This is a genomic window from Streptomyces sp. NPDC030814 (genome assembly GCF_055572155.1).
On the sequence record NZ_JBVIDX010000001.1, the window covers coordinates 632,877 to 688,635 of the forward strand.

Below are 55,759 nucleotides of genomic sequence, written 5' to 3' on the forward strand. Positions count from 1 at the left end.
AGTCGCTGCCTCGGACGCCGGTATGTCGCCTCTGGCTTCGGTCGCCGCCCCATTCGACCCGGCGTCGGCCGCCGGCATGCCGCCCCTGGCTCCGGGCATCGCCCCGGCAACCTCGACTTCGGCCGCGGCCATGTCGCCTCGGGCGCCGGGTGTCGCCCCTGGCGCCCCGACGCCAGTCGCTGCCCCGGGCGCCGGCATGCCGCCCCCGGCCTCGGGTGTCGCCCCGGCAACTTCGACTTCGGCCGCGGCCATGTCGCCTCGGGCGCCGGGTGTCGCCCCAGCCGACCCGGCGCCGGCCGCCGGCATGCCGCCCCCGGCTTCGGGTATCGCCCCGGCAACCCCCACTCAGTCCGCCGCCACGCCGCCCCCGTCTCCGGTCGCTGCCCCGACAACCCCGGCCCCGGTCGCCACCCCACCGCCTTCGCCCCCCGAGCGCCCCGTCTGGTGGCAGGAAGGCGCCGACGACGGTCTCTCCCCGGCCACCGAGACCGTGCTCGTCGGCGGTGTCCCGCTCGGCGGCGGCAGTCGCGTACGGCTTCGGCCCCGTAGGAGCGCCGACGCCCAGGACATGTTCCTGGCCGGGCGCACCGCGGACGTGGCCGCCGTCTTCCACGACGTCGACGGCAGCGTGCATCTCGCCGTCACCCTCGACGACGACCCCGCGTCCGAACTGCACACCTGGTACGGCCGCTTCCTCTACTTCCGGCCCGACGAGCTCGAACCACTGGAGCCCGCCACATCCCCGGACGAGCCGTCGACACCGGCTCCCGCCGCAGCTTCGGCGCGGCACACGACAACCGACTCCGAGACCCACCGCAGCGGAGGCCGATGACATGACCACCAGCAGCAGTACCACCGAAGTCAGCGAGGAGCCCAGCCGAGCCGAGGACCGTGAGGGCTTCGACGAGATCACGATCCTCTGGATCTCCGAGGGCATGAGCTGCGACGGCGACACCGTCTCGCTGACCGCCGCCGGCCAGCCCTCCATCGAGGACGTGGTCCTCGGGTTGATCCCCGGCCTGCCGAAGGTGAACCTCGTCAACAAGGTCCTGTCCCCGAGCCTGGGCGGCGAGGACTTCCTCGCCCCCTACCGGGCGGCGGCGCGCGGCGACCTGGCCCCCTTCATCCTCGTCATCGAGGGCTCGATCCCCAACCAGAACATCATCGAGGGCGACGGCTACTGGACGTCCTTCGGCAACGACCCGGAGACCGGTGAGCCGCAGACCCTCAACTGGTGGATCGACCAACTCGCCCCCAAGGCCTGGGCGGTGGTCGCCGCCGGCACCTGCGCCACGTTCGGCGGCATCCACGCCATGGCCGGCAACCCGACCGGATGCATGGGCCTCGCCGACTACCTGGGCTGGGACTACACCTCCCAGGGCGGGCTGCCCGTGGTCAACGTGCCGGGCTGCCCGATCCAGCCCGAGAACTTCATGGAGACCCTGATCTGGGTCCTCTACCACGCCGCCGGTTCCGCGCCCCCGCCCCCGCTGGACCACATGCTGCGCCCGCAGTGGCTGTTCGGCAAGACGGTGCACGAGGGCTGCGACCGGGGCGCGTACTACGAGCAGGCCGGCTTCGCCAAGGACTACAACTCGCCCAAGTGCCTGGTGAAGACGGGCTGTTGGGGCCCCGTCGTCAACTGCAACGTGCCCAAGCGCGGCTGGATGGCCGGCATCGGCGGCTGTCCGAACGTCGGCGGCATCTGCATCGGCTGCACGATGCCCGGCTTCCCCGACGCCTTCATGCCGTTCATGGACGAGCCGCCGGGCGGAACCCTGTCCTCGCTGGCCATCAAGCCGTACGGGGCCGTCATCCGCCGACTGCGCGGCATGACGAACGAGTTGGTGAACCACGAGCCCAGGTGGCGCCACAACAAGCGCAAGCTGACCAGCGGCTACAACCCGCGCTACCGCCCCTGACACCGGGCGCACCGCGTTCCACCGCCGGGCCACCGGGCGCACCGCGTTCCACCGCTGCGACAACGACCCCCCAAGTACCACCAGCACCCCCACCACCCACCCACCCACACCACGCCGACAGCGAGGGGCATCACCGCACATGACCACCACCGAGGCCCGGCCCACTGAGCGCAAGCCGCCACAACTCGTGGACATGTCCTGGGATCCGATCACCCGGATCATCGGGAACCTGGGCATCTACACGAAGATCGACTTCGCCAACCGGGAAGTCGTGGAATGCCACAGCACCTCGTCGCTGTTCCGCGGCTACTCGGTGTTCATGAAGGGCAAGGACCCCCGCGACGCGGGCTTCATCACGTCCCGGATCTGCGGTATCTGCGGCGACAACCACACCACCTGCTCCGACTACGCGCAGCAGATGGCCTACGGCGTCAAACCGCCTCCGCTGGCCGACTACATCGTCAACCTCGGCGAGGCGGCCGAGTACATCTTCGACCACACGATCTTCCAGGACAACCTGGTCTTCGTGGACTTCTGCGAGGCGATGGTCAAGTCCACCAACCCCGGTGTGCTGGCCCGCGCCGAGGCCACGTCGGCACCGCGTGGCGACATCCACGGCTACCGCACGATCGCCGACATCATGCGGGCCTTCAACCCCTTCGAGGGCGAGGTCTACAAGGAGGCCCTGAAGGTCAGCCGGATCACCCGCGAGATGTTCTGCCTCATGGAGGGGCGGCACGTCCACCCCTCCACGCTGTACCCCGGCGGCGTCGGCACGATGCCGCAGCCGACCACCTTCACCGACTACCTCAGCCGGCTCATGCGGGTCATCGACTTCGTGAAGAAGGCCGTCGCCATGAACGACGACGTCTTCGACTTCTTCTACGAGGCGCTGCCCGGCTACGAGGAGGTCGGCCGCCGCCGTGTCCTGCTGGGCTGTTGGGGCGCCTTCCAGGACCCCATGACCGTCGACTACCGCTACGAGACGATGAACACCTGGGGCAAGCAGATGTACGTCACCCCGGGCGTCGTCGTCGACGGCGAACTCGTCACCAACAACCTCATCGACATCAACCTCGGCCTGCGCATCATGCTGGGCAGTTCGTACTACGAGGACTGGGTCAACGAGCAGCCCTTCGTCACCCACGACCCGCTCGGCAACCCCGTCGACATGCGCCACCCGTGGAACCAGACCACCGTCCCGGTGCCGCAGAAGCGGAACTTCGACGACAAGTACAGCTGGGTCATGAGCCCCCGCTGGCTCGACCCCCGTACCGGGGACCACCTCGCCCTCGACACCGGCGGCGGCCCCCTCGCCCGCCTGTGGTCGACGGCGCTGAGCGGCCTCGTCGACACCCCCTACGTCAAGGCCACCGGGCACAGCGTGCGCATCTCCCTGCCCAAGGGCGAGAAGCTCCCGGAGACGACGTTCGAGTGGCGCATCCCGCAGTGGAGCAACACCATCGAACGCGACCGTGCCCGGCCGTACTTCGTCGCCTACGCTGCCGCGATGGCCCTCCAGTTCCTGGAGGAGGCCATGGGGCTGGTGCGGGCGGGCGAGACCAAGGTGTTCGAGAACTTCGAGGTGCCCGACGAGGCGATCGGCTGCGGCTTCCACGAGGCGGTGCGCGGCGTCCTCTCCCACCACCTGGTGATCAAGGACAAGAAGATCGCCAACTACCACCCGTACCCGCCCACCCCCTGGAACGCCAGCCCCCGCGACATGTACGGCACTCCGGGGCCGTACGAGGACGCCGTCCAGGGCCAGCCGATCTTCGAGGAGAACGGTCCCGACGACTTCAAGGGCATCGACATCATGCGCACCGTGCGCAGCTTCGACCCCTGCCTGCCGTGCGGCGTGCACATGTACGTCGGCAAGGGCAAGACGCTGACCACGCTCCACTCGCCGACATACGGGGCGAACCATGGCTGAGGCCGCCGCCCCCGCACGGCTCGCTGACCCGGACGTCGAGGCCCGGCTCGCCCGCCTCGACGAGCTGCTGGAGGAAGTCGCGTCCGCACCCGGCCCGGCGACGCGCTCCGCGACCGAGGCGGTACGGCTGCTGACCGAGGTGTACGGCGAGGCGCTGGCCCGGGTCCTCGACCACACGGACCCGCCGCTGGCCGAGCGGCTCGCCGACGACGAACTGCTGGGCCACCTGCTGGTGCTGCACGACATCCACCCCGAGCCGCCCGAGGACCGGGCGGCCCGCGCGGTCGAACGCCTGCGCCCCGCCGTGCGGGAACGCGGCGGCGACGTCGAGTGGGCCGGTGTGGACGGCGACGTGGCCCGGGTGCGGCTGACGTCGGGCGGCGGATGCGGCTCCGGGTGCGGCGGCGGAGGCGGCGACATGAGCGCCGCCGTCCGGGAGGCGGTGCTCGCCATGGCCCCCGAACTGAGCGAGGTGGAGCCGCTGCCGGAGACACCGGCCCCCGCGTTCGTACCGCTGACCACGCTCAAGCGCCGGGGTGCCCCGTGACCAGCGGGGGCGCGCTGGCCCGCCTCATCCGGTCCTCGGCCGACCGCACCGCGGCGGCCGGGGCGGAGGTGTGCGACCTGTGCGCCGCTCCGGTCGCCGACGAGCACGCCCACCTCTACGACACCGGGCAGGCGCAGGTGCGCTGCGTGTGCGGCCCCTGCTCGGTGCTGTTCGCCGAGGCCAGTGCGGGTGACGGCCACTACCGGCTCGTGCCCCGGCGCAGGGTGAGGCTGCCGCACCTGGACACAGCTGTGCTGGGCGTGCCCGTCGGCCTGGTCTTCTTCGTGCCCCGGGCCGACGGCACGGTCACCGCCGAGGGCCCGAGCCCCGCGGGCGCCATGCGGTGGGAGGTGGACGCGGCCGCCTGGAAGGAGCTGACCGGGACGTGTCCGCAGCTCGCCGGCATGGAACCCGACGTGGAGGCCCTGCTGGTGAACACCGTCCACGGACTCGACCACCACTGGATCGTGCCGGTCGACGACTGCTACCGCATGGTCGCCGTGGTACGCCGCGAGTGGCGCGGCCTGTCCGGTGGCGGCCGGGTCTGGCCGGCCGTCGAGCAGTTCTTCGAGGACCTCACCGAGCGGTCATGAGCACGCACTCCGCAGGTCGGAGGCGAGGAAGGAGAGCACCCATGGGCAGCATCAGAGTGGGCCGGGCCCAGGCCAGGCCCGACACGCCCCGGCACGTCACGGGCATGCACCAGGGCAACCGGGGACCGTACAAGGACCAGAAGGGACACCACGAGGACGGCACCGCGGACGCGCGCCGCTCCACCGGGATCCACTGGAAGCGGCATGACACCCTCGCGGAGACCATGCCGAACATCTCACCGGGATGAGACAGCAGGGAGTCGCCGTGATGATGACGTACATGCGCGTACGAAGGCCGGCCGCCGTCAGCAGGCGGGGCGGGATGACCGGACAGCGGGTCCTGAAGGCCGAGGCCGCCATGGTCGGCGGTCTGGCCCTGGCGCTGCTCCTGTGGGAGCTGCCGAGCCTGCGGCGGGAGGCGCGGATCTGGCGGATGGCCGGCGGTTTCCGTGCCGGCCGCCGGTATCCGTGAGCGGATCGTGCACGAACTGTCGATCGCGACCGCGATCATCGAACGGGCCGATGAGCTGGCCCGGGCGGACGGCACGGACTCCGTCTCGGCGGTCACCGTCCGGGTGGGGGAGCTGGCGGGCGTCGTACCCGACGCCCTGAGCTTCGCCTTCGAGGTGGCCCGTGACGGCACCGCCCTCGCCGGAGCGCGGCTCCTGGTCGAGCAGGTCCCCGCACAGGCCTGGTGCGGGGAGTGCGCCGAGGAGTTCGCGGTGGGCATGCCGCCCTTCTTCTGGTGCCCGCACTGCGACCGGCCCTCCACCGAGCTGCGCAGCGGCCGCGAACTGGAGATCGCCGCGATCGAGCCGGCACCGGCCACCGCATAGCCGAGGGCCCCGCCGGTATACCGGTGGGGCCCTCGGACGTCACCTCAGCAGATGCGCGGGAGCTGCTCGCCGAGCGGCAGATCCACCACCCGCGTGCCGCCGAGACCGGTGGCGACCACGACCATGCCCGGATGCTCGGCGACGCACTCGCCGATCAGCGTGGCGCCGGCGCCCCGCGGGTGGGCGCGCATCGCCGCGAGCACCTCCTCCGCAGCCGAGGGAGGCACGAAGGCCACCAGCCGGCCCTCGTTGGCGACGTAGAGGGGGTCGAGCCCGAGGAAACCGCAGGCGTTGGCCACCGCGTCCGGCACCGGAACGGCGCGCTCCTGGAGCCGGACGCCGACCCCGGAGGCACGGGCGATCTCGTTCAGGGACGCCGCGAGGCCGCCCCTGGTGGGATCACGCAGTACATGGATGTCGGGCGTGACGGCCAGCATCGCCGCGACCAGATCCGCGAGCGGCGCCGTGTCGCTGGCGATGTCCACCCCGAACTCCAGGCCCTCCCGCACGCTCATGATCGCCACCCCGTGCAGGCCGATCGGCCCGCTGACGATGACCGCGTCCCCCGGCCGCGCCCGCTGGGGCCGGATGTCCACACCGTCCGGCACCAGCCCCACACCGGCGGTGGTGACGTACACCCCGTCGCCGTGCCCGGACTCCACCACCTTGGTGTCACCCGTGGCGACGACGACGCCGGCGGACTCGGCCGCCGTGCCCATGGCGCGCGCGATCCGCTCCACGACCGTCAGTTCCACGCCCTCTTCCAGGACGAAGGCGGCGGAGAGGAACGCGGGTCGCGCACCGCTCATCGCCAGGTCGTTGACGGTGCCGTTGACCGCCAGATCGCCCAGGCAGCCACCGGGGAAGAACAGCGGCCTGACCACATAGGAGTCGGTGGAGAAGGCCAGCCGCGCGCCGCCCAGTTCGACGACGGCGGAGTCGGCGAGTGACGCGAGGACGGCGTTGCCGTAGGCGGGGGCGAAGACCTGCTCCACCAGTTCCGCCGACAGCGCGCCTCCTCCGCCGTGCCCCATCACCACGACCGGCTGGTCGCGCAGCGGGGCGGGACAGGTCCACTGGGCGGGGTCGACCACATCGACGTGTTCAGGCAACGGGGTTCATCTCCTCCCGCGCGACCGGGGCGGCCTGCGGTGTCGGGCCGTCGTTCATCCGGCGGTACAGGTAGTAGGCCGCGCAGGCGCCCTCGCTGGAGACCATGGTGGCGCCGAGCGGGGTGCGCGGGGTGCACGTGGTGCCGAACGCGGCGCACTCCGTGGGCTTGATCAGTCCCTGGAGCACCTCGCCGCTGCGGCACTCGGCCGGCTCCTCGGTACGGATCCCCGTGACGTCGAAGCGGTGCTCGGCGTCGTACGTGCGGAAGGCGTCGGTCAGCCGCCAGCCACTCGCCGGGATGCGTCCGATACCCCGCCAGTTGCGGTCGGTGACTTCGAAGACCTCCTCGATCATGCGGACGGCGGCGGGATTGCCCTCCTCGCGCACGGCGCGCGCGTAGGCGTTCTCCACCCGGTGCTCGCCGCGCTCCAGCTGGCGGACCGCGCGGCGGATGCCCTCCAGGATGTCCAGGGGTTCAAAGCCCGTCACCACGATCGGAACGCGGTACCGCTCGGCGAGTTCCGGGTACTCGGCCGTGCCCATCACGCTGCACACGTGCCCGGCGGCCAGGAACCCCTGCACCCGGCAGGAGGGCGCCGTCATGATCGCCTCGACGGCCGGGGGCACCCGTACGTGCGACACCAGCAGGCTGAAGTTGGTCAGGCCCAGGCGGCGCGCCTGGTGCACGGCCATCGCGTTGGCGGGGGCCGTGGTCTCGAAGCCGATGGCGAAGAAGACCACCTCCCGGTCCGGGTTGCGGCGGGCCAGCTCCAGGGCGTCGAGCGGCGAGTACACCACGCGGACGTCACCGCCCCCGCCCTTGACCCGGAACAGGTCCCGGTCGGTGCCGGGCACACGGAGCATGTCCCCGAACGAGCAGAAGATCACCCCGGGGCGCGCGGCGATCTCCAGCGCCTTGTCGATGACCTCCAGGGGCGTCACACACACGGGGCAGCCGGGCCCGTGGATCAACTCCACCTCCTCGGGCAGCAGACGGTCGATGCCGTGCCGCACGATCGAGTGGGTCTGCCCGCCGCACACCTCCATCAGGGCCCACGGCCGGGTGGCGGTGGCACGGATCTCGTCCAGCAGCCGCCGCGCCAGAGCGGGGTCGTTGAACTCGTCGATGTACTTCACGCGGTTCCCGCCTCCTTCGCCGCCTGCTCCCAGGCGTCGCCGAACTCCTCCTCCAGAAGCCCCAGTTCCTCGAAGAGCTGCAGGGAGGCCAGGGCCGACTCCTCGTCCAGGCGCTGGAGGGCGAAGCCGACGTGCACGATGACGTACTCACCGACGCGCACATCGGGCACGTACTCCAGACACGCCTGCTTCTGCACACCGCCGAAGTCGATCAGCCCGGTGAGCGGGTCGGCGCTGGCGTCGATGGCCACGACCTTGCCGGGCACTGCCAAACACATGGGTCACTCCTCTTGTCGTCGGTGAGCCGCGACCACCAGTTGGCCGAGGGCCAGCCCGCCGTCGTTCGGCGGGACCTCGCCGTGCCGCAGCACCGCGAAGCCCGCCCCGGCCAGCAGCCGCGCGCACTCCTCCTCCAGCAGGGCGTTGGCGAAGACCCCACCGCTGAGGGCGACGACGGCCCGGCCGGTGTCCCGGCGCGCCCGCCGGCAGAGCTCCAGGACGGCCCGCGCGACACCACGGTGGAAGCGCGCCGCCAGCACGGCGGGCGGAGTGCCCCGGCGCAGGTCGGCGACGAGCGCGCGCAGCACGGGCGCGGGATCCCACACGTCGGCGGTGATGCCGAAGGCGTACGCCGAGGTGTCGGCGTCCCAGGCCGCGGCGGCCACCGCCTCCAGCTCCAGGGCGGCCTGGGCCTCGTATCCCGCGCGGTGGCACACACCTGCCAGGGACGACACGGCGTCGAAGAGCCGGCCCATGCTGGACGTCGCCACACAGGCCAGCCCGCCCGACAACTGCCGTTCGAGAAGCCGGAGTTCATCGGAATCGCAGGCGGTCACACAAGGCAGGTCCGCATCCCAACGCAGGCCCGCTGCCCACAGCCGGGACAGCGCGAGGCGGCAGGGGTTGGCCACGCCGGCGTCCCCACCGGGCAGCGGGGCGGGGGCCAGATGGGCGAAGCGCCGGTGGCCCGCGTAGTCGGCGAGCAGGATCTCACCGCCCCAGACGGTGCCGTCGTCGCCGTATCCCGTGCCGTCGAACGCGACGCCGATGACGGGCGTCGTGCCGTCGAGGCCGTGCTCGGCCATCGCCGAGGCGATGTGCGCGTGGTGGTGCTGGACGAGCACGGGCCTGCCCCCGGCCAGTCGGGCGGCCCACCGAGCCGAGTGGTAGCCCGGATGCCGGTCCGCGGCGACGAGCCCGGGACTGACGCCGGTCAGACACCGCATCTGCGTCTCCGCCCGCCGGGCCGCCTCCAGGGTGGCCAGGTCACCCATGTCGCCGATGTGCGGACCGAACCACGCCTGGTCGTCCTCGCCGACGCACAGGGCGTTCTTCACATCGCCGCCCACCGCGAGCGCGGGCCGCACCGCCACCGGCAGCCGCAGCGGGCGGGGCACATACCCCCGGGACCGGCGCAGCACCTGCTCGGTGCCGTCGGGGCGCACCCGCAGCAGGGAGTCGTCGCAGGGCGCGGAGACCGCCCGGTCATGGGCGAGCCAGGCGTCCGCGAGGCCGGCCAGCCGGGTCAGCGCCTGGTCGTCGTCCGTGACGATCGGTTCTCCCGAGCGGTTGCCGCTCGTCATCACCAGCGCGGGCGGGCCCGGCGGATCGCCGGGCAGCCCGAACAGCAGCGTGTGCAGCGGCGTGTACGGCAGCATGACGCCGAGGTGCGGGCTGCCGGGACAGACACCGGGCGCGAGGAGGTGCTGCCCCGCGCGCGGGCGCAGCAGGACGATGGGGCGCCGGGGGCCGGTGAGCGTCGCCTCCTCGGCCGTGGAGACGGCGGCGATCCGCCGTACGGTGTCGAGGTCCGCGCACATCACCGCGAACGGTTTGCCGCCGCGCGCCTTGCGGGCGCGCAGGGTGTCGACGGCGGTCGCGTCGGTGGCGTCGCACGCCAGGTGGTAGCCGCCCAGGCCCTTGACGGCGACGATCCGGCCGGCGGCCAGCAGCGCGCGTGCCGTCGCGAGGGCGCCGGCTTCCCGGGCGGGCCGGACGCCGCTGCCCGCCGCGGGCACCAGACGCAGCCGGGGCCCGCAGTCGGGGCAGGCGACGGGCTGGGCGTGGAAGCGGCGGTCGCCGGGATCGCCGTACTCCCGGGCGCAGGCCGAACACATGGGGAAGCCGGCCATGGTGGTGACCGCCCGGTCGTACGGCATCCCGGTGGCGATGGTGAAGCGGGGACCGCAGTGGGTGCAGGTGACGAAGGGGTGACGGTGCCGGCGGTCGCCCGGATCGGCCAGCTCCCGCAGACAGTCCGCGCAGGTCGCCACGTCCGGCGGCAGCAGGGTGCGGCCCTGGGACCGTTCGGTGGAACGGATCGTGAAGGCGTCGTCGGCGCCGGTGGCGGACAGGTCCTCGACCTCGACCCCGGTGACGGCGGCCAGCGGCGGTGCCTGGGCGGCCAGCCGGTCGCAGAAGAGGGCGATGCCGTCCGGCGGGCCCTCCACCTCGATGAGCACGCCGTTCGCCGTGTTGCTCACGTACCCCGCCAGGGCCAGGTCGGTGGCCAGGCGGTGGACGAACGGGCGGAAGCCCACGCCCTGCACCGTTCCGCGCACCGTGACCCGTCGGCGCACCGTCCGCTCGCCGCCGGTGCCGCGCGGAGCGCGGGTGGCGGGTGCCGTCACGAGACGCGGCCGGCCGCGAGGCCGGCCCCCGCGTCCTCATGGCTGTGCGGGTGCGGCGCCAGGGGAGGGCGATGGACGGGCGCCCCGTCCCGCACCGCGAGCACCCGTCCCAGGACGGTGTCGACGCCCTCGCCGCTGCGGGCACAGGACGGCACCACCTCCACTCCCGGGTTGACCCGCCGTAGATGGGCGTGGAAGGCGGACTCGTCGAACCCGGCGGCCTCGTCCAGATCGGTCTTCGTGAGCACCACGAGATGGGCGGAGCCGAAGGCAGCGGGGTACTTCAGCGGCTTGTCCTCCCCCTCCGTCACCGCCATCAGGACGATCCGCAGGCTCTCCCCGAGGTCGTAGGAGGCCGGGCAGACGAGGTTCCCCACGTTCTCCACGAACAGCACCGAGGTGTCCGGGGGCATCCAGCTCTCCACATGGCCGCGCAGCTGCCGGGCCTCCAGATGGCACAGACCGTCGGTCAGCAGCTGCTTCACCGGCGCCCCCGAACGGGCGAGCCGGCGGGCGTCGTTCTCCGTAGCCAGGTCCGCGGTCAGCGCGGCCACCGGGACACCCCGCTCCACCGCCCGCGCCAGCACCCGCCCGAGCAGTTCGGTCTTGCCGCTGCCCGGGCTGGACAGCAGGTTGACCACGGTCACTCCGCGTCCGGTGAGTTCGTCGCGCAGCCTCGCGGCCAGCCCGTCGTTCTTCGCCAGGACGGCCTGGGTGACGTCGTCCACGGACTCGCACATGGGCGCAGCTCCTCGCGAGGGGTCGGGTACGTCGGACCGCTGCCGATCCTCCGCGCCGTCGGCCGCCGGGCCCGGGAGACGGGCCGCGGACGGGCCTTCGGATTCCTCCGGGCGGCTCAACCAGGGATCGCCGCCCGAGGCGGCGGAGGCGTCGCCGCCGGGTCGGCGAGCAGCGCAGGGACCAGGGTGTGCAGCGCCGTGACGGCCCGTGCGACGGCGTCGCGCACCGTCGCGCTGATCCCCGGGGCGATGTCCTCGTCGCCCAGGGGCAGCACCTCCGGTTCGCAGGCGAGGACGAGGACGCGGGGGAGCGGCTCGTCACCCAGGTGGGCGGCGAGGGCCAGGACCTTCGCCGGATCCATGCCGTGCGCCTCGGGCGGGGTGCCGGCGGTGGCGCGGCCGGGGAGTTCGGGTTCGATCAGCGACAGGGTGCCGGGCCGGTGCCCCCGCACGGACGCGTCGACCAGGACGGCCGTGTCGTAGCCGCCGAGCAGTTCGTAGGCGAGGTCCATGCCCCGGATGCCGAAGTCCCGGACCCGCGCCTCGGGCGGCAGCGGGCGCCCGTCCAGGGCGCGGATGACCTCGGGGCCGAAGGCGTCGTCCGCGAGGAAGATGTTGCCGACGCCCGCCACCAGCAGGCGCGCGCTCATCGCGCGCCTCCCGTGGCCAGGGGCCGGGCGGAGCCGTGCGGGAGCTTCCGGACGAACGTCGACCGCAGGGCGTGGTACGGGGCGTGCGGATCGAAGAAGACGGCGTGCATACGGGCCAGTTCGGCGCGCCGGTACTCGGCGAGGGGGCGGCGCTCCTCGTCCGCCCGGCGTGCCGCGGCCTTCGCGGCGATCCGCGACGCGAGGTCCGGGGCGTCGGCCAGTGCCGCGGCCATACCTGTGACCTCGGCGGTGAAACCCTCGGGCGGGGCCGGCACCGCACGGTCCACCAGCCCGATCCGTGCGGCGGTCGCGGCGCTCACCGGCAGCGCCTCGCTCGTCAGCCGCTCGGCCGTCTGCGCCCCGACGCGACGGGGAAGGGTGTACGTCCAGTACTCCGACCCGTACAGGCCCATGCGCCGGTAGTGCGGGTTGAGGACGGCGCCCTCGCGGCACCACACCTCGTCGGCGGCCAGGGCGAGCATGACGCCGCCGGCCGCCGCGTTGCCGCCGAGCGCCGCCACCACCAGGCGGTCGGTGGTGCGCAGCACCGCCTCGACCAGGTCGTTCATGGCGTTGAGGTTGGCCCAGGACTCGGCCGCCGGGTCGGCCGACGCCTCGATGACGCCCAGGTGGATGCCGTTGGAGAAGAAGTCGCGCGATCCGCCCAGCACCAGGACCGACGTGGGACGGGCGAGTGCGTACCGGTAGGCGTCGAGCAGCCGGCGACAGTGGTCGGTGCCCATGGCGCCGCCGGGGAAGGAGAAGTCCAGGAACCCGACGGAGCCGTGCTGCCGGTACCTGATGTCGGTGAAGGTGCGCCGGCCCGGGGGCAGTTCGAGCGGGACGGTGCTCACCGGCAGCCGGTGCGGGCGGCCGTCGGGGTCCGGCGTCCCCCGGGCGGCGCCGGGCGGAGCGGGGAAGCCGGCGAGGACGGACACCGCCGGGCGGCGAAACGGCGCCGGGTCGCCGGAACCCTTGCGGGGGCGCAGCTCCGGGATCCACACCGCTCCGTCCCGGGTGGCCCGGCAGACCGCGCCGGCCCGCGTCGCCAGCAGTTCGCCGGGAGCGCCGCGGAGCCTGTCCTCGGCGTGTCCGCCGTGCAGGAACACCTCCCGGCCGAGGAGTTCGTCCAGGACTCCCGGCTGCGAGTCGGCCCCGCGGAGCTTTCGCAGCACCGTCTCCGTGCCGTCGCTCTCCCAGTCGATACCGCGCCGCTCCTGGCGGAAGACGTCGCGCCACACCACCCGAATCCCGGGATCGCTCTGCGTCCGCGGCTTGAAGGACCCGTCGGCGTACCGCTGGACGGCCAGCAGGACGGCGGCCGAGGCGGCGTCGGAGACCTCGCCCCGGTACAGGTCGCTCTTGCCGACCGGCGGCACCGGGAAGGAAACGGCGGCCCAGATGTCACCGGCGTCCATCCCCGCCTCTGCCTGGAGCACCGTCACACCCCAGTGGGGCGCCTCCTCGGCGATCGCCCAGTCCAGGGAGGACGGACCGCGGTCGCCGGGCGGCCCCGGGTGCACGATGAGGCAGGTGTGCTCCCGCCACACCTCCTCGGGCAGTGCCGTCCTCAGCATCGGGGCGACGATCAGTTCCGGGCGCGCCTCCCGCACGGCGGCCGACACCGCTTCGGTGCCGTGCGAGGCCAGAACGACGTCCACCCGGTGCCCCCGGTCCGACAGTTCCGCGTACACACGCTGGGAAAGGCTGTTGAACGCGCTGGCTACGAGCAAGATGTCCATGATGTGGCATGTTCGCCGGTCCGGGGAGGGGCGCGAAGGACCACGGCGGCGTTTCGCCGGGCTCCCGTCCCGAGGCGGGCGTGCTCGGCGGGGACCGGTCGCCGTCAAGGGGCCCTTTCACTATGAGCGACCCGGGCGGGCATAGTGAAAGGACCCCTGAGGTCGTGTCGGAGCGGCTGGGGCACACCGCCGGTGTGATGACAGAACATGCAGGTCAGAGCCAACATCATGGGGGCGTAGTGCGATTGCGAGTGGAGTTCACCACCGAGCCGTTCGATCTGGACGAGCCGCCCCGGCACGCCCTGGTCGCCCGGGACGTGATCGAGGCCGCCGAGCTGGACGCCGTCGACGTGGGCCCCTTCGGCAACACCGCCGAGGGCGGGTCCGACGCCGTCCTCGGCGCGGTCGACGCCCTGCTGCGCCGGGCCCTGGAGGCGGGCGCCACCCGGGTCTCGCTCCAGGTCAACGTGGTCAGGGAGGGGCAGGGGTGACCGCCGCCGGGGACGACCCCTTCGTCGCGGCCGTCAAGCCGCTGGTCGACGCCATGGGCGGGGTCCTGTTGCCGCCGGGCGAGGCGGGCCCCGACGACGTCGTGCTCTCCTGGCAGGGCGCCGACGTCGTCGCCGTACGTCTGCCGCAGCTCGCCGAGTCGCTGGATCACATCCTGGCGGCGCTGGAGCGCAAGCACGGCAAGGCCCTCGCCGACCTCGACCGCAAGACCAAGCAGGAGATCGTGCGGACGCTGGAAGCGCGCGGCGCCTTCTCCGTGCGGCACGGTGTGGAGACCGTCGCGAGCGCGCTCGGCGTCAGCCGCTTCACCGTCTACAACTACCTGAACAGGGAGAACGCGGCGAAGGGCCAGTGAGGGGCGGTCCCGCCGCCCCGGGATGCGGCCGCCGCGGCGTTTTTTCAACAAACTGTTGACGTGATGTCGTCGCGGGGCGTTAGCTTGCTGTAGCCAGTCCAGCACCACGGCCACGGAGGCTCCCGTGACTTCGCGTTCCTCGACGCCGGGCCTCACCCGGTTCAACACCCTGGAGAAGCAAGCCGCCGTCGCCGCGCTCCACGAGGCGTGCGCCTCGGCGGAATGGGGGCGCAGACTCCTGGCCGGCCGTCCGTACGCCACCGTCGACGACCTCCTCGCCGCCAGTGACGCCGCCATGGCCGAGCTGACCGCCGAGGACCTGGCGGAGGCGATGGCCGGACACCCGCCGATCGGCCGCCCCACTCCGGGCGACCCGACGTCCGCCCGGGAACAGCGCGGCATGGCCGGCGCCTCCGACGAGCTGAAGGCTCAGATGCTCGAACTGAACCTGGCCTACCAGGAGAAGTTCGGCCATGTCTTCCTGATCTGCGCCACCGGACGCACCGGCGAGCAGATGCGCGCGGCCGTCGCAGAGCGCATCGGCAACACGCCGGAGGCGGAACGCGAGATCGTCCGCGTCGAACTCGGCAAGATCAACCGCATCCGCCTCACCCGACTGGTCGAAGAGGACTGAGAGCAGCATGAGCACCAGCACCACGGCCTCCGTGTCCACGCACATCCTGGACACCAGCGTCGGCCGCCCCGCCTCCGGGGTCGCCGTCCGGCTCGCCGCCCGTTCGGGACGCGACGCGGGCTGGCGGGAACTCGGCGGTTCCGCGACCGACGCCGACGGCCGGTGCAAGGACCTCCCGGCGCTGCCGGAAGGGACGACCCATGTACGGCTCGACTTCGCCGTGGAGCCGTACTTCGAGAACAAGCAAGCCGAGACACAGCAGGACGCCCCCGCGCATCGGGACAGCGGTGTGTTCTTCCCCGAGGTGGTCATCACGTTCGGCGTCGAAGCCGGCGAGCACTACCACGTACCGCTGCTGCTCAACCCGTTCGGCTACTCCGTATACCGAGGGAGTTAGCACGCATGCCCATTCTTGGACAGAACCAGTACGGCAAGGCCGAGAACCGCGTCGTACGCATCACGCGGGACGGCGCCACCCACCACATCAAGGACCTGAACGTCTCGGTGTCCCTCTCCGGTGACATGGACGAGGTCCACCTCTCCGGCTCCAACGCCAACGTCCTGCCGACGGACACCACCAAGAACACGGTGTACGCCTTCGCCAAGGAGCACGGCATCGAGTCCGCCGAGCAGTTCGGCATCCATCTCGCCCGGCACTTCGTGACCTCCCAGCCGGCCATCCACCGGGCCCGCATCCGCATCGAGGAGTACTCCTGGGAGCGCATCGAGCACTCCGGGAACGGCGCGCACTCCTTCGTCCGCAAGGGCCAGGAGACCCGGCTCGCCCAGATCACCTACGACGGCTCGGCCTGGGAGGTCGTCTCCGGCCTCAAGGACCTCACCGTCATGAACTCGACCGACTCCGAGTTCTGGGGCTACGTCAAGGACAAGTACACGACCCTCCCCGAGGCGCACGACCGTATCCTCGCCACCGACGTCTCCGGCCGCTGGCGGTTCAACTGGACCGACGACGAGCAGCCGGCGCCCGCCTGGGACGCGTCGTACGCGCAGGTCAAGCGGCACATGCTGGAGGCCTTCGCCGAGACGTACTCGCTGTCGCTGCAGCAGACCCTCTACGCGATGGGCGCCCGGATCATCGACCACCGGAGCGAGGTCGACGAGGTCCGCTTCTCCCTGCCGAACAAGCACCACTTCCTGGTGGACCTCGCCCCGTTCGGCCTCAAGAACGACACCGCCGAAGGAGCTGTGTACTTCGCCGCCGACCGCCCCTACGGCCTCATCGAGGCGACCGTCCTGCGGGACGGCGTCGAGGCGCGCATCCCGGCCGACCTCACCAACCTCTGACGCTAACCCGGAACGTACACCGGGAGTTGGGACGAACAACGATGGCACAGCGCATCGTCATCGAGAACGCGGCGATCGCGACCGTGGACGCGCGGGACACCGAGTACGCGTCGGGCCATGTGGTCGTCGCGGACAACGTGATCGAGTCGCTCGGCGCGGGCCGGGCCCCCGAGGACCTGACGGACGTCGTACGCCGGATCGACGCCACCGGACACCTGGTGACCCCGGGCCTGGTCAACACCCACCACCACTTCTACCAGTGGATCACCCGGGGCCTCGCCACCGACCACAACCTCTTCAACTGGCTCGTCGCCCTGTACCCGACCTGGGCCCGCATCGACGAACGGATGACGTACGCGGCGGCCCAGGGCTCCCTCGCGATGATGGCCCGCGGCGGTGTGACGACCGCGATGGACCACCACTACGTCTTCCCGAAGGGCTCCGGCGACCTGTCGGGCGCCATCATCCGGGCGGCCCGCGAGACGGGTGTCCGCTTCACCCTCGCCCGCGGCTCCATGGACCGCAGCGAGAAGGACGGCGGTCTGCCCCCGGACTTCGCCGTGGAGACGCTCGACGGCGCGCTCGCCGCCACCGAGGCGACCGTGAACGCCCACCACGACGCCTCCTTCGGCGCGATGACCCAGGTGGCCGTGGCCCCCTGCTCCCCGTTCTCCGTCTCTACCGAACTGCTCAAGCAGGGAGCCGAGTTGGCCCGCCGTCTCGGTGTACGGCTGCACACCCACGGCTCGGAGACGGTCGAGGAGGAGAAGTTCTGCCACGAGCTGTTCGGCATGGGCCCGACCGACTACTTCGAGTCGACGGGCTGGCTCGGTGAGGACGTGTGGATGGCGCACTGCGTCCACATGAACGACTCCGACATCGACGCCTTCGCCCGGACGAGGACCGGCGTCGCCCACTGCCCGTCCTCCAACGCCCGGCTCGCGGCCGGTATCGCCCGCGTCCCCGACATGCTGGCGGCCGGCGTCCCGGTCGGCCTCGGCGTCGACGGCACCGCCTCCAACGAGTCCGGCGAACTCCACACCGAGCTGCGCAACGCGCTCCTCGTCAACCGCCTCGGCCCGCACCGCGAAGCCGCCCTCAACGCCCGCCAGGCGCTGCGCCTCGGCACCTACGGCGGCGCCCAGGTCCTCGGCCGGGCGGCCGAGATCGGCTCCCTGGAACCCGGCAAGCTCGCCGACCTCGTCCTGTGGAAGCTCGACACCCTCGCCCACGCCTCCATCGCCGACCCGGTGACCGCCCTGGTCTTCGGCGCGGCGGCCCCGGTGACCCTGTCGCTGGTGGGCGGCCGGGCCGTCGTGGAGGACGGCCGTCTGCTGCACGTGGACGAGGACGCGATCGCCCGCTCGACCCGGGAAGAGGCCCGGCGGCTGGCCCGGATCGCGGCCGGGGACTGACCCGCCGGTACCCCCGCCTCGTGGCAGCCGGAACCCGCCGGTGCCGTACGGCGATGGACTCCGGCCGAGGGGGACGGCCCCCGGCCGGAAGCCGTGGACCCGAGAGGGGGCGGCCGTCTCCGGGGCGCACACGAACGGTGCGCCCCGGAACGGTTTTTCCGGCCTTCGCGTCGAAGGCCGCCGTGCTCCCCTCAGGCGAGCGTCGTGAGCCGGTCCCACACCTCGGCGGCCACCGTGTACGTGTCGCCGGTCGGTTCGGTGGCGAGCGGCCCCGGGTTCCGGGTCCAGCGGTCCTCCAGCGCGAACCAGTCGATCTTCTTCGGCGCCCGCCCCTCGGCGAGCGCGGCCCGCAGCTCCTCGAAGTACGTCGACCAGCGCAGCCGGTACAGGCCGCCGACCAGGCCCGCCCACTCCCGGTTGGCGTAGTCGCGCAGCCCCGCGTCCGCGCCCGCGCGGGTGCCCCACACCGTCAGCAGCGACAGGTTGTCGTACGCCAGCCGTTCCCGCTCGGCGTCGCTCGCTCCCCAGGAACGCGCACCGGCGACCCAACGGCCCAGCAGATGACGGGCGTCGGTGGCCAGCAGCCGGTCCAGCAGCTCCATCAGGGACAGCCAGACCTCCGCCAGCTCCTTCAGCCGGGCGGAGTCCCGGGCGTCGTACGCCTCCTTGATCCGCGGCAGCAGGGTGCGGCTGCGGTTGGAGAGGGTCTGGCGGGCCACATCGAGGAGATCACGGCGGTAGGCGGACGAGGCGCGCAACCCCACCCGCACCCGCAGCAGCTCACCCAGCGCGGGCTCCAGGTCCGCCGCGGCGTACCGGAGCCGCTTGGGCGACCAGCGGGCCGCCCGGACGACACCCAGCGCCGGGCGGGCGCCGAACAGACCGTCGGCGCCCTCGCTCCACCTGTCGGCGCGGGTGGTGCCGTAGACGGTCCGGCGCAGGATGTCCCAGGCGGCCTCGGCGTGCGGATCGCGTGCGCCGTACCGTGCGTGCGCCCATGCGGCGAACCACTTCCGGAGGTCCAGCTCGCCCTCGCGCCAGGCGAGTTCGGAGAAGAGGGCGAAGGCCGCCGGGTTGTTGTCCGCCGCCTCCGGCAGCAGCGCGATCCCGCGCAGCCTGCTGCCGGGCTCGGTGCGCCACTTCTCGTACAGCTGCGCCCAGTCGCGGGTGTTGGCGCCGAGCGCGGTGTGACCGCCGAAGTTCCAGATCGAGCCGAATGCGTACGGGGTGCCGCCCCAGTCGGCCTCCCGGTCGGTGACCGTGGGGAAACGGTCGGAGAGGCCGTCGACGACGAGCATGTGCTTCTTGTCGACGGCGTCGACGAGCGCGCGGGGCGGGTTGTGCTGCCAGCCGAGGATCACCCAGGTGGCGTCGGGGTGGGCCCGCCGCAGTGCCCGCTCGACGCCCTTCGCCGCGGCGCCCACGGGCACGTCGCCCGGGTCGCCGCCCTCGTGCAGCAGGTCCATCTTGTACAGGGTCGACGCCCCGCCGAACAGCTCGTCCTGCGTGCGGTAGAAGGCCGCCGCCACCCGCGCGAAGGCATCCGTGCGCGGGTCCAGCCAGTCGGGGCGGGCGAAGCCCATCCACGTGCCCTGCGGGACCGTCCGCGCCCCCGGGACGCGCTCGGCGAAGCCCGGAGGGACCGTTCCGAAATAGCCGGGGAACACCGGGGTCATGCCCAGCTCGCGCACCCGGCCGGCGATCCGGCGGCCGAGGGCGGCGCGGGCGTCGAGCAGCTGACGGGAGACGGGGGACGGGAACGCCGACAGGTTCTGCAGCAGCCACCACGGCTGGTGTGCGGGGCCCGGGATCCACTCCCGCAGCTCCTCCTCCCCGTACCCGAACTCCTGGAACACCCGGTGATACAGCGCGTCCGCGCCCGCGTAGACGAGGATCTCGTTGTAGCCGTGCAGGGCCAGCACGTCCAGTTCGCGCTCCCAGTAGGACCAGTCGAGGTAGGCGCCCGTGTAGCCGTCGTTGGTGTCGTTCAGGGCGAAGCGGTGGGGGACGTTCGCGCGTCGGGTGACGGTGCCGTCGAGGCCCGGCAGGGCACGGGGAAGGTCGGTCTGCTCGCCCGCCCAGTTGATCTCGGCGTACGCGATGTGCCGCAGGTACCAGTTGAGGCCGGTGAGTTGGGTGGCCGGGGTGTCACCGGTGACGGTGACCCGCCCGGCGCGGCCCGCGACGCGGAAGGTGTCCCGCTCGTCGCCCTCGACGAAGCTGATCTGCCGCCAGTGGTCCGGAAGGAGCCGGCGGGCCGCCGCCGTGGCCGCCGCGTCCCGCGGCCCGTCCGCGCGGGACGCGTCGTCCGAGGGAGTCGCACGGGCGGGGGCGCAGGCGACCGCCGCCCCCGCCGGACCGGCGGCGAAGGCGGCGAGAAGGGCACGGCGGGCAAGCTGCATGATGTCTCCGGGTGCGGGTGGGGGTACGCCGTCGGAGGAATACCCCCTGAAAGCGCACTTCCGCACCGGCACGCGGCCACAAGGGGGAGAATCCGGTGTGAACGGCCGGAATCCCCTCAGGTGCCCGTGAAGCACCCGGGCCGGTGCCCGAGCCTCCCGTCCCACCGCAAGGGCCGCTTCGTGATGACGGACCTGCTTCTGTTCGCCGCCGAGAACGCCCCGAAGCTGCTGAACCCGCTGGGCTGAGCGGCCGGAGGGGCTGTCACCCGCTGTTCGGCCCTGGGCCGCGCTTCACAGCCCGAACAGCTCGGGGTCGGCGGCCAGTTGCCTGAAGTACTCACGCGGGTCGGCGACGAGCTTGCGTGCCTTGAGGTCCATCAGCCCGCCCACACCGGTGATCTCGGCCGCCACCGTGCCGTCGGTCCTGCGGATCGTCTGCTCCATCCGGAAGGTCCTGCCCTCGCCCCAGACGAACGCGCACGTCACCTCGACCTCGTCACCGGCGAGCAGCTCACGCCGGTAACGGATCGTCGTCTCCAGCGCCACGGGACCGACGCCCCGCTCCATCAGGTCGGCCTGGCGGATCCCGGCCGCCTGGAGCAGCGACCAGCGCGCATGCTCCCCGTACTGGAGGTACACGCTCTGGTTGAGGTGCCCCTGTACGTCTGTCTCGTACCCCCGGACGGTCACCGGGACGGAAAACGGCTCGGACACGACTACCCCTCGACTGCCTCAGCGGTGAACAGGACGTACGCAAGCTTACTGAGCGCTTGCTCATGCTTGGGTCAACAGTCCCGCTCTGCTCGGTCACACCTTCCTGGGCGAGGCCAGCAGATACCGCTCGCGCGTCCGCGGGTCCGTGTGCTCGCTCGCGTGCCAGCCCGCCTGCTGAAGGGTCTCGGCGCAGGCGCGCAGCGCCCCGGTGTCCGGCTCGTGCACGGCGACGGCCTCCGGCTGCGGGGTGGCCCGCACCCGGTAGCCACCACGCTCCGCCTCCGGGCCCGCAGGGCGGTGGCCCGCCGCTTCGAGGGCGAGCGCGGCGGCCCGTACGAGATGCGCGCGCTCCCAGGTGCACGGGCGGTCGGTGGCGCCGCCCGGGTTGGTCATCCGTCGCAGTTCGAGGAGCCCCTGCCAGGCGCTGTGCACCTCGCGGGACCGTGCCGGTCCGTCCCCGGTCGACTCCTCGCCTCCCACCCGGGCCGCGAACACACCCGATTCGGCGGGGGCGGACGGAGTCGGGGCCGGAACCGGTGCCGGGCCGGAGCCGCCGGGCGCGGTGGCCCCGGGCGGCGGGCCCGCCTCCCGTATGCGGTGCCCGGCCGGGGTCAGGAAGTGATCGTGCGGTGGGCGCGGGTGCCGGAACGCCAGCCCCCGCTTCACCAGCGCCGCCAACTGGGCCTCCGTGCCCGTGAGCCGTCCGGTCACGGGCTCGGCGGCGTCGATGATCCGCCGCTGGAGGGCGGTGGGCGGTCGGGTCACGGCGGCCTCCTTTCCCGTGGGAGCGCCGTCACACGGGGACGACGTCCACCCCTCGAAGACTACGAGGGGGGTCTGACATTCCACCCCGCCAGCACCGGACGACCGTGCTCCGTACCGAGCCGGCAGACCGTACCCGTGGCGAGCTGGAACAGTGCCCCGGCGGAGGCCGGCAGCCCGAGATAGCGCGCGGTGAGGACGCGCAGGAAATGCCCGTGCGCCACCAGCACCACACAGCCCTCCGTGTTCGCCAGTGCCGCGTGTGCCTTCGCCAGTATCCGGTCGGCGCGCGCCCCGACGTCCTCCGGGCTCTCCCCGGGGTGCTCGGGCGGCCCCGGCGCCACCCCGTCGGTGAACAGGAACCAGTCGGGCCGTGTCCGGTGGATCTCCTGGGTCGTCACCCCTTCGTACGCCCCGTAGTCCCACTCGGAGAGATCCGCGTCCACCTGCGCCCCGGCCAGCCCGGCCAACTCGGCCGTCTGGCGGGCCCGCTTCAACGGACTGACGAACACGGCGCCGATCCGGTGCGAGTTCAGCAACGGCCCGAGCCCACGCGCCTGTTCCCGGCCCCGGTCGGTCAGCGGGAGGTCCGTCCAGCTGGTGTGCTGCCCGGACAGCGACCACTCGGTCTCCCCGTGCCGCACCAGAAAGAGATCACCCATGCCTCACAGGCTACGAGCCCACCGCTCCAGTTCCTCGAACTCCCCCTCGCCCAGCCCCCGGCGGGGGTCGATCCGCAGGAGCAGCGCCGGTGTGTCGTGGTGCCGGGCGACATGACGGACGTCGAGGTCGGTGATCATGTCGTCGACCCAGACGAAGGGCCGGCCGGCCGCCCACTCCAGGACTCGGCGGGTCTTCCAGTAGAGGCCGTCGGGATCGCGCGCGAACAGGTCGGTGAACTCGATGACCGGCAGGTCGCCGGGGAGGCCGATCACCGGGCCGATCATCTCGTTCGCATCGTGCATCCAGGTCGTGGCCCAGGCCAGGTCGTACGGCAGGGCGAGCAGGCGCTGCCCGTGCGTGGGGTTGAGGCGGATCCGCAGCCCCCGGCGGAGCCTTCGGGAGCCGGGTCTCTGGCGGGCGGACCAGACGGTGGGGTGCACCCGGTGGGTGACGTACCCGCGTGGTCGCCACAGGCGGGCGCCGAACGGGTTGAGGGGGCCGTCGACATCCAGGAGGAGCAGCGGTCGCTCAGTCATGGGAAGGGTCTACCCAGGTCGTGCGGTCGGTCCGCCTGCGGATGGTTCCGTCCAGGGCTCCGGCAGGGCGCCTGGGCCGTCAGTCGGTACGGCGTGCCATGGCGGTGGCGTACGGAGACCGGGCTCGGGTCGCGTCAGAGCGCGACCGCGACGACGGCACTGAGGACCCTGCCGGTGATCAGCCCGTGAGCAGCCCTGTGAGCCAGTGGGCGAGGAGGGTGTTCCCGGCGGTCGCGGCCTCCGGCAGCAGGGCGACCTCCTGGAAGGAGACCCCGACCGCCGCTCCCGCGACCGGACCGGAGACGAGGAGCGACCTCGGGGCGCGTGCCGCGTGTGGAGCGCCCGCAGCCGGCTGTGGTCGTGCGGATGCCACTGCAGGAACTCGGGCAGCCGGCTCCGACTCCGGAACACTCATCCTCTGCTATTGCCGGTAGCCGCTCAGGAACCGTCCGATCCGGCTGATCGCCGCGTCCAGGTCGTCCGCGTGCGGCAGCGTGAGGATGCGGAAGTGGTCGGGCGTGGGCCAGTTGAAGCCCGTGCCCTGGACGACCTGGATCTTCTCGCGCAGCAGCAGGTCGAGGACGAACTTCTCGTCGTCGTGGATCCTGTGGACCTTGGGGTCGAGGCGCGGGAACGCGTACAGCGCGCCCTTCGGCTTCACGCACGACACACCGGGGATCTCGTTGAGCTTCTCCCACGCCACGTTCCGCTGCTCGTGCAGACGCCCGCCCGGCGTGGTCAGTTCCCGGATGGACTGGCGGCCGCCGAGCGCGGCCTGGATGGCGTACTGGGCGGGGGCGTTGGCGCACAGCCGCATGGAGGCCAGCATCGTCAGGCCCTCCAGGTAGTTGCGGGCGTGCTGCTTGGGGCCGGTGACGACGAGCCAGCCGGAGCGGAAGCCCGCCACGCGGTACGTCTTGGACAGGCCGCAGAAGGTGAGGACGACCAGGTCCGGGGCGAGTGCGGCGGCCGAGTGGTGCACGGCGTCGTCGTACAGGATCTGGTCGTAGATCTCGTCGGCGAAGACCATCAGACCGTGCCGGCGGGCCAGGTCGAGGATGCCCTCGACGATCTCCTTGGGGTAGACCGCGCCGGTGGGGTTGTTGGGGTTGATGATGACGACGGCCTTGGTGCGGTCGGTGATCTTCGACGCCATGTCGTCCAGGTCCGGGTACCAGTCGGCCTGCTCGTCGCAGAGGTAGTGGACCGCCTTGCCGCCGGCGAGAGTGGTCACGGCGGTCCAGAGCGGGAAGTCGGGCGCCGGGACGAGGATCTCGTCGCCGTCCTCGATCAGCGCCTGTACGGCCATGGAGACCAGCTCCGAGACGCCGTTGCCGAGGAAGACGTCGTCGACGTCGACCTCCAGGCCGAGTGTCTGGTAGCGCTGGGCGACCGCCCGGCGGGCGGAGAGGACGCCGCGCGAGTCCGTGTAGCCGTGCGCCTGCGGGAGCATCCGGATCATGTCCTGGAGGATCTCCTCGGGCGCCTCGAAGCCGAAGAGTGCGGGGTTGCCGGTGTTCAGGCGCAGCACGCTGTGGCCCGCCTCCTCCAGCGCGTTCGCGTGCTCGATCACGGGGCCGCGGATCTCGTAACAGACCTCGCTGAGCTTGCTCGACTGCCGGAACTCCATGCGCTCTCGCCCTCCGGTTCGCTATGTCGCTGGTTCGCTTGGTTTTACCAAGTAGGCGCTTGGAAAGTCCAACGACATGTCTAGACTGCGTCGCATGTCACCTCGCCGAAGCTACGACCAGTACTGCTCCGCCGCCCGGGCACTCGACCTCGTCGGTGACCGCTGGACCCTGCTGATCGTGCGCGAACTGCTCGCCGGGCCGCGCCGCTACACGGACCTGCACGCGGACCTGCCGGGCGTCAGCACGGACGTCCTCGCCTCACGGCTGAAGGACATGGAGCGCGACGGTCTGTCGACCCGGCGCCGGCTGCCGCCGCCGGGGGCCGCGTACGTGTACGAACTCACCGGCCGTGGACGTGGGTTGCTGCCGGTGCTCCAGGCGCTGGGGGAGTGGGGCGAGGAGGCGCTGGGGGACCGCCGGCCGACGGACGCGGTACGGGCGCACTGGTCCGCGCTGCCGCTGCTGCGGAACCTCGGCGGCTGCGCCGCCGGGCTCGTCGAAGTGCGGCTGGAGGAAGGGACGTTCCACCTGTGGACGGGCGCCGAGGAGGGCCCGGTCTACGGCGACGGCCCCGCCCCGGGTGAGCCGGACGCCCGGCTCACCCTCGACGAGGAGACCTGCGAGGCGGTCCGCCGCGGCGAACTGCCCCTCAGGGACGCCGTACGAGCGGGCCGGGTCGAGGTGTCGGGGGAGGGGGCCCTGGCCAAGGAGTTGCGGGAAGGGTGAGGACCCGTCCACGCCGAAGGCCCGCCGGACCCAGGTGAATTCCAGGGTTCGGCGGGCCTTCACGGGGGTGTCAGGCGCCCGGTGGGGGCACCCTCGTGGGGCGGCCCGAGCCGCGGGTGAGGGAGTAGCCGCCGATGCCCGCGAGGGCGGCGAGCACCGCGCCGAGCGCGGTCCAGACCCAGCGGTCGCTCCACCAGCCCGACGCCCAGCCGTCGTCGGGTTCGAGGGAGGACAGGACGGCCTCGGTCGAGGAGTCCTCGTCGTCCTGCTTCGAGGTCACCGCTATGCCGGGGACGAGCGGCTCCGCCAACGAGCCGTCGACCGCCGCCGCACCGCCGATGTCCTTGGACTCGGCCCGGACCTCGACGCCCACCGGCAACCCGAGGTCACCCGTGGCCAGCCGCGTCGTCGTCAGCCGGACGTAGTACGTGCCCGGCAGCGGGTCGCCGGACCACGGCTCCGACCAGGCGCGGACCGTGCGCAGCGTGCAGGACAGCTCCACGGAGGCCGCCCCCGCGTCGGCCGTGCGCGTCTGCGCCCCGTACTGGCAGGCCTGGCGGCGCCGCAGCCCGTCGTACACGTCGAGCTGCCAGGTCGAGGAGGACTCTGCCGCCTCGGGCAGCTTCACCGTCGCCTTCACGGTGGGCCGCTGGCCGGCGTCCGCCGGGAACGACCAGTACAGGTAGTCGCCGGTCGAGGCGCTCGCCGTCGCGGTCTCCCCCTGCTCGAACTCCGCCGCCGTACGGAAGGAGGTGCCCGCCTCGGTGGGCGCGTCACCGTTCTCCGACGGGCTCGCGGAGGGGGTGGAGTCGGCGGCCGCCGGGGTGACGGCCAGGGCCAGCATCAGCAGGGCGGCGCCCCACACACGTGTGATCCGCATCAGTTGGTCCTCCAGACCGCGACCCGCCAGCGGGACAGCCAGCCCCACAGCACACCCGCCAGGAACCCGACGAGCACCAGCACACCGAGCAGCCACCAGCCGCGGCCGAGACCGAAGGACGCCACGTCCTTCGCCGGGTCCGGACCGTCCACGATGTCGACGGTGATCTCCAGCGGCAGACCGGGCGTGGTCTTCACCCCGCCGGCCGGCGCGTACGAGTGGGTCACCTGGAGGCACACGGTCTCGGCGACGTCATCGTCCTCCTCGTCCTCGGCCTCCGCCTTCGGATAGCGCAGACCTGTCGAGATGACGTCCGTACGGCCGGTGCCGGCCGCCTCGCCGCGCACGATCTCGCGGTTCTTGACGGTGACCGCGCGCAGCAGCACCCCGTAGTGCGGGTTGACGTCACGGTCCGCCGCGACGCTCACCGAGGCCCGCAGTTCCTGGCCCGGCTTCACGTCCACCCGGTACCAGCGCTGCTGGTTGAACTCCTCGCGGTCGGTGAACAGCCCCGAGGTGAGCGTGGGCGCCCCGGCGCACGCGTCGGTGCCCTCGACGGCCTTCGGGACGACCACCGGGTCGGCCGCGCGGTCCACCAACTGGTTGACACGGTCGGTGAGTTCGTCGCGGTGCTCGATCGAGGTGTACGTGCCGCCGGTCGCCTCGGCGATACAGCTGAGCTGGACGCGCAGCTTGGCGTTCGGGACCAGGCCGAGCGTGTCGATGGTCAGGCCGATGCCCTTGGCGGCGATCTCGCGGGCCACCTCGCACGGGTCGAGCGGGGCGCAGGTGTCCTCGCCGTCGCTGATCAGGACGATGCGCTTGGTGCCCTCGCCGCCCTCCAGGTCGTCGGCGGCCTTCAGCAGCGCGGGGCCGATCGGGGTCCAGCCGGTCGGGGTGAGCGTGGCGACGGCCGTCTTCGCCTCGGTGCGGTCCAGCGGACCCACCGGGTACAGCTGCGCGGTGTCCTTGCAGCCCGTCTTGCGGTCGTCCCCGGGGTAGTTGGCGCCCAGCGTGCGGATGCCGAGCTGGACCTCCTCGGGTGTGGCGTCCAGGACCTCGTTGAACGCCTGCTTCGCCGCGGCCATCCGGGACTGCCCGTCGATGTCCTTCGCCCGCATCGAACCGCTGACGTCCAGCAGGAGGTTGACCTTGGGCGCGAGGGCCGTGGTCTCGTCGGCGACGGCCGTCGACGGGACGGCGATCCCGGCCGTCAGGGCGGCGAGCAGGACGAACACCCCTGCTGCCAGCCGTTGTCTTGTGATCATCGGCGGATCCTATTGATCAGGTGGCCCGCGCTTCAAAACGAGACCGCCCGTTCACCGGCCGGACAACGGCACCGCCGCGCACCCGAAGACCGGCTCCCGCGGCGGACCTCCACCCCGGTCGCCGGGCCGCCGACGAGCCCGATGAAGAGCCCGACCAGGGCCGGCCGTGCCTCACCGGAGCGGAGTCGGCAGTTCCGCCCAGATGTCACCCGGCCGCTCCGGCGAAAGACGCATCAGCGTCAACGCCTTCGTCGGTAGCGGCCCCTCCAGCAAGGTGGCCAGATCGTCGGTCCGCGGCACGTCCCGTACCACGGCGGAGAGCGCCTCGCGCAGCACGGGCGTCGAACCCGCCGTCGCGCCGAGCGTGCCCGTGATCAGCGCGCCGAACAGCTTGCGCCGCAGGGTCGTCTCGTCGTCCGTGATGATGCGACCGGTCATCGCGGGCGCCGCGACGCCGTGCCGGGCCAGCCGGGCCGGGCTCACCCTGATGTCCGCGAGGTCGCGGTAGACGAGCCGCACGGGGGCGCCCGACGGCGAGAGCACCACCAGGAGGTTCTGGCCGTGCGCCTCCAAAGCCACCCCCAGGGCGAGCAGCCGGAGGCATACCGTGAGCGCGAGTCGGCTGAAATCCGCCAGCCACGAGGGCGACCGGGGCAGTCCGGTCGCCGCCAGCGCGGCCACCGGGACGACCCGCTCACCGCTGGCCGTGTCCGCGTACCTGTCCGGCGACTCCCGCAGCACCGCCGCCAGATCCGGCGACCCGGCGGTGACCGCGCCGAGCGTACGGGTCACGTGCAGCAGCCCGTCCGTGCGGGCGGCGACCTCCGCCATGAAGTCCGACACGATCGCCGAGGTCTCGATCGAGTAGACCGAGATGTCCCGCACCGAGGACGTCAGCCGGGCGCTCAACGCGGTCTTCACATGCTCCCCGCCGCCCGCGAGGGCGAGGGTGCGCAACGACATCAGCGGATGGGCCTCGATCACCTCGCCCAGCGGGCACTTGAGCACATGCGCCGCCTGCCACGGATGGACCGGCACCAGCACCCGCCCGCCGTCCCGGAACCGCTCCGGCCACTTCCCGACCACCAGCGCCTCGTCCACGGGCGCCAGCCCCAGCCGTACCACCTGCCCGTGCTCGGGCCCGTACGCGAACTGATCGGCGGCGGAGAAACCGGGCCGGGAACGGCAGTTGGGGTGGAAGGGGTGCCCGTCGACGACCGACTGCTCCCACTCCCAGCTCGTCACCGGCGCCCCCGCCACCGCCGGCTGCCCGGCCCGTGACAGAGCCAACGAGGCCGTGCTGTGGTCGAGTTCGGCCGCGAAGGCGGCACTGTGCGGGACCGCCAGCGCGCTCATCAGCCGCGCCGGACGGTCGTACGGCCGCCCGTCGAGCCACACCTGCTCGACCGGCGCGTCCGTGGCGTACGGGTCAACCGGCGGGCCGTGCAGCCGGCGGCCGTCCGTCAGGAGGAGCGTGACGCCGTCGTCCCCGGCCGTCTCCCGGCGCGCCACCCAGGGCAGCGGCTCGTGCGCGAGGCCCCGCCACAGCCGCGCCAGCACGGCCGCCCGGGCGCCGGGGAGCGCCCCCGTGTACGGCAGCGTCAGATCGGGGCGTACGGCGCCCAGCTCGGCGCCGAGCGCCGCCTCGGCATCGGACATCGGGTGACGGTCCACGGGCGGGCTCCTGGGATGCGGGAACGGCGACGGTCGGATACGGGCACCGCGTCGGCAACGGCGTACGACCACTGCCCGCCCGCCTCCGCCGCGACGCACGACGGCGTCGGGACGGGCCCCCACGGGCAGACATACTGATCACACGTGCACCGTATGTGGAACGAATGGACTCCGTGGACGCCAACCCGCCTCGCGACGACGTCGGAACCGCCGCCGACACCCACGCCGCCGCACCGCTGCTCAACTGCCTCCTGCGGGAGGCGGGGGAGCCCGTCGAACCCGGTGTGCACCGCCTCTCGGCGAGCGGCCGCCTCCTGCGCGTCCGGGGCACCCGCCGCCCCACCGATCCCGAGGTGCTCACGGACGGCACCTGGCGTCGGCTGACCCACGCCGAACTGGTCGAACTCACCGCCGACGAACTCCGGCGCCGCACCGGCCTGGCCAACGCCGACCTGCCCGCCGAGATGCTCGACAGCCGTGAGGCGGTGGCTGCCTTCCTCGCGGCGCGCGCCCGCGCCACGGCACCCGAGGACCCCTACCGGCGTTCCGAGCAGTCGCTGATCACCGGACATCCGTACCACCCCGCCCCCAAGGCGCGCGGCGGCGGCCCGGTCGCCGCCTGGCTGCCCTACGCGCCGGAGGCGTACGCCGGTTTCCCGCTGACGCTGCTCGGGATCCGGGAGGACGTGCTGGTCGAGGAGGGCGACACCACCGCCCTCGACACCCTGGGCACGGCGCCGCCCGGCTACCGGCTCCTACCCGCCCATCCCTGGCAACTCGACCTGGTGGGCGAAGAGTTGGCCGATGCCTTCGCCGACGGCCGACTGATACGGCTGGGGACCACGGCGGGGGAGGTCTGGCCGACGGCCGCGATCCGCACGGTGTACGTCCCGGGGGAGACCCTTCGCGGGAACCCCGGCGGGGCGTCCGCCGAGGCCCCCGAGGGTCGCCTCTTCGGGGCGGACCTCTTCCTCAAGTTCAGCCTGGACGTGCGCATCACCAACGACGTACGCCGTCTGTGGCGCCACGACCTGCTCAAGCTGGGCCGCACCGACGCGGCGGCCCGCTCCGCCTTCGCCGCGCTGCCGGACAGCGCCTGGCTGAGCGACCGCGGCTACCGCACCGCCGCCTTCGCGTTCGAGGAGCTCGCGGTACTGGTCCGTGACGGGCTGGCCGGTCATCTGGCCCCCGGCGCGACCGCCGTCCTCGGTGCCGCCCTCACCGAGGACACCCAGGCGTTCCCGGACAACCCGCTGGTCCGCACCACCGCCCCCGAGACATGGTGGAAGGCGTATCTGCGCGCGGTCGTGCCCCCGGCCCTCGCCGCCTTCCACCACCACGGCGTCGTCCTCGAAGCCCACCTCCAGAACACCCTGGTCGCCTGCGACGCCACCGGCACCCCCGTCCAGGCCCTCTACCGGGACGCCGAGGGCGTGAAGCTCCTGCCGGACGTGACCGGCGAGGCGGGCTGGGAGCGGCTCGTGTACTGCCTGCTCGTCAACAACGTCCTGGAGGTCGCGGCGGCCGTGGCCGAACACCATCCCGGGGTCGACGTCCGGGCCGCCGTACGCGGGGAATTGGTCCGGCACCGCGAGGTCCCCGGCGTCGAGGACCTCCTCGCCGCGCCGACGCTGCCGGGCAAGACGAACCTACTGCTGCGCTGGACCAGGGCCGACGGTGCCGACGCCCGGTACCTCCCGCTGCCCAACCCGTTCCGGCATGCCGACCGCTCCGGGGCGGCGTAACGTCCTGCGTGAGGGGACTCGGGTACGTCCGGCCTGCCTGTACCGCCCGAGGGAGCCGACGGCCGCGTCCGCAGCCGTCCGCCGTGGCCTCTCCGCGACGCTGGAGGTGCCTCGTGACCGGCACGAGTGATCCGGCCACCGACGCCGATGCGCTGGAGGCCGCGTTCGCGGAGAGCGTGCGGGGAATCGGAGCGTCCATCGGCGCCCTCTATCTGCTCGCGCCCGACGAGGACCTGTTGCACCTCCATCTGCTGTGCGGTTCGCCGGCCGAGTTCGCCGCTCCCTGGGCGCGCGTTCCGCTCGGCGCGCCCGCCCCGGTCGCCGTCGCGGCCCGGGAGGGACGCCTGGTGTGGGTGGGCAGCCAGGAGGAGATGGCCCGCTCCTTTCCGCGCACCGCGATGGTGCTCCCGTACCCGCTGACGCTGGCGGCCGCCCCGGTCACCGGCGCGCGGCGCTGGGGGACGCTGCTGCTGATGTGGCCGACCGGCCGTCCGCCGTACATGACGGCCCGCGAACGGGGCCACATCGAGTCCCGGTGCCGACGCCTGGCCCGGCTGCTGGACGAGGCGGAGGAGCACGACGGCATGCCGGTGCCCGCGGCCCTGCCCCGGGTCGTCCCCGCGGGGACCGGCCGCCCGTCCATGAGCGAGGAGATGGCGCTGGCGGACTTCGTGGAGCGTCTGCCCGGCGGCAGCTGCGCCCTGGACCTGGAGGGGCGGTTCACCTACGTCAGCCGGGGAGCCGGCGAGCTGTTCGGCCGGGAACCCGACCAACTGCTGGGCACCCTGCCGTGGCAGGCGCTGCGCTGGCTCGACGAACCCCTCTACGAGGACCGCTACCGCGCCGCGGTGATCACCCGGGAGCCCGTCTCCTTCACGGCGTGCCGACCGCCCGGCCAGTGGCTCGACATCCACCTCTACCCGGACACCAGCGGCATCAGCGTGCGGGTCGTTCCGCGCGGCACCGCGCCCCCGCCCGTACCGGGGCACCCCCGGTCCACGAGCACCGCCACACCGTCCCGCGCGGGCCGGCTCTACCAGCTCACCCACCTGGCCGCCGCCCTCACCGAGGTCGTCGGCGTGCAGGACGTCGTCGACGTGGTGGCCGACCAGATCATGCCGGCCTTCGGCGCCCACGGGCTCGTCCTGTCCTCCGCCGAGGCCGGGAAGCTGCGCATCATCGGCCACCGGGGCTACCCGCCCGAGGTCATCGCGCGTCTCGACGGCCTGCCCCTCGACACCGCGTTCACCCCGGCCGGGCACGCCCTGAGCAGCGGTGTCCCCGCGTTCTTCGCCGAACCCGAGGAGATGGAGCGCATCTATCCCGAGGCCCCCGTCGTCAGCGGGAAGCAGGCGTGGGCCTTCCTGCCGCTGATCATCATCGGCCGGCTGGTCGGCATCTGCGTCCTGTCCTACGACAGCCCCCACGCGTTCCAGGCCGAGGAGCGGGCCGTCATGACGTCGCTCGCCGGGCTCATCGCCCAGGCCCTCGACCGGGCCCGTCTCTACGACACCAAGCACGAACTCGCCCACGGCCTCCAGCAGGCGCTGCTCCCGCGCACCCTGCCGACGGTCACCGGCCTGCGTATCGCCGCCCGCTACCTGCCCGCCACCCGCGGCATGGAGATCGGCGGGGACTTCTACGACCTGATCCGGCTCGGCGACTGCGCCGTCGCGGCCGTCATCGGCGATGTCCAGGGCCACAACGTCGCCGCCGCCGCCCTCATGGGCCAGGTTCGCACCGCTGTCTACGCCCACGCCACCCTCGGTACGCCCCCCGGCGAGGTGCTCGCCCGGACCAACCGGCTCCTCGCCGATCTCGGCCCCGACCTGTTCACCAGCTGCCTCTACGCCCACCTCGACCTCGGCGGCCACCGTGTGACGTTGGCCAGCGCCGGACATCCGCCGCCCCTGCTGCGCCGCCCCGACGGCGACACCCGGCCCCTCGTGGTCCCGCCGGGCCCCCTGCTGGGCATCGATCCCCACGCCGACTACCCCGTGACCGAGATCCCGCTCCCCCCGGGGACGACGCTCGCCTTCTACACCGACGGCCTCGTGGAGACACCCGGTGTCGACCTGGACGACTCCATCGCCGGCCTCGCGCGGCACCTCGCCGACGCCGACGAGCGGGACCTGGACGCGCTGATCGACGAGCTGCTGGAGAAGGCCGGTCCCGCCGGCCAGCGCACCGACGACATCGCCCTGCTCCTGCTGCACCATGCAGACAGCGGTTGACACCACAGGGGAGCCTGCGGTGTCAGAGAATCCGGTGCGCGTCGGGGGTGCCCCCCGCCAGATCGGCGTCGAGGGCCCCGTGCGGGTCAGCCGACCTTCTGCTCGCGCTGCTCGCGCTGCTCGCGCAGTTCGTGGACGGTGGCGGTCAGCGTGCCGTCCTGCTGTTCGTAGTGGGACAGGGCGAGGCCGAGACCGAAGAAGGTGGGCGCCCACTCGCCGACGAACAGGCCCCAGCGGTCGGCCCGGGCCAGCCCGGTGCCGGGCTCCATCTTCAGGGAACCCGCCCAGGCGGCGACGGTCAGACCGATGGAGGCCATGGCGGCCATGTAGGCGTGCTCGCTGCGGATGCCCATGTCATGCAACTTCTTGATGACCATGATCGGCTCCTCGGGGTGGGGGGATCCTGCTCGGCGGGCGAGTGCCCGTGGACAGGACACCCATGCGTCGATTTGCCGGAAATGCCCGTTGTTCGGAGGTGTCCACCACGGTGAATCCGCGGTCGCCCGTGGGGTGGCCCCACGGGTGGTCCCCCGGCCGCGCCGACGGCTCCCGAGCCGCCCACGGCGGCAGGGGAGCCGTGCGGGAGCGCGAGGTCAGGGTGGCCGGGACGGCCGGGCCCGCCCCGGCCCGAGGGGGCCGGCTCACTCCGCGACGTGACGCTCGATCCAGTCGGCCGCTGCCCGGCGGAAGATCCGCCTGCTGTCCGCGCGGAGGAAGTCATGACCCTCGTTGCGCAACAGCAGCAGTTCGGCCTCCAGACCCCGCTCGCGCGCCGCCCGTACGAACTGCTCGGACTCGCCGAGCGGCACATTCGTGTCGTGCTCGCCGTGGACGGCGAGGAGCGGCACCCGCAGCGCGTCGATCCGGGTCATCGGGGACAGCGCGCGCAGCAGTTCACGGTCGTGTTCCGGATGACCGTACTTGTGCGCGGCCGACTCCGCGATCCATGGCTCGGTACCGGCGTAGAAGGTCGCGAAGTCGGACATGCCGCACGCCGCGACCCCCGTGCGGAACAGCTCCGGGTGCCACACGAGCGAGGCCATCACCAGATAGCCGCCGTACGAGCGGCCCATGACGGCCAGCCGCCGCGGATCGGCGAGACCCGCCTCCACGATGTGGGCCGCGCAGTCGGCGACGTCCTCGATCGCGGCGAACCGTCCCGTGCCGAGGTCGGCGTCGACGAACGACCGGCCGTGCCCCGAGGAGCCGCGTACGTCCGGTGCGAAGATGTCGAGCCCGCGACCCGACAGCTCGTGGTACAGCGGGTTGAACACGGGCCGTTCCTGTTCCTCCGGACCGCCGTGCAGATGGATCACGCACGGCGCCGGCTGTCCCGGGGCGCGGCCCGGCGCACGGTAGTACCAGCCGCTCAGCGGCAGCCCGTCGCGCGCCACCGGCCGCAGCGGCACCGGACGCACGGGTGAGCGACCCGGCGGTACGGCGTCCTCGTCACGCGAGGACCACTCGGTGCGCCGGGCGGCGCCCTCGGAGAGCCACCACACACCGGGCCGCCGCTGCGACCCGGACAGTGCCAGCACCAGCTCGGGACCGCCGCCGGCCCGCACCAGCCGGGTCACCACCTCGTGCGGCAGCGACACGCCCCGCCGCACCCCCACCGAGGCGTCGCCCGCGGCTGCCGTGACGGCGGTGACCTCCAGCTCGGTGGCTCCCCGCACGTTCCACGCCAGGGCCGCCGTGGACCCGTCGTGGCCGAACGTCAGCAGCTCCAGGCCGCACCCCTCGCGCTCCGCGGCGACACTCACCCCCGACTGCTCGCCGCCGGCCGCCAGCCGCACGGCGAACAGCGCGGCGAACTCGCGCGCCGCGTCGCTGCGCAGCCACAGCGTCGTGGCATCGGGGGAGAACCGGCCGATCCACGGATCACCGTCCGCGACCGGCAGCGCGAAGGTCGTCCGCAGGTCGGAGGTGCGGACCACGAGGGCTTCACGGCGGCCGCGCGGGCCCCGGCGCACCAGGGCCAGCCGGCCGTCCTGGCTGAGGTCACACACCCGCAGCGTGGCGGCGCCGCGCTCGACCGCCAGCAGCGCGGGCGCCGCAGCGCCCGTGGGGTCGACGAGATATGCGGCGAGACCGCCGCCGGCCGCCGCCTCCTGGCCGGCCTCCCGGTCCTGTTCGCGAGCGGTGCCGCCCTCGCGTTCCGCCAGATGGGCGGCGGGTCCGGCGTCGCCGTAGTGCGGGCCCCCCAGCAGCACGGCCCGGCCGTCGCGGACGGCCCAGCCCGGCGGGCGGGCCGGTGTGTACGTGTGCGGGTCGGCGAGGCCCGGCTCCGCACGTGCGGGCGCCTCCTCCGCGTCGCCCCCGCCGGGCAGGAGGACCGGCTCGGCGACGGTGACGGCGACCGCCGAGCCGTCGTGCTGCCAGCAGCCCAGGTAGGCGGAGCTGCCGGGTTCGGCACCGGCGAGGAGACGTCGCCCGGTGCCGTCGGGCCGTACGCACAGCACCCGGGTGTGTTCGCCGCCCCCGGGGGCGGTGGTGTAGGCGATCCAGCGGCCGTCCGGCGACCAGGCCACCTCCTTGACCGGGTGGGGATCGGAGTCCAGCAGATGGACCTCGTGCCCGTCGACCGGACCGGTCCACAGCTGCGGCACCCCACCCCGGTCGCAGATGAACGCGACCTGTCTGCCGGTGGGATCCACCGAGGGGTACCAGCAGCCGTGGGACCGCAGTGGCTGCGGGGTGTCCCGCGTCCCGGCGGTCTCCGGCAGCGGCACCGGTACGGGCGCCGCCGACGCCGGGGGCGCGAGGGCGGTCGCCCCGGCCTGCGCGGTGGCCGGAGCGCCCAGGGCCGGGGACGCGGTGCCGTGGTCCAGGGGCAGCCACGGCCTCCCGTCGACGACGTCCTCACCGGCGCGGAGGGCGAAGGGGGGCGCCGCGGTGGGCGAGTCCGACGGGGCTGCCGCGGCCGGGCGCGAGGGGCCGCTCCCCGGCGCGCCGGTCAGCTGATTCCGTGCGTTTGCAGCCATATCTCCAGCAAAGCTACCTGCCACAGGGTGTTCGCCCCACGCCTGGTGCGGTGCTCGTCCGGCGCCGAGAGCAGCTTGGCCACGTACGCCTCCTCGAAAACACCGCGTGACTTGGCCTCGGGGGCCGAGAGGGCCTCGGTCACCCGGTCGAGTACCGGGCCCGCCATGTGCATGATGGCCGGCACCGGGAAGTAGCCCTTGGGCCGGTCGACGACCTCCGTGGGCAGGACCCGTCGACCCGCGGCCTTGAGGACTCCCTTGCCTCCGTCGGCGAGCTTCAGCTCAGGCGGACAGACGGCGGCCAGCTCCACGAGCTCGTGGTCGAGGAACGGCACCCGGGCCTCCAGCCCCCAGTCCATGGTCATGTTGTCGACGCGCTTGACCGGATCGTCGACCAGCATCACCTCGGCGTCGAGCCGCAGCGCCGCGTCCAGGGCGCTCTCCGCGCCCGGGCGCGCCATGTGCTCCCGCACGAAGCGGCCGGACACGTCGTGGTCGGGCAGCATGTGCGGCTGGACGATCCCCGTGAGATCGCCGTGCGCGCGGTCGAAGTACGTCTCGGCGTACGCCTCGTGGGCTCGCTGTCTGGGCACGGCGGCCATGTCCGGGTACCAGTGGTAGCCGGCGAAGACCTCGTCGGCGCCCTGGCCGCTCTGGACGACCTTGACCTCCTTCGCCACCTGCTCGGACAACAGGTGGAAGGCGACCACGTCATGGCTGATCATCGGCTCGCTCATCGCGTCGACCGCCGCGTCCAGGGCCGTCGACACCCGGTCCGAGGGCACCATCAGCTGATGGTGGTCCGTGCCGAAGTGCCGGGCGATCAGATCGGAGTAGCGGAACTCGTCGCCCTCGACACCGCCCTCGGACTCGAACCCCACGCTGAACGTCGCGAGGTCCGTCTGCCCCTCGTCGGCCAGCAACGCCACGATCAGACTGGAGTCGAGGCCGCCCGACAGCAGGACGCCCACGGGCACGTCGGCGACCATGCGGCGGCGTACTGCGGTGCGCAGCGCGTCGAGCACCGCGTCCCGCCAGTCGTCCGCGCCGAGCCGTGCGTGCTCCGGGTCGCGGCTGTACGACGGCTGCCAGTAGCGGATGTCCCGCTCGCGGCCGTCGGGCTCCACGACCCGCACGGTCGCCGCGGGCAGCTTCCGCACCCCGCTGAGGACGGTGCGGGGCGCGGCCACCGTGGCGTGCCAGCTCATGTACTGGTGCAGCGCGACGGGGTCGAGGGAGGTGTCGACACCGCCGCCCGCCAGCAGGGCCGGCAGCGAGGAGGCGAAGCGCAGCCGCCCCGGCGACCGGGCCAGGTACAGCGGCTTGATGCCGAGCCGGTCCCGGCCGAGCACCAGCCGCCCGGTGTCCTGGTCGACGATGGCGAAGGCGAACATGCCGTAGAAGTGGTCGACGCAGTCGGTGCCCCACTGCTGGTACGCCTTGAGCACGACCTCGGTGTCGGAGTCGGAGAAGAAACGGTGGCCCAGTCCGCGCAGTTCCTCGCGCAGCTCCCTGTAGTTGTAGATGCAGCCGTTGAAGACACCGGTGATCCGGCCCGCGGAGTCGGCCATCGGCTGGGCCCCGCACTCGGACAGGTCGATGATCTTCAGCCGACGGTGTCCCAGGGCGACGGCGCCCTGTGACCAGACGCCCCTGCCGTCCGGTCCCCGGGCGGCGAGCCGGTCGGTCATGCGCTCCACGGCCGCCAGGTCCGGCCGTCCGCCGTCGAAACGGATCTCTCCGCTGAGACCGCACATCAGGCCGCACCCCCTCGCTGAGTGACGCCGGTCGTGTCCGCAGACGAGGGAGCGCCGAGCGGACACGACCCGGTCTGATCGGTAACGGTCTTGCTGGTGGGCATGTCGAACTCTCCTTGATCGCAGGCAGCACCGGTGCCCCGGAGCGGACCTCGACCGCTCCGCGTGGTGGCGCCCCCGTCGCGGGGCGATGGCAGGTGACTGCCGTTCCGCATGGCTGCGCGCTTCAGGCCCGAACGGCTTGCACCGGGCCCGACGGCAAGGGCCCCTGTACGGCGGTACCGGCCGCCGTGCCGGACCGGTGCGGCGTGGCGGGCGCGGGACGCCGGCCCCGGTGGCCACGGGTCTCGGCGACCACGGTCTCCACGGCGGCGCGCAGGCCGTGGACCTCGGCGATCCCGCGCAGCCGGTGGGCGGCGCTGCCCTGGGCGAGGGTCTGCGCCATGAGCAGGCGCACGGTGTCCCAGTCGCCGCAGGACTCCAGGGCCGGGCGCAGCCGCAGGAGCATGCCCCGCAGGACGACGGGGGCGGGCGCGGCCAGCCGGGTGACCGGGTCGACCAGCGTGCCCTCCAGTCCGTTCCGGGCCGCCCGCCAGACCGCTGCCCGGAGCCATTCGTGCCGGCCGTCGCACACCGGAGCCCCGTGCTCCACACGGATCCGAGCGTCCTCGACGAGGGCCCGGAACAGCCCGGCGACGAGCACGACCGTCTCGATGCGCGGACAGGCGTCGCAGATCCGCAGCTCCAGGGTCTGCTGGTGGTCGGACGGCCGCAGGTCGTAATAGACCATCCCCGGGTCGCTGATCACTCCGCCGCGGATCAGGTCCGCGACGGCTGCGTCGTAGTCGGCGGCCGAGGCGAAGCAGCCGACCGGCCCGGCGGTGGGCCAGCGCTGCCACAGCATGGTGCGCCAGCTGGCGTACCCGGTGTCGGCGTCCAGCCAGAACGGCGAGCTGGCGGAGAGCGCCAGCAGCGGGGGCAGCCAGGGCGAGACGGCGCACATGATCCGGACGGCCGTGTCCCGGTCGGGTATGTCGACGTGGACCTGCGCGCTGCACACGAGGTGCTCGTCGGAGACCAGCCGGTATTCCTCGGCCATGGCCCGGTACCGCGCGTCCGGGGTGGCGTCCCCCGGCGTCACCTGTGCGAGCGGCACGGTCCCGGCGGCGGCGACGGCCAGCCCGAGGGGGGAGGCAGCCGCGTCAAGCTGTTGCCGGGCCCCGGCCAGATCGGCGCGCAGGGCCTCCAGCGAGGTGTGCACCCCGCTGTTCCACTCGACGGCCGACCGATGAAGCTCGGGCTTGAAGCCAGGTCTGCGCAGACGACCGAGGACCGCGTCTGCGCCCGGGACGAGTCGCCCGCTCTCCAGGTCCAGGACATGGAACTCTTCCTCAACGCCTACCCGAACGGCCACGATCTCTCCCTCTTCCGTTCCCGAGATCGCCCGCCGGGCAGGGGGCCCGCGGCGACCGTTGCGCCATGCGAGTTCCCGGCAAAAACGCAAATAAGCCTCGACTCTTGCACGTCTGTCGTGTATAGGGCCCATATGAGCGCGACCCCTGTCCCGGGAGCACCGAAGATCCGCGGGAGCACCGAAGATCCGCGGGAGCACCGAAGATCCAGGGGAGCACCGGAGATCCAGGGGACGAAGAGCATGATCGCGCCGACGATCAGCAGCAGCCCGACGATCTGTTTCCGTTGCACCTGTGCCGTCCCCGGCCGGGCATCCGACTCCCACGACCACTCGGCCGCGGCGGCATCCGACGGCGCGTGGCTCGGCCGCGTCCGCTCCCTGATCGGCCGCACGCCGTTGATGCAACCGCCGGACTTCGACCGCACCGAACGCTGGTTCCTCAAGCACGGCGCGAAGGCGGTGTTCCTCGGGCGGATGGTGCCCCTGTTCCCAGCCTCATCTCGCTGCCGGCGGGCGTCGAACGGATGCGCATGTGGCAGTTCCCGTCCCTGACCGCCCCCGGAAGCCTGATCTGGAACTCGGCGTTCGTCGTGGCCGGTTATGCGCTCGGCGACAAATGGCTGGAGGTGGACGAGTACGGGGGCACCTTCCAGAAGGCGGTCATCGCAGTCGTCGCCCTGGCGGTCGGCGTCCTCGTGACGGACCGGATCCGCGAACGGAGGCGGAGCACCACTCAGTAGGACGTCCAGGAGAGCCTTGCCCGGATCACGAGCGGGTGGAGCCGGGAGGGCACGCCATGACCACCAACCGGCCGGGACGGCCCTGGGACCCCCGCCGCCGGAGGTGCTGGGGGCGCGCTGGTCGCTGGTCGCCGTGCTGGAGGCCGGCACGGCGGACGAGGGGACGGGCCGGGTCATCACCGCACGGAAACCTGGGTGGTCGACAGGAACCCTTGGTCCCGTGTCTGTGCTGCTCGGCATTACGGAAGGTAGCTTGGGGGAGAAGACCCCTGCAGGAGGGCGATCCGATGCCGTGGTTCCTCTGGCTGCTCGCTGCCGCGGCGCTGGGTGCCGCGGAATTCTTCACCCTGACACTGGTCTTCGGGCTGCTGGCGGGTGCCGCGTTGGTCGCCGCCGCGGTCGCCGGAGTCGGCATCGGTCTTCTCGGCCAGCTCGTGGCTTTCGCGGTGACGGCGGCGGCGGGTCTCGTCCTCGTCCGTCCTGTCGCGCTGCGGCACATGGCACAGCAGCCCCTCACCCGAGAGGGCAGTGACGCCCTGATCGGCAGGCGTGCCGAGGTCATGCAGGAGGTCACCGCGACTCGCGGCCTGATCAAACTCTCCGGTGAGGAATGGTCCGCCCGCGCCCTCGACGAAAGCCTGGTCATCCCGGTGGGGGCGTGGGTGGACGTCATGGAGATCGAAGGGGCCACGGCCATCGTCTACCCCCGCGAACTCCTTCCGTGAACGGCTGAGAACACAGCAACGGAGGCACTGTGGATCCCGTCGTCATCCCCATCCTCGTGGCGACCCTCGTCGTCGTCTTCCTCGTGGCCTCCAGCGTGCGGATCGTCCCCCAGGCGCGCCGCTACAACGTCGAACGGTTCGGCCGGTACCGCCGGACGCTGCAACCCGGACTGAACCTGGTCGTGCCTGTGGCGGACCGCATCAACACCAAGCTCGACGTGCGCGAGCAGGTCTACTCGTCCGACCCCAGGCCGGTGATCACCGAGGACAACCTCGTGGTGAACATCGACACCGTCCTCTACTACCAGATCACCGACCCCCGTGCGGCCGCCTACGAGGTCGCCGACTACCTCCAGGCGATCGACCAGCTCACCGTGACCACCCTGCGCAACGTCATCGGCAGCATGGACCTGGAGGAGACGCTCACCTCGCGCGAGGAAATCAACTCCCGGCTCCGCGCCGTCCTCGACGACGCCACCGGCAAGTGGGGCATCCGGGTCAACCGCGTCGAGATCAAGGCCATCGACCCACCCGCCACCATCAAGGAAGCGATGGAGAAGCAGATGCGGGCCGAGCGTGACAAGCGTGCGGCCATCCTGCACGCCGAGGGGGAGCGGCAAGCCAAGATCCTCACCGCGGAGGGCACGAAGCAGAAGGACATCCTGGAGGCCCAGGGCACGCAACAGGCCATGATCCTTCGCGCGGACGGCGAGGCCAAGGCGGTCGAGCTGGTCTTCCAGGCCGTTCATCGCAACAACGCCGACCCGAAGATTCTGGCCTACAAATACCTCGAGACGCTCCCGCACCTGGCAAGAAGCGACAACAACACCTTCTGGGTGATCCCCGGAGAGCTGACCGAGGCGATCCGGACCGTCACCACCGCGTTTGGTGACCAGTCGACGTCAGGCTCTCCACAACCAGCCCAATCCGAGGCAGCGACCGGCGACGACGGCACGTCGGCCGGAAGCCGGGTTCCGGAGCTCGATGCAGGATCGACGGTTTCGCTCGACGCCGCCGCGGCTGCCGACGAAGCCGAGAAACAGGCCGCCGCCGCGGTGAGCGACGCCAAGGCGGAGGCGGAGGCGGCGATGTCGCCTCAGGTGCGCCGGGGGCAGACTGCCGGCGATTGAGCCCGCCCTCGGCTGCCGCCAGGCACCGCCATGAGGCTGCGGACCGGACGACGTCGTTGCTCGTCGGAGCGGTGCTCGCGCGCACGGCCCCGGCATACGCCTCGGCGATCGTCGGACGTGCCGAAGGCGCGTATCTGGTGCCGTGACCGGAAAGATCTGCCGGACGCCGCGAGCCGGTGAACCTTTCCGGTCACAGCCACGAGCGGAGGTGGCTGTCAGCCGGCGTACTGCTTGTCATCAGCGGTGCCGTTCGAGAGCTGACGGGACTGCCGCGCCCCGACTCGGGCGAGGGCGAGCGTGGCGGTCACGGTGAGGAAGACGAGGGCGGCGCCCGAGAGCAGGAAGGCACCCTCGACTCCGGTGAGGGCGATGGCGGTCGAGGCCACGAAGGGGGAGACCGCCAGGGCTCCCGCTACCCCGGCCTCCCACAGGCCCAGCACCTTCGCCAGATGGTGGCTCGGTATGCGCTGCTGCACCAGTGCAATCAGCGGAATGTCCGTGAGGGCCGAGGCGAGCCCGGTGGCGATCAGAAGAACCGCTGCCACGGCAGTGGAGGTGACCGTTCCCAGCGGCGCGCGGAAGACCCCCAGCGCAGCCCAGGCCAGCACCGCGGCCAGGGCGAGCCGACGAATGCGCAGGCCGGCAAGGAGGAGGGCACCCACCACCTCGGCGACCCCGGCGATGCCCAGGAGCAGACCGTACCGGCCGCCCTGCCCCACGACGGCGACCAGCCCGACAGTCAGGAATCCACTGGTCAAGGCGAGGGCGAGCACGAAGGTCACGATGACCACCAGCACGTCGGGGGCGGCACGTACGGCCCTGAGCCCGGCTGCGAGATCGGACCACAGCCCCGCCTGGCTGCCGATCGAGGCGGGGCGGGTCACGCGGATGGCTGCCACGGCGCCCGCCGAGGCCACGAATGTCAGCCCGTTGACCATCAGTGCCCACTGCAGTGAACCGTAGGCCAGCAGCGGCGCAAGCATGAGTGGACCGACGAAGAAGGCGGCTCTGAAGGCGACCTGGAGAAAGCCGTTGGCCTGCTGGAGGCGGTCGGCGGACACGATCTGCGTCACGATGGCGTTGCGCGCCGGAGCGAACGGGGCGCCGATCAGCGCCAGGATCGCCGTGGTCGCCACCAGTACCGGCAGGTTCAGCAGGTCAAGGAAGAGCAGCACCCAGGCCACCACCACCACGGCGACCCGGGCCAGGTCACTGGCGATCATCAGCTTGCGGCGGTCGCGCCGGTCGGCGTACGAGGCGACGACGAACGTGGCCACGAACGCGGGGGCGAACGCGGACACGCTGACCAGAGCGACGGCCGTCGGATCCTTCGTCAGTGACCAGGCCAGCCAGGCGGTCGCGGCGGTGTACAGGCCATCGCCGAAGCGTGAGACGCCCTGGCCGACGAAGAGAAGCAGGAAGTTGCGGTCCCTCAGCAGTGACATGCGGACACTGTCGGACCTCCTCGGATGCCTGATCCACTTATTCGGCAGATGGCTAATCAGTGCCCCTCGGTGCTGTTCAGGAAGCTCTCCAGGCTGGGGGCGAGGCCCGCCACCTGCCCGGGCACGAGCCGGTACAGGACGTAGTAGCCCTCGCGGCGGCGTTCGAGCAGGCCCGCGTCCGCCAGCACACGCAGATGCTTGGACAGAGCGGCCTCGCTGACACCGACGAGCGGAGCCAACTCCTGTGTGCTGCGCGGGTGTTCGGCGATCAGCCGCAGGGCGCGCAGCCGGGTGTCGTCGGCGAGCGCCCGGAGCGTGCCGACGAGCCTGGTCGGCGGAATCCTCGGGCGGGCTTCCCGGGCGATCGAGGAGATGGGGAAGACGAGTCCGAGGGGCCACGGACTGTCGCAGTTGACGCGTACGTGCGGCCACACGTAAGCGCTGGGGGCGAGTACGAGTGTGTCCTGCGGGCCGATGGCGACCTCGTGGTCGTGAGGTCGCTCCAGCCAGAAGCTCTCGGTCTGCGGATCGCTGCGTACCTCCGGCCACAGGCCGCGGAGCATCCCGTACAGTCCGCGCTGCTCGATCTGGTGCCCGGCCTCGCTCACCCCGGCGGCCAGTTCGGGTTCGAGCCGCGCCCATTCCTCCTCGAACGCCTCCCGCCAGTAGTGCTCCAGCATGCTGAGGAACCGTTCGAGCAGCGCGCGGGGGTCGTCGAGGAGCATCGCAGCCATCGCCTCGTCGCTTTCCCGAGCGGCACGCTCGCGCAGCAGGCGGCGTACGTCCGGTTCGTCCAGAACGTTCGGATGCCTGCCTGGGGCGTCGCCCGGCCACGGGGTGAGCAGCGGGACGGCGAACTCCAGACGGACCAGGTCGGGATCGGCTGCGCGCAGGCCGGCCAGTTCACCCGCGAAGTCGGGCAGCCCGCCTGTCGGCTGCGGAAAGAGGAACTCGGGAAAGTACGAGCGCACCGCGTAGGAGAACGCCTCGATCTCCCGCTTCAGTGCCGGGGACAGCCTGCGCATCGCACGCACCCAGCCGTGCTGGACGGGGTGGTGCTTGGGCTCCACCAGCACATGGAGACTCAGTACGGCTTCCATCGCCGGCGAGTAGGCGAACCCCACCCGCTCCGCGCCGTCGGCGGGAAGCCGGAACGTGATCGTCATGACTCGTCATCCTCGCCGCGCAGCGCCCGCCGCGGCACCGTACCGCGCGGATTGGTGAACACTTCAGCCACCCGAACCGATCAGCACCCTCCGGCCAGCTGTGAGGCTTGGGGCTGGGGGCGGCGTCGAGGGTGCGGACGGGCACGACGAAGCGCAGGCCCTCGACGGAGGCGAGCAGGCCCTTGCCCCCGAACTGCACGATCCCCAAGCCGGCCTGGGCCTCGATCAGCGCGGCGTTCGCCGTGGCGGCGTTGTCGGGCGGCTGCGGTTCCGGGCCTGTTCCGAATGCCGAACGGGCCGGATCACGGATGTGTGGCTCGACGACTGCCGGCAACGGCAGGGGCTGGGACGTGAGCTGATCCACCACGTGATCGAGCGTCATCCGGGCCACCGGCGGACCACGACCTCGCAGGCCCGGCGCGGGAAGGCGTTCTTCGCGGCGATGATCCGGGAGACCGCGGTGCCGTTTCCGCAGTGTGAGCCCTCGTGCCGCTACTTCACGGGGTGGCTCGGACGGGACCGCGCGAGCGTCATGGATCGGCTGTCGTCGAGGCGCGTACGGGTCTCGGTGAGGTGAGGCCGGAGCACGAGGAGAAACGCCCGCCGGCGCCCGGGACGGCACCGCCTTCATACGGCGCCCTCGGCAGGGACGGGGCGCCGCAGCGCGGATCTCCACGGGCTCCGTGGTCAGAGGGGCTTCGCGGGCCAGTCCAGCAGGCGGGCACCGATGACGGCGGTCTGGAGCATGTAGCGGTGGGCGGGGGCGGCGGGGTTGGCTCCGGTGAGCTTGTGGATGCGTTCGAGGCGGTAGGTCAGGGCCCGCACGCTGAGGTTCAGGCGTCGGGCGGCCTCGGCGGCGACACAGCCGCAGTCGAAGTATGCGGTGAGGGTGTCGAGGAGTGGCTGGGCGCCCCCGCGGGCCGTGGTGAGGGGCTCGAGGGCGCTCAGAACGAGGTCGGCCATGGCCTGGCGGTCACGGGCGAGGACGGGGTAGACGAGCAGGTCGGCGGCGCGCAGCACCGGATCCTCCAGGGTGAGCCGCTCGGCGAGTTCGAGGGTGTTGAGCGCTTCCTCGTACGACTGGACGACTCCGCCGGGCCCGGGCTGGGCGCGGCCGATCGCGACGCGGGCACCGTCGGTGGCCGCGTACGCCTGCTTGGCGAAGTGGGTGAGGACCTCCTCCTGATCGCCGGGAGCGATGCACAGCATCCGGCCGTCCTTGGTGGTGAGCAGGATGCTGCGGTTGCCGAAGCGGGCGATGAGGGACTCCTCCACCTGGCGCGGCACGGCGCCGCCCTCGTCGTAGGCGGTCCTGCCCTGGGCGACGGCGACGGCGTGCGCGTGGGACAGGCGCAGGCCGAAGCGTTCGGCGCGTTCGGCGAGGCGGCCCAGGTCGCTGCGGCCGTACAGGAGGTCGTCGATGAACTCGCGGCGGGCGGCTTCCTCCTGACGTACGGCCAGGCGCTGGGCTCGTTCGTGGCCCTCGGCGAAGGCGTCCATGACCTGTTGCACGGCGGCGAGCACGCTGTCGTACGAGCCGGGGGTGCTGGGCCAGGCGGCTCGGGTGGCTGCCAAATGGGCGCTTACGAGGGCGCGCAGCCCGTGTCCCGCCTCTGCGGCCTGCTCGCCAAGTGTGCGCCGGAACTCGATCTCGTCGCGGGTGAGCCGGCGCCCGGTGGCCGAGACGTCGGCCAGGATCCGGTCGTAGCCGTCCAGGTACTGCTCGGGAATCCCTCGGCCTGTCACGCTGCCCCCGTTTTCGTGACACGCCGGTGACGACTTGTTGGCGGTGCCCGGCATGCAGTCGTTCATGAATGCTGCCGGAATCCGGCAATGCGCTGATGTGGATCCGCGGCCATCATAGCTGCGGGGAGCACCGCGGATCGGTTCCGGTGCCGGATACCGGCAGGTCTCCGCACCGGAACCGGAGGGGAGCGGTGCGGAGACGCCGGTTGGAGGGAGCGGGGATGCGGACGTTTCTCATGGCCGCCGCCGGCTTTCCCACCATCCTGTTCACCGCCGCCTTCGGGGTCGTTGTCTGCTTCTGGTTGCTGGTCGGGTTGGGCGTTGCCAGGGCGGACACCTTCGACGCGGACGCCGACTTGCACGCCTGGGGGATGGGACGGGTCCCGGTGGCCGTCGCGGTCTCCCTGCTGACTGCTTTCGCCTGGTTCGTCAGCCTCGGTGCCACCGTGCTGCTGGACAGCCTCGCCCCGCCGCGCGCTGCGCAGGCCCTGACCAGCCTGGCGTTCCTGCCCACGGCGCTGTTGTTCGCCTGGCGGCTGACGCGCTGGTGCGTGCGGCTACTGCGCCACCTGATGCCCGGTGAACCCGGGCCGTCCCGGGTTGACTCCGTCGGGCCCACCCGCCTCTGGCCGGTGGATTCGGGATGCGGTCAGGCCGAGGTCACGGCCTGGGACGGTCGCACCGCGGCCGTGCAGGTCCGCGGGAGGGGAACCGATGCGCCGCCCAGCGGCACGGGACAGCCGGACGCTCACGGCGATGCCGGTGACCCCCTCCGGGGCGCGCCGTACGACAGGGCACTCGAGCTGCGACGTCACGCGGTCTGAGCCACCGGTTCGCGACCACCTCTCGCCTGCTGTACGCGCACCGATCGCCGTACGCCCACCACGCCCATTTCTCGTACGCCACGACTCGGTCATCCGGAGGGCGACGTCATCGTGGTCACCGGCAACACCTACGCCTCGATCATGCCGGTGGCGGGGGAGTCCGTGGTGACGCCGGCCCGATGGCTCGGGCACTCCTCCCCGGCTGTCACGCTTGGTTACTATGCTCACTTCATGCCGGAGGACGGAAGCAGGGGGCGCACCGCCATTGACGGACTGCTGGGAAGAACGGGAGACGAGCATGTCAGCCGTGACTCCCCGGATTCTCCCCAGGGCTGAGCGGGGATTTTTCCCGGATTGCACCGCTTTGGAGCTTGCCGTGACATGTAAGGCTGTCGAGCTGTGGGGCCTTTGAAGATGCTGAGAGAGGTCAGTGCCACCCGCTACATCGAGCCCCTGCGGTCCGGCGGCTCCGTCCCCGGTGTCGTCGAGGCCGACGACCTGGGCACCTATGTCGTGAAGTTCACCGGTTCCGCGCAGGGCCGAAAGGCGCTGGTCGCCGAGGTGATCGTGGGGGAGCTGGCGCGTGCGCTCGGGCTGCGGTTCCCCGAGCTGGTCCTCGTCCACTTCGACCCGGCGATCGCCGACGACGAGCCCCACCAGGAGGTGCGGGAGCTGCACGGCGCGAGCGCGGGGCTCAATCTCGGCATGGACTTCCTGCCCGGTGCGAAGGACTTCACCCCGGAGGTCGCCAGGACGTTCCCCGTGGACCCGGCCCAGGCGGGCAGGATCGTCTGGCTCGACGCCCTCACCGTCAACGTCGACCGTACGGTCCACAGCTCGAACCTGATGGTCTGGCCCACCCTCGGGACGGTGCCCCCGCGGCTGTGGCTCATCGACCACGGCGCCGCCCTCGTCTTCCACCACCGCTGGGACGCCTCGGACCCCGCGAAGGCGTACGACTTCCGGCACCACGCCCTCGGCCACTACGCACCGGACGTCCGCGCGGCCGACGCCGAGCTGGCGCCGAAGGTCACCGAGGAACTGCTGCGGCGGATCCTGGCGGAGGTCCCCGACGCGTGGCTGGCCGCCGAGGACGGGTTCGCGACGCCCGACGAGGCGCGCACCGCGTACGTCGACTACCTCCACGCGCGGGTGCGGACCTCCGCGTCCTGGCTGCCCACCGACTTCCCCTCCCGGGAGGAACTCGCCGCCGAGGAGGCGCTCCGCGCGGCGAGGACACAGCGAGGCCGCCCGGACTGGCTCAAGCGGGTCCCCGACCTGCACGGGAAACCGGCGGCGGAACAGGATTGGTCGGTGCACCTCGGATGACCCAGACCGTGCAGATCGAGTACTGCACCCAGTGCCGCTGGCTGCCCCGCGCCGCCTGGCTCGCCCAGGAACTGCTCACCACGTTCGAGGCCGAACTCACTGAGCTGTCCCTCAAACCGGGCACCGGAGGGGTCTTCGTCGTCCGGGTCAACGACGAGGTCGTCTGGGACCGCCGGGAGCAGGGCTTCCCCGAGCCGACGGCGGTGAAGAAGCTCGTACGCGACCGAGTGGCCCCGGGGAAGTCCCTGGGCCACTCGGAACGGTGAGGCCTGTCGGGCTCAGCCGCGCAGCCGCTCGTACGCCGGCAGCGTCAGGAAGTCCGCGTAGTCCTCGTCGAGGGCGACCTGGAGGAGCAGGTCGTGGGCCTGCTGCCAGTGGCCGGCGGTGAAGGCCTCCTCGCCGATCTCCTCGCGGACGGCGGCCAGTTCCTCGGCGGCGACCTTGCGGGCCAGCTCGGGCGTGGCCTTCTCGCCGTTCTCGAACTCGACGCCCGCGTTGATCCACTGCCAGATCTGCGAACGCGAGATCTCCGCGGTCGCCGCGTCCTCCATGAGGTTGAAGATGGCCACGGCGCCGAGGCCGCGCAGCCATGCCTCGATGTAGCGGATGCCGACCTGGACGGCGTTGACCAGCCCGTCGTAGGTGGGCCTGGCGTCGAGCGAGTCGACCGCGATCAGGTCGGCGGCCTCGACGTGGACGTCCTCGCGCAGCCGGTCCTTCTGGTTCGGCTTGTCGCCGAGGACCTTGTCGAAGGACTCCATGGCGATCGGCACGAGGTCGGGGTGGGCCACCCAGGAGCCGTCGAAGCCGTCGTTCGCCTCGCGGTCCTTGTCGGCGCGGACCTTCTCGAAGGCGACCTTGTTGACCTCGGGGTCCCTGCGGGACGGGATGAACGCCGCCATGCCGCCGATCGCGTGCGCGCCGCGCTTGTGGCAGGTGCGGACGAGGAGTTCGGTGTACGCCCGCATGAACGGGGCCGTCATCGTCACCGCGTTGCGGTCCGGGAGGACGAACCTGGCGCCGGCGTCACGGAAGTTCTTCACGATGGAGAACAGATAGTCCCAGCGGCCCGCGTTCAACCCGGAAGCGTGGTCGCGGAGTTCGTAGAGGATCTCCTCCATCTCGTACGCGGCTGTGATCGTCTCGATGAGCACGGTGGCGCGGATCGTGCCCTGCGGGATGCCGACGTACTCCTGCGCGAAGACGAACACGTCGTTCCAGAGGCGGGCCTCCAGGTGCGACTCCGTCTTCGGGAGGTAGAAGTAGGGGCCCTTGCCGAGGTCGAGCAGCCGCTGGGCGTTGTGGAAGAAGTACAGGCCGAAGTCGACGAGGGCGCCCGGCACGGGGGTGCCGTCGGCGTCGACGAGGTGGCGCTCGTTCAGATGCCAGCCGCGCGGGCGCATGACGACGGTCGCCAGTTCCTCGCTCGGGCGCAGCGCGTACGACTTGCCGGTGCGCTCGTCGGTGAAGTCGATGTTCCGGGTGTAAGCGTCGGCCATGTTCACCTGGCCGAGGACGACGTTCTCCCAGGTCGGGGCGGAGGCGTCCTCGAAGTCCGCGAGCCACACCCGGGCGCCCGAGTTGAGCGCGTTGATGGTCATCTTGCGGTCGGTGGGGCCGGTGATCTCGACTCGGCGGTCCTCCAGGGCGGCGGGCGACGGGGCCACCTTCCAGGAGTCGTCGGCGCGGATCGCGGCCGTTTCCGGGAGGAAGTCGAGCGTGGAGGTGCGGGCGATCTCCGCGCGGCGCTCGGCGCGGCGGGCGAGCAACTCGTCACGCCGGGGCGTGAACTGCCGGTGCAGCTCGGCCACGAAGGCGAGGGCCGCGTCGGTGAGGATCTCGTCCTGGCGGGGCAGGGGCTCGGCGTCGACGATGGCCAGCGGGGACGGCGCTGGTGCGGACATGAGCTGTCACTTCCTTCAGCGGGCGTGGCACCGGGTGTCAGTCGACCCGGGTGGGGCTGGGAAGCGCCCTCGGACTCCAGGGACGCTTCTGAAGAGTGGATAGTAGTTTCCTCATGGTGGAAGTTCAATGTTTTGTTGATGTCGAGATTCTCCGGGTCGAGGCAAGGCGGCGCGGGGTGCCACTCCGCTCGGCACCGCTCATTCGAGATGGGAGAGGTCGGCCTCGGTGTCGATGTCGTACGGTCGTGCCACGTCTCCGCACTCGACGAGAGTGATCTCCTCGGCGTGCGCCTTCAGGTAGGCCCGTGCCCCTCGGTCGCCGGTGGCGGTCGCCGCGACGCCGGCCCAGTGCTCGGCTCCGAAGAGGACGGGGTGGCCGCGTTCCCCCGCGTAGGCGGCGGCCACGAGTGCCCTGCCCGCTCCGGCGGACTCGTACGCGGCGAGCACCCGGGCCACGGCCTGAGGCCCGATGCCCGGTTGGTCCACGAGCGAGACCAGCGCCGCCTCGGTGCCCGTCCCGGCCAGCGACTCGAGTCCGGCCCGCAGGGACGAACCCATGCCGTCGGCCCAGTGCGGGTTGTCCACCAGGACGCAGCCGGGCAGTTCGGCCCGGGCGCGTACGGTCGACGCCTCTGCCCCGAGGACGACGTGGATCCGCGAGCAGCCGGCCGCCCGCAGTACCGCGACCGCGTGTTCGACCAGAGGGCGCCCGCGGTGGGGGAGCAGCGCTTTGGGGCGACCGCCGAGGCGCCTGCCGCCGCCCGCGGCGAGGAGCAGCGCGGCGATGCGGGGCGTGTGGCCGCCTCGGCCTGCGGTCTTCCGGTCGCCTCGGTCTGCGCTTTTCCGGTGGTCGTATGTCATGTGCCCTGCATACCTGAACGGGTGTGGATGCGCCCGCGAACGGGGCGTTGAGGTCGTTCGTCCGGTGAGGAATCCTTGGGGCTGAATTTCGGTCCCCGGTGTGGCGCCGGCCACACCGTTGGCGTTTACTGTCCCGCGCCACTCCCGGCGGACGGCCTACGCGTGGGAGCGGCCGGTCGTGCTACGGGGTGCGGCCGGTGCGAGTGAGGGGGGAGAGCTGGGTTGCGGAGCCTGGGGCAGATGCCGGTGACCGGCAGTGGCGAGGATGCGAGGGTGGCGGAGCTGCGGTCCGCCGTGTCCCGGTTGCGTCGTGAACTCGCCGCGCATCCCGCCGAGTTCCCGGACCGGGGGATCGCGGAGGACGAGTTGGCCGCGCTGGCGGCGATGATCGTGAGCGGCGTCCCCGAGGTCCCGCGCCTGCGGCGGTCCCTGCTGCTGATCGCGGGGGCGATCGGTTCGGTCAGCGCGCTTGCGAGAGGGGTGGCGGAGGTACGGACGGCGGTGGACCTGTTCGGGGAACCGCCGGGCCGGTGACGCGGGGGGTCCTTCGGGGCGCCTGACAGCTCGGGTGCGCCTGGTGTGCGGCGGGTACCGGTGCGTTGTGGTTCCGCGGGGAACTGCGCCGACAACGCCCGCCCGCAGCCGCCGAAGCATCCGCACCCCCGAGCCGGCAGCGCACCAGGCCCTCAGCCACCCGTGCTGGCGAGCGCCTCCGACAACTCCGAGGCCACCTGCTGCAGCACCGGCACGATGCGTTCCGTCGCCGTCTCCGTGACGCGGCCCGCGGGCCCGGAGATGGAGATGGCCGCGGCGGTGGGGGAGTTGGGGACGGAGACGGCGAGGCAGCGGACGCCGATCTCCTGTTCGTTGTCGTCGACGGCGTAGCCCAGCTCGCGCACGTCGTCGAGCGCGGCGAGAAAGCCGTCGGGCGTCGTGATCGTCTTCTCCGTGGCGGCCGGCATCCCCGTACGGGCCAGCAGGGCCCGGACCTCGTCGGCCGGCAACTCGGCGAGCAGGGCCTTGCCGACGCCCGTGGAGTGGGGAAGCACGCGGCGGCCGACCTCAGTGAACATCCGCATGGAGTGCTTGGACGGCACCTGCGCGACGTACACGATCTCGTCGCCGTCGAGCAGTGCCATGTTCGCCGTCTCGCCCGTCTCCTCGACCAGTCGCGCGAGATAGGGGCGCGCCCAGGTGCCCAGAAGCCGGGACGCGGACTCGCCGAGACGGATCAGGCGCGGGCCGAGGGCGTAGCGCCGGTTGGGCTGCTGGCGTACGTAGCCGCAGACCACCAGGGTGCGCATCAGACGGTGGATCGTGGGCAGCGGCAGCCCGCTGCTCGCGGAGAGCTCGCTGAGGCCGACCTCGCCGCCGGCGTCCGCCATCCGCTCCAGCAGATCGAAAGCGCGCTCGAGGGACTGGACGCCGCCGCTGGACGAGGACGACTTGGCGGAGTCGGTGGTGCTGGCGCTGGACGTCGGCACGGGCGCGGGTCCTTTCACGAAGGCAGGCGGAGACGCAGCCTACCGGGCAGTTCGTTGACTGCCCGTGTGTGCGTCATTATGTTCTGCCTGATGGAATTCTTATTCCGAGTGACGAAAATGTCCAGAAGTTGGGATGGGGGAGCAGGGTGGAAGGGGTCGCCCTTGACGGGGTCCGACCGGGAGTGAAGACTCCTTCAACAGAACGTTGAATTCCGTTACGCGGAAGTAAATCCCGTGGCGGCGGAAGTGAACGACGGCAGGACGAGAGGGGTCCGGGTGTCCGACGCTGAACTGGTGCTGCGCTCGACGCGGGTCATCACACCCGAGGGATCGCGCCCCGCCGCGGTCACGGTCGCGGACGGCCGGATCACGGCCGTTCTCCCGTACGACGCCGCGCTGCCCCCCGGAGCCCGACTGGAGGACCTCGGGGACGACGTCCTGCTGCCCGGTCTGGTGGACACCCATGTGCACGTCAACGATCCCGGACGCACCCACTGGGAGGGCTTCTGGACCGCTACGCGCGCCGCGGCGGCCGGTGGCATCACCACCCTCGTCGACATGCCCCTCAACTCCCTCCCGCCGACCACGACGGTCGACCACCTCCGTACGAAACAGGAGGTCGCCGCCGACAAGGCGCACATCGACGTCGGCTTCTGGGGCGGCGCACTGCCCGACAACGTCAAGGACCTGCGCCCGCTGCACGACGCCGGGGTCTTCGGCTTCAAGGCGTTCCTGTCCCCGTCCGGCGTCGACGAGTTCCCGCACCTCGACCAGGAGCGGCTCGCCCGCTCCCTGGCCGAGATCGCGGGCTTCGGCGGGCTGCTCATCGTGCACGCCGAGGACCCGCACCACCTCGACGCCGCCCCCCAGCGCGGCGGCCCCCGGTACGCCGACTTCCTCGCCTCCCGGCCGCGCGACGCCGAGGACAGCGCCATCGCGGCCCTCATCGACCAGGCCCGACGGCTCGACGCCCGGGTACACGTGCTCCATCTGTCCTCCAGTGACGCGCTGCCGCTGATCGCCGCCGCGAAGGCCGAGGGGGTGAGGATCACCGTGGAGACCTGCCCGCACTACCTCACGCTGACCGCCGAGGAGGTCCCGGACGGGGCGAGCGAGTTCAAGTGCTGCCCGCCGATCCGGGAGTCCGCCAACCAGGACCTGCTCTGGCAGGCGCTCGCCGACGGCACGATCGACTGCGTGGTCACCGACCACTCCCCGTCCACGGCGGATCTGAAGACCGACGACTTCGCCACCGCCTGGGGTGGCATCTCGGGCCTGCAGTTGAGCCTCGCCGCGGTCTGGACGGAGGCCCGCGGACGCGGCCACTCACTGGAGGACGTGGTCCGCTGGATGTCGAGCCGCACGGCCGGTCTCGTCGGCCTCGACCACAAGGGCGCCATCGAGGTCGGCCGCGACGCCGACTTCGCCGTGCTCGCCCCCGACGAGACGTTCACCGTCGACCCGGCGGCCCTCCAGCACCGCAACCGGGTGACGGCGTACGCCGGCAGGACGCTGTACGGCGTCGTCAGGTCCACCTGGCTCCGCGGTGAACGCATCGTCACGGACGGCGAGTTCACCGCACCGAAGGGACGGCTCCTCACCCGCACCCCCTGATCCACCCGCGCACCCGCGGCGGCCCGCAACCGAGAGGCAGACCTGATCATCGTGACGGCGATCGTGCACTTCACCGGCGACGCGAACCCGTATGGCGGCGGTGACCCGTACGGGGACTACCGCACCGCGGACTTCCCCTTCACCCATTACGCCGACCTCGCCGACCGCAGGCTGGGCGCGGGTGTCATCGCCGCCAACGACGAGTTCTTCGCCCAGCGGGAGAACCTGCTGCTGCCGGAGCGGGCCGAGTTCGACCCGGAGCACTTCGGGCACAAGGGAAAGATCATGGACGGCTGGGAGACCCGGCGCCGCCGGGGCGCCTCGGCCGACCACCCCTGGCCGACGGCCGAGGACCACGACTGGGCGCTGGTCCGCCTGGGCGCGCCCGGCGTCGTCCGGGGCGTCGTCGTCGACACCGCCCACTTCCGCGGCAACTACCCGCAGGCGGTGTCGGTCGAGGCCACCTCGGTGCCGGGCACCCCGTCACCCGAGGACCTCCTCGCCGCCGACGTCAAGTGGACGACGCTCGTGCCGCGCACCCCGGTCGGCGGCCACGCGGCGAACGGTTTCTCCGTCTCCGTCGAACAGCGCTTCACCCACCTGCGCGTCAACCAGCACCCCGACGGCGGCATCGCCCGTCTGCGGGTGTACGGCGAGGTCGTCCCCGACCCCGCGTGGCTGGACGTCCTCGGCACCTTCGACGTGGTCGCGCTGGAGAACGGCGGCCAGGCGGAGGACGCCTCCAACCTCTTCTACTCACCGGCCACCAACACCATCCAGCCCGGCCGCGCCCGGGTCATGCACGAGTGCTGGGAGACCCGTCGCCGCCGTGACCAGGGCAACGACTGGATCCGCTACCGTCTGGCCGCGCAGTCCGAGATCCGGGCCCTGGAGATCGACACGGCCTGTCTGAAGGGCAACGCGGCGGGCTGGGCCAGTGTCTCGGTGCGGGACGGCGAGGACGGCACCTGGACGGAGATCCTCCCGCGCACCCGCCTCCAGCCCGACACCAACCACCGCTTCGTCCTCCCCGGGCCCGCGGTGGCCACCCACGCCCGGATCGACATCTACCCGGACGGCGGCATCTCCCGTCTCCGCCTCCACGGCTCCCTGACCGAGGAGGGCAGGACGAGGCTGGCGGCGCGCTTCCAGGAACTCGGCGCCTGAGAACCGAATCCTGGCCGCACCGATGAGTTGCGGGGCTCCGCGGGGTCTGAGGTGATGACAACAGACCCCGCACCAGGAAGCAGGCGATCGCCATGGGCAAGCTCGTCTCGACCGTCTTCGTCACCCTCGACGGCGTCTACCAGGCTCCCGGCGGCCCCGAGGAGGACACCCG

The 55,759-nt window shown here is 72.2% G+C and carries 54 protein-coding genes and 1 pseudogene (1 of these 55 running past the window's edge); 28 read left to right on the forward strand and 27 right to left on the reverse strand.

The genetic code is table 11. The features are described from left to right. Positions 1-382 precede the first annotated feature (382 nt). The 8 genes and pseudogenes from ACZ43N_RS02610 to hypA form a co-directional block, all read left to right on the forward strand. Positions 383-832: pseudogene (locus ACZ43N_RS02610) on the forward strand (hypothetical protein); the annotation flags it as partial. Between the two features lies 1 nt (position 833). Further along, a complete protein-coding gene (locus ACZ43N_RS02615; protein WP_468094501.1) occupies positions 834-1,922 on the forward strand; it encodes an NADH-quinone oxidoreductase subunit B family protein in 1,089 nt (362 codons plus the stop codon). A 139-nt stretch (positions 1,923-2,061) separates the two neighbouring features. Beyond that, positions 2,062-3,855, forward strand: a complete 1,794-nt coding sequence (locus ACZ43N_RS02620; protein ID WP_468094502.1) for a nickel-dependent hydrogenase large subunit — start codon at positions 2,062-2,064, stop codon at positions 3,853-3,855. Further along, positions 3,848-4,402 (forward strand): NifU family protein, encoded by a 555-nt coding sequence (locus tag ACZ43N_RS02625; RefSeq protein ID WP_468094503.1) that lies wholly within the window; start codon positions 3,848-3,850, stop codon positions 4,400-4,402. The genes ACZ43N_RS02620 and ACZ43N_RS02625 overlap by 8 nt, the downstream gene beginning before the upstream one ends. Further along, positions 4,399-4,995, forward strand: coding sequence for a DUF5947 family protein (locus ACZ43N_RS02630; protein WP_468094504.1), 597 nt, complete (start codon positions 4,399-4,401; stop codon positions 4,993-4,995). The genes ACZ43N_RS02625 and ACZ43N_RS02630 overlap by 4 nt, the downstream gene beginning before the upstream one ends. A gap of 41 nt (positions 4,996-5,036) precedes the next feature. Continuing rightward, the gene (locus tag ACZ43N_RS02635) at positions 5,037-5,243 is read left to right on the forward strand and encodes a hypothetical protein (protein WP_468094505.1); all 207 of its coding nucleotides are present in this window, start codon (positions 5,037-5,039) and stop codon (positions 5,241-5,243) included. Further along, positions 5,240-5,467: a hypothetical protein gene (locus tag ACZ43N_RS02640; protein WP_468094506.1), complete on the forward strand. Its 228-nt coding sequence runs from the start codon at positions 5,240-5,242 to the stop codon at positions 5,465-5,467. Before ACZ43N_RS02635 ends, ACZ43N_RS02640 begins: the two co-directional genes overlap by 4 nt. A gap of 7 nt (positions 5,468-5,474) precedes the next feature. Further along, positions 5,475-5,831 carry a hydrogenase maturation nickel metallochaperone HypA gene (gene hypA / locus ACZ43N_RS02645; protein ID WP_468094507.1) on the forward strand — a complete coding sequence of 119 codons (357 nt, stop codon included), beginning with the start codon at positions 5,475-5,477 and terminating at the stop codon, positions 5,829-5,831. 44 nt (positions 5,832-5,875) lie between these two features. On the opposite strand, the gene hypE is transcribed toward hypA, so the two are convergent. The 7 genes from hypE to ACZ43N_RS02680 form a co-directional block, all read right to left on the reverse strand. Beyond that, complete coding sequence (gene hypE, locus ACZ43N_RS02650; RefSeq protein ID WP_468094508.1) at positions 5,876-6,943, reverse strand: hydrogenase expression/formation protein HypE; 1,068 nt, start codon at positions 6,941-6,943, stop codon at positions 5,876-5,878. Then, positions 6,936-8,081 (reverse strand): hydrogenase formation protein HypD, encoded by a 1,146-nt coding sequence (gene hypD / locus ACZ43N_RS02655; protein ID WP_468094509.1) that lies wholly within the window; start codon positions 8,079-8,081, stop codon positions 6,936-6,938. The genes hypE and hypD overlap by 8 nt, the downstream gene beginning before the upstream one ends. After that, positions 8,078-8,359 (reverse strand): HypC/HybG/HupF family hydrogenase formation chaperone, encoded by a 282-nt coding sequence (locus tag ACZ43N_RS02660; protein ID WP_468094510.1) that lies wholly within the window; start codon positions 8,357-8,359, stop codon positions 8,078-8,080. The genes hypD and ACZ43N_RS02660 overlap by 4 nt, the downstream gene beginning before the upstream one ends. A 3-nt stretch (positions 8,360-8,362) precedes the next feature. Then, the gene (gene hypF / locus ACZ43N_RS02665; protein WP_468094511.1) at positions 8,363-10,711 is read right to left on the reverse strand and encodes a carbamoyltransferase HypF; all 2,349 of its coding nucleotides are present in this window, start codon (positions 10,709-10,711) and stop codon (positions 8,363-8,365) included. Continuing rightward, positions 10,708-11,451: a hydrogenase nickel incorporation protein HypB gene (hypB, locus tag ACZ43N_RS02670; RefSeq protein WP_468094512.1), complete on the reverse strand. Its 744-nt coding sequence runs from the start codon at positions 11,449-11,451 to the stop codon at positions 10,708-10,710. The genes hypF and hypB overlap by 4 nt, the downstream gene beginning before the upstream one ends. Positions 11,452-11,567: 116 nt before the next feature. Further along, a complete protein-coding gene (locus ACZ43N_RS02675) occupies positions 11,568-12,101 on the reverse strand; it encodes a hydrogenase maturation protease (RefSeq protein WP_468094513.1) in 534 nt (177 codons plus the stop codon). Then, entirely contained in the window at positions 12,098-13,843 is a 1,746-nt protein-coding gene (locus ACZ43N_RS02680; protein WP_468094514.1) for a hydrogenase maturation protein, read from the reverse strand. Before ACZ43N_RS02680 ends, ACZ43N_RS02675 begins: the two co-directional genes overlap by 4 nt. A 239-nt stretch (positions 13,844-14,082) precedes the next feature. Between ACZ43N_RS02680 and ACZ43N_RS02685 the strand changes: the two genes are divergently transcribed. The 6 genes from ACZ43N_RS02685 (at position 14,083) to ACZ43N_RS02710 (ending at position 18,062) form a co-directional block, all read left to right on the forward strand. Continuing rightward, a complete protein-coding gene (locus ACZ43N_RS02685) occupies positions 14,083-14,334 on the forward strand; it encodes a YkoF family thiamine-binding protein (RefSeq protein WP_468094515.1) in 252 nt (83 codons plus the stop codon). Then, positions 14,331-14,708 (forward strand): helix-turn-helix domain-containing protein, encoded by a 378-nt coding sequence (locus tag ACZ43N_RS02690; protein WP_468094516.1) that lies wholly within the window; start codon positions 14,331-14,333, stop codon positions 14,706-14,708. Before ACZ43N_RS02685 ends, ACZ43N_RS02690 begins: the two co-directional genes overlap by 4 nt. 124 nt (positions 14,709-14,832) lie before the next feature. After that, positions 14,833-15,342 carry a 2-oxo-4-hydroxy-4-carboxy-5-ureidoimidazoline decarboxylase gene (uraD, locus tag ACZ43N_RS02695; RefSeq protein WP_468094517.1) on the forward strand — a complete coding sequence of 170 codons (510 nt, stop codon included), beginning with the start codon at positions 14,833-14,835 and terminating at the stop codon, positions 15,340-15,342. Positions 15,343-15,349: 7 nt separating this feature from the next. Beyond that, the gene (gene uraH, locus ACZ43N_RS02700) at positions 15,350-15,739 is read left to right on the forward strand and encodes a hydroxyisourate hydrolase (protein ID WP_468094518.1); all 390 of its coding nucleotides are present in this window, start codon (positions 15,350-15,352) and stop codon (positions 15,737-15,739) included. Positions 15,740-15,744: 5 nt separating this feature from the next. Beyond that, positions 15,745-16,647: a factor-independent urate hydroxylase gene (gene pucL / locus ACZ43N_RS02705; protein ID WP_468094519.1), complete on the forward strand. Its 903-nt coding sequence runs from the start codon at positions 15,745-15,747 to the stop codon at positions 16,645-16,647. 41 nt (positions 16,648-16,688) lie between these two features. After that, positions 16,689-18,062 (forward strand): 8-oxoguanine deaminase, encoded by a 1,374-nt coding sequence (locus ACZ43N_RS02710; RefSeq protein ID WP_468094520.1) that lies wholly within the window; start codon positions 16,689-16,691, stop codon positions 18,060-18,062. Between the two features lie 191 nt (positions 18,063-18,253). Here ACZ43N_RS02710 and ACZ43N_RS02715 read toward each other — a convergent pair whose 3' ends face one another. From ACZ43N_RS02715 to ACZ43N_RS02745, 7 genes are all read right to left on the reverse strand, one after another. Then, complete coding sequence (locus ACZ43N_RS02715) at positions 18,254-20,464, reverse strand: alpha-N-acetylglucosaminidase (RefSeq protein ID WP_468094521.1); 2,211 nt, start codon at positions 20,462-20,464, stop codon at positions 18,254-18,256. Positions 20,465-20,755: 291 nt separating this feature from the next. Further along, positions 20,756-21,178 carry an acyl-CoA thioesterase gene (locus ACZ43N_RS02720; protein ID WP_468094522.1) on the reverse strand — a complete coding sequence of 141 codons (423 nt, stop codon included), beginning with the start codon at positions 21,176-21,178 and terminating at the stop codon, positions 20,756-20,758. Between the two features lie 93 nt (positions 21,179-21,271). After that, a complete protein-coding gene (locus tag ACZ43N_RS02725) occupies positions 21,272-21,943 on the reverse strand; it encodes a hypothetical protein (protein WP_468094523.1) in 672 nt (223 codons plus the stop codon). Between the two features lie 59 nt (positions 21,944-22,002). Then, on the reverse strand, positions 22,003-22,602 hold the full coding sequence (locus tag ACZ43N_RS02730; protein WP_468094524.1) for a histidine phosphatase family protein: 600 nt from the start codon (positions 22,600-22,602) through the stop codon (positions 22,003-22,005). 3 nt (positions 22,603-22,605) lie between these two features. Beyond that, positions 22,606-23,139, reverse strand: a complete 534-nt coding sequence (locus ACZ43N_RS02735) for an HAD domain-containing protein (RefSeq protein ID WP_468094525.1) — start codon at positions 23,137-23,139, stop codon at positions 22,606-22,608. A gap of 178 nt (positions 23,140-23,317) precedes the next feature. Next, complete coding sequence (locus tag ACZ43N_RS02740) at positions 23,318-23,512, reverse strand: hypothetical protein (RefSeq protein WP_468094526.1); 195 nt, start codon at positions 23,510-23,512, stop codon at positions 23,318-23,320. 48 nt (positions 23,513-23,560) lie between these two features. Next, positions 23,561-24,769 carry a pyridoxal phosphate-dependent aminotransferase gene (locus tag ACZ43N_RS02745; RefSeq protein WP_468094527.1) on the reverse strand — a complete coding sequence of 403 codons (1,209 nt, stop codon included), beginning with the start codon at positions 24,767-24,769 and terminating at the stop codon, positions 23,561-23,563. A gap of 94 nt (positions 24,770-24,863) precedes the next feature. Between ACZ43N_RS02745 and ACZ43N_RS02750 the strand changes: the two genes are divergently transcribed. Then, positions 24,864-25,496, forward strand: a complete 633-nt coding sequence (locus tag ACZ43N_RS02750; RefSeq protein WP_468094528.1) for a winged helix-turn-helix transcriptional regulator — start codon at positions 24,864-24,866, stop codon at positions 25,494-25,496. A 70-nt stretch (positions 25,497-25,566) separates the two neighbouring features. Here the strand turns inward: ACZ43N_RS02750 and ACZ43N_RS02755 are convergent, their stop codons facing one another. The 3 genes from ACZ43N_RS02755 to ACZ43N_RS02765 form a co-directional block, all read right to left on the reverse strand. Continuing rightward, complete coding sequence (locus tag ACZ43N_RS02755; protein ID WP_468094529.1) at positions 25,567-26,376, reverse strand: hypothetical protein; 810 nt, start codon at positions 26,374-26,376, stop codon at positions 25,567-25,569. After that, the gene (locus ACZ43N_RS02760) at positions 26,376-27,644 is read right to left on the reverse strand and encodes a VWA domain-containing protein (RefSeq protein ID WP_468094530.1); all 1,269 of its coding nucleotides are present in this window, start codon (positions 27,642-27,644) and stop codon (positions 26,376-26,378) included. Before ACZ43N_RS02760 ends, ACZ43N_RS02755 begins: the two co-directional genes overlap by 1 nt. 171 nt (positions 27,645-27,815) lie before the next feature. Beyond that, on the reverse strand, positions 27,816-29,303 hold the full coding sequence (locus ACZ43N_RS02765; RefSeq protein WP_468094531.1) for an IucA/IucC family protein: 1,488 nt from the start codon (positions 29,301-29,303) through the stop codon (positions 27,816-27,818). 179 nt (positions 29,304-29,482) lie between these two features. On the opposite strand from ACZ43N_RS02765, the gene ACZ43N_RS02770 reads away from it, so the two are divergent. Then, positions 29,483-31,063, forward strand: a complete 1,581-nt coding sequence (locus ACZ43N_RS02770; protein WP_468094532.1) for an IucA/IucC family protein — start codon at positions 29,483-29,485, stop codon at positions 31,061-31,063. 113 nt (positions 31,064-31,176) lie between these two features. Next, positions 31,177-33,297 (forward strand): SpoIIE family protein phosphatase, encoded by a 2,121-nt coding sequence (locus tag ACZ43N_RS02775; RefSeq protein WP_468094533.1) that lies wholly within the window; start codon positions 31,177-31,179, stop codon positions 33,295-33,297. An 86-nt stretch (positions 33,298-33,383) separates the two neighbouring features. On the opposite strand, the gene ACZ43N_RS02780 is transcribed toward ACZ43N_RS02775, so the two are convergent. The 4 genes from ACZ43N_RS02780 to ACZ43N_RS02795 form a co-directional block, all read right to left on the reverse strand. Then, on the reverse strand, positions 33,384-33,674 hold the full coding sequence (locus ACZ43N_RS02780; protein ID WP_468094534.1) for a hypothetical protein: 291 nt from the start codon (positions 33,672-33,674) through the stop codon (positions 33,384-33,386). Between the two features lie 264 nt (positions 33,675-33,938). Beyond that, the gene (locus ACZ43N_RS02785; RefSeq protein ID WP_468094535.1) at positions 33,939-36,281 is read right to left on the reverse strand and encodes a S9 family peptidase; all 2,343 of its coding nucleotides are present in this window, start codon (positions 36,279-36,281) and stop codon (positions 33,939-33,941) included. Beyond that, positions 36,254-38,038, reverse strand: a complete 1,785-nt coding sequence (locus ACZ43N_RS02790; RefSeq protein ID WP_468094536.1) for an N-acetylglutaminylglutamine amidotransferase — start codon at positions 38,036-38,038, stop codon at positions 36,254-36,256. The genes ACZ43N_RS02785 and ACZ43N_RS02790 overlap by 28 nt, the downstream gene beginning before the upstream one ends. 226 nt (positions 38,039-38,264) lie before the next feature. Further along, positions 38,265-39,452, reverse strand: a complete 1,188-nt coding sequence (locus ACZ43N_RS02795; protein ID WP_468094537.1) for a carboxylate-amine ligase — start codon at positions 39,450-39,452, stop codon at positions 38,265-38,267. Positions 39,453-39,976: 524 nt separating this feature from the next. Between ACZ43N_RS02795 and ACZ43N_RS02800 the strand changes: the two genes are divergently transcribed. The 3 genes from ACZ43N_RS02800 to ACZ43N_RS02810 all read left to right on the forward strand — a co-directional run bounded on the left by ACZ43N_RS02800 (position 39,977) and on the right by ACZ43N_RS02810 (position 42,047). Continuing rightward, complete coding sequence (locus ACZ43N_RS02800) at positions 39,977-40,192, forward strand: hypothetical protein (protein WP_468094538.1); 216 nt, start codon at positions 39,977-39,979, stop codon at positions 40,190-40,192. Positions 40,193-40,479: 287 nt separating this feature from the next. Continuing rightward, the gene (locus ACZ43N_RS02805) at positions 40,480-40,917 is read left to right on the forward strand and encodes an NfeD family protein (RefSeq protein WP_468094539.1); all 438 of its coding nucleotides are present in this window, start codon (positions 40,480-40,482) and stop codon (positions 40,915-40,917) included. A 29-nt stretch (positions 40,918-40,946) separates the two neighbouring features. Then, a complete protein-coding gene (locus tag ACZ43N_RS02810; protein WP_468094540.1) occupies positions 40,947-42,047 on the forward strand; it encodes an SPFH domain-containing protein in 1,101 nt (366 codons plus the stop codon). A 215-nt stretch (positions 42,048-42,262) separates the two neighbouring features. On the opposite strand, the gene ACZ43N_RS02815 is transcribed toward ACZ43N_RS02810, so the two are convergent. Both ACZ43N_RS02815 and ACZ43N_RS02820 read right to left on the reverse strand, forming a co-directional pair. Then, positions 42,263-43,492, reverse strand: a complete 1,230-nt coding sequence (locus ACZ43N_RS02815; protein WP_468094541.1) for an MFS transporter — start codon at positions 43,490-43,492, stop codon at positions 42,263-42,265. Positions 43,493-43,548: 56 nt separating this feature from the next. Beyond that, complete coding sequence (locus ACZ43N_RS02820) at positions 43,549-44,658, reverse strand: ArsR/SmtB family transcription factor (RefSeq protein WP_468094542.1); 1,110 nt, start codon at positions 44,656-44,658, stop codon at positions 43,549-43,551. Positions 44,659-44,920: 262 nt separating this feature from the next. Here ACZ43N_RS02820 and ACZ43N_RS02825 point away from each other — a divergent pair, with 262 nt between their 5' ends. Further along, positions 44,921-45,235: a hypothetical protein gene (locus ACZ43N_RS02825; RefSeq protein WP_468094686.1), complete on the forward strand. Its 315-nt coding sequence runs from the start codon at positions 44,921-44,923 to the stop codon at positions 45,233-45,235. A 110-nt stretch (positions 45,236-45,345) separates the two neighbouring features. Here the strand turns inward: ACZ43N_RS02825 and ACZ43N_RS02830 are convergent, their stop codons facing one another. Continuing rightward, a complete protein-coding gene (locus ACZ43N_RS02830) occupies positions 45,346-46,404 on the reverse strand; it encodes a PucR family transcriptional regulator (protein ID WP_468094543.1) in 1,059 nt (352 codons plus the stop codon). A 221-nt stretch (positions 46,405-46,625) separates the two neighbouring features. Between ACZ43N_RS02830 and ACZ43N_RS02835 the strand changes: the two genes are divergently transcribed. From ACZ43N_RS02835 to ACZ43N_RS02845, 3 genes are all read left to right on the forward strand, one after another. Continuing rightward, complete coding sequence (locus tag ACZ43N_RS02835; protein ID WP_468094544.1) at positions 46,626-47,228, forward strand: hypothetical protein; 603 nt, start codon at positions 46,626-46,628, stop codon at positions 47,226-47,228. 414 nt (positions 47,229-47,642) lie between these two features. Then, a complete protein-coding gene (locus tag ACZ43N_RS02840) occupies positions 47,643-48,557 on the forward strand; it encodes a HipA family kinase (RefSeq protein ID WP_468094687.1) in 915 nt (304 codons plus the stop codon). Continuing rightward, a complete protein-coding gene (locus ACZ43N_RS02845; RefSeq protein WP_468094545.1) occupies positions 48,554-48,823 on the forward strand; it encodes an Rdx family protein in 270 nt (89 codons plus the stop codon). Before ACZ43N_RS02840 ends, ACZ43N_RS02845 begins: the two co-directional genes overlap by 4 nt. 12 nt (positions 48,824-48,835) lie before the next feature. Here the strand turns inward: ACZ43N_RS02845 and aceB are convergent, their stop codons facing one another. Further along, positions 48,836-50,461, reverse strand: a complete 1,626-nt coding sequence (aceB, locus tag ACZ43N_RS02850) for a malate synthase A (RefSeq protein ID WP_468094546.1) — start codon at positions 50,459-50,461, stop codon at positions 48,836-48,838. 198 nt (positions 50,462-50,659) lie between these two features. Next, the gene (locus ACZ43N_RS02855; protein ID WP_468094547.1) at positions 50,660-51,322 is read right to left on the reverse strand and encodes a nucleotidyltransferase family protein; all 663 of its coding nucleotides are present in this window, start codon (positions 51,320-51,322) and stop codon (positions 50,660-50,662) included. A gap of 240 nt (positions 51,323-51,562) precedes the next feature. Between ACZ43N_RS02855 and ACZ43N_RS02860 the strand changes: the two genes are divergently transcribed. Continuing rightward, on the forward strand, positions 51,563-51,856 hold the full coding sequence (locus tag ACZ43N_RS02860) for a DUF5955 family protein (RefSeq protein WP_468094688.1): 294 nt from the start codon (positions 51,563-51,565) through the stop codon (positions 51,854-51,856). 152 nt (positions 51,857-52,008) lie between these two features. On the opposite strand, the gene ACZ43N_RS02865 is transcribed toward ACZ43N_RS02860, so the two are convergent. Next, a complete protein-coding gene (locus ACZ43N_RS02865; RefSeq protein ID WP_468094548.1) occupies positions 52,009-52,806 on the reverse strand; it encodes an IclR family transcriptional regulator in 798 nt (265 codons plus the stop codon). Positions 52,807-53,082: 276 nt separating this feature from the next. On the opposite strand from ACZ43N_RS02865, the gene allB reads away from it, so the two are divergent. From allB to ACZ43N_RS02880, 3 genes are all read left to right on the forward strand, one after another. Then, positions 53,083-54,420, forward strand: coding sequence for an allantoinase AllB (allB, locus tag ACZ43N_RS02870; RefSeq protein ID WP_468094549.1), 1,338 nt, complete (start codon positions 53,083-53,085; stop codon positions 54,418-54,420). 51 nt (positions 54,421-54,471) lie between these two features. Beyond that, positions 54,472-55,587: an allantoicase gene (gene alc / locus ACZ43N_RS02875; RefSeq protein ID WP_468094550.1), complete on the forward strand. Its 1,116-nt coding sequence runs from the start codon at positions 54,472-54,474 to the stop codon at positions 55,585-55,587. 92 nt (positions 55,588-55,679) lie between these two features. After that, positions 55,680-55,759: the beginning of a dihydrofolate reductase family protein gene (locus tag ACZ43N_RS02880; RefSeq protein WP_468094551.1), read on the forward strand. It continues 547 nt past the right edge of the window; 80 of the gene's 627 nt are visible here — the first part of the coding sequence; its start codon is at positions 55,680-55,682; its stop codon lies beyond the right edge, outside the window.

What these genes read in the sequence shown, in the direction of transcription:
- ACZ43N_RS02615 (WP_468094501.1), top strand. Translation starts at nt 834, where the DNA reads ATGACCACCAGCAGCAGTACCACCGAAGTCAGCGAGGAGCCCAGCCGA.
- ACZ43N_RS02620 (WP_468094502.1), top strand. Translation starts at nt 2,062, where the DNA reads ATGACCACCACCGAGGCCCGGCCCACTGAGCGCAAGCCGCCACAACTC.
- ACZ43N_RS02625 (WP_468094503.1), top strand. Translation starts at nt 3,848, where the DNA reads ATGGCTGAGGCCGCCGCCCCCGCACGGCTCGCTGACCCGGACGTCGAG.
- ACZ43N_RS02635 (WP_468094505.1), top strand. Translation starts at nt 5,037, where the DNA reads ATGGGCAGCATCAGAGTGGGCCGGGCCCAGGCCAGGCCCGACACGCCC.
- ACZ43N_RS02640 (WP_468094506.1), top strand. Translation starts at nt 5,240, where the DNA reads ATGAGACAGCAGGGAGTCGCCGTGATGATGACGTACATGCGCGTACGA.
- ACZ43N_RS02660 (WP_468094510.1), bottom strand. Translation starts at nt 8,359, where the DNA reads ATGTGTTTGGCAGTGCCCGGCAAGGTCGTGGCCATCGACGCCAGCGCC.
- hypB (WP_468094512.1), bottom strand. Translation starts at nt 11,451, where the DNA reads ATGTGCGAGTCCGTGGACGACGTCACCCAGGCCGTCCTGGCGAAGAAC.
- ACZ43N_RS02675 (WP_468094513.1), bottom strand. Translation starts at nt 12,101, where the DNA reads ATGAGCGCGCGCCTGCTGGTGGCGGGCGTCGGCAACATCTTCCTCGCG.
- ACZ43N_RS02680 (WP_468094514.1), bottom strand. Translation starts at nt 13,843, where the DNA reads ATGGACATCTTGCTCGTAGCCAGCGCGTTCAACAGCCTTTCCCAGCGT.
- uraH (WP_468094518.1), top strand. Translation starts at nt 15,350, where the DNA reads ATGAGCACCAGCACCACGGCCTCCGTGTCCACGCACATCCTGGACACC.
- pucL (WP_468094519.1), top strand. Translation starts at nt 15,745, where the DNA reads ATGCCCATTCTTGGACAGAACCAGTACGGCAAGGCCGAGAACCGCGTC.
- ACZ43N_RS02710 (WP_468094520.1), top strand. Translation starts at nt 16,689, where the DNA reads ATGGCACAGCGCATCGTCATCGAGAACGCGGCGATCGCGACCGTGGAC.
- ACZ43N_RS02715 (WP_468094521.1), bottom strand. Translation starts at nt 20,464, where the DNA reads ATGCAGCTTGCCCGCCGTGCCCTTCTCGCCGCCTTCGCCGCCGGTCCG.
- ACZ43N_RS02730 (WP_468094524.1), bottom strand. Translation starts at nt 22,602, where the DNA reads ATGGGTGATCTCTTTCTGGTGCGGCACGGGGAGACCGAGTGGTCGCTG.
- ACZ43N_RS02735 (WP_468094525.1), bottom strand. Translation starts at nt 23,139, where the DNA reads ATGACTGAGCGACCGCTGCTCCTCCTGGATGTCGACGGCCCCCTCAAC.
- ACZ43N_RS02745 (WP_468094527.1), bottom strand. Translation starts at nt 24,769, where the DNA reads ATGGAGTTCCGGCAGTCGAGCAAGCTCAGCGAGGTCTGTTACGAGATC.
- ACZ43N_RS02750 (WP_468094528.1), top strand. Translation starts at nt 24,864, where the DNA reads ATGTCACCTCGCCGAAGCTACGACCAGTACTGCTCCGCCGCCCGGGCA.
- ACZ43N_RS02755 (WP_468094529.1), bottom strand. Translation starts at nt 26,376, where the DNA reads ATGCGGATCACACGTGTGTGGGGCGCCGCCCTGCTGATGCTGGCCCTG.
- ACZ43N_RS02760 (WP_468094530.1), bottom strand. Translation starts at nt 27,644, where the DNA reads ATGATCACAAGACAACGGCTGGCAGCAGGGGTGTTCGTCCTGCTCGCC.
- ACZ43N_RS02765 (WP_468094531.1), bottom strand. Translation starts at nt 29,303, where the DNA reads ATGTCCGATGCCGAGGCGGCGCTCGGCGCCGAGCTGGGCGCCGTACGC.
- ACZ43N_RS02770 (WP_468094532.1), top strand. Translation starts at nt 29,483, where the DNA reads ATGGACTCCGTGGACGCCAACCCGCCTCGCGACGACGTCGGAACCGCC.
- ACZ43N_RS02780 (WP_468094534.1), bottom strand. Translation starts at nt 33,674, where the DNA reads ATGGTCATCAAGAAGTTGCATGACATGGGCATCCGCAGCGAGCACGCC.
- ACZ43N_RS02785 (WP_468094535.1), bottom strand. Translation starts at nt 36,281, where the DNA reads ATGGCTGCAAACGCACGGAATCAGCTGACCGGCGCGCCGGGGAGCGGC.
- ACZ43N_RS02790 (WP_468094536.1), bottom strand. Translation starts at nt 38,038, where the DNA reads ATGTGCGGTCTCAGCGGAGAGATCCGTTTCGACGGCGGACGGCCGGAC.
- ACZ43N_RS02800 (WP_468094538.1), top strand. Translation starts at nt 39,977, where the DNA reads ATGCGCATGTGGCAGTTCCCGTCCCTGACCGCCCCCGGAAGCCTGATC.
- ACZ43N_RS02805 (WP_468094539.1), top strand. Translation starts at nt 40,480, where the DNA reads ATGCCGTGGTTCCTCTGGCTGCTCGCTGCCGCGGCGCTGGGTGCCGCG.
- ACZ43N_RS02815 (WP_468094541.1), bottom strand. Translation starts at nt 43,492, where the DNA reads ATGTCACTGCTGAGGGACCGCAACTTCCTGCTTCTCTTCGTCGGCCAG.
- ACZ43N_RS02820 (WP_468094542.1), bottom strand. Translation starts at nt 44,658, where the DNA reads ATGACGATCACGTTCCGGCTTCCCGCCGACGGCGCGGAGCGGGTGGGG.
- ACZ43N_RS02835 (WP_468094544.1), top strand. Translation starts at nt 46,626, where the DNA reads ATGCGGACGTTTCTCATGGCCGCCGCCGGCTTTCCCACCATCCTGTTC.
- ACZ43N_RS02840 (WP_468094687.1), top strand. Translation starts at nt 47,643, where the DNA reads ATGCTGAGAGAGGTCAGTGCCACCCGCTACATCGAGCCCCTGCGGTCC.
- ACZ43N_RS02845 (WP_468094545.1), top strand. Translation starts at nt 48,554, where the DNA reads ATGACCCAGACCGTGCAGATCGAGTACTGCACCCAGTGCCGCTGGCTG.
- aceB (WP_468094546.1), bottom strand. Translation starts at nt 50,461, where the DNA reads ATGTCCGCACCAGCGCCGTCCCCGCTGGCCATCGTCGACGCCGAGCCC.
- ACZ43N_RS02855 (WP_468094547.1), bottom strand. Translation starts at nt 51,322, where the DNA reads ATGACATACGACCACCGGAAAAGCGCAGACCGAGGCGACCGGAAGACC.
- ACZ43N_RS02860 (WP_468094688.1), top strand. Translation starts at nt 51,563, where the DNA reads ATGCCGGTGACCGGCAGTGGCGAGGATGCGAGGGTGGCGGAGCTGCGG.